We start from the raw sequence: 43,200 nt of genomic DNA, 5'->3' as shown, positions 1-43,200 counted from the left end.
ATTATTACAATATTTATATTACTATAATCATGAAAGACCCCATCAGGGAATTGATGGAAAAAAGCCAATCGAAATGATAAATCCGTTACCGAAATAAATGACTTTTACAGAAATGACAAAAACACTGAGTAATCTGTGAAATTTGAATTAAATACCCACAAAGATTTGCCCTAATTCGTGAATTCGTGGCGAAAAAAACTTAGAATCTTAGGAGCTTAGTATCTTAGAGTCTCAAAAAAAAGCCATTGTATATATCTCATTTTAAGCCGATTTTTTTATATTATCATACAAAACCTGCTAAATTTGTTAAGAAATCCTTTTTTGTTTCATAAAATGCAATCTTTTTTTTGGTGCACTAAAAATAATTTATACATTCGCAGAGAATTTACAAAATAACACAAACAAAATGGCAAGTAACCGTTTTTATTTTAGCAACAATTTTTATTTCTTCTTTAGTAGAAGTCAGGATTGTGCTATGGTTATTTGAGAAAAATTTTTAAGACAAATAAAACTAATATACAATCCTGATGCAAATCAGGATTTTTTTTTGACTATATGACAACGAAAATTGCAATACAAGGTATTAAAGGATCATTTCATCATCAGGTTGTAAAAGAGTATTTCTCTGAAAATGTGGATATTGATGAGTGTTTGTCTTTTGAAGAATTGATCGACAGCCTTATTGCCGGAAAATCTGATCAGGCTGTAATGGCGATCGAAAATTCAATTGCAGGGCCAATTATTCCAAATTATGCATTGATTGATAAGAATAATTTGCACATAATTGGAGAGCATTATTTAAACATTCAGCAGAATTTAATGGCTTTAAAAGGTCAGAAAATTGAAGACATAAAAGAAGTTCATTCGCACCCAATGGCACTTTTGCAGTGTATGGATTTCCTGAAACAATATCCAAATATCAAATTGGTTGAGGATAAAGATACAGCAGAAACGGCAAGAAGAATTCAGGAAAAACAGTTGACAGGGATTGCAGCAATTGCAAGTGTGACGGCTTCTGAAATGTACGATCTTGATATTATTGCACCATCGATTCAAACGATCAAAAATAATATGACTCGTTTCGTAATCATTAAAAAACAAAATTCATTTTTGCCAGAAAGCGAAATCAACAGAGCCTCTGTAAAATTTGAATTAGATCACAAAAGAGGAAGCTTAGCGGCGGTTTTGAATGTAATGAGCGACTGCAAACTGAATTTGACAAAAATCCAGTCGCTTCCAAAAATTGAAACACCTTGGAAGTATTCATTCTTCGTAGATGTAACATTCGAGAAATACGAAGATTTCGCAAAAGCCAAAACGTTATTAAACATCATGGCAGAGTATTTCAAAGTGTTGGGAGAATATAAGAATACAAGGCCTTAAGGAAGTTAAGGGTTAAAGGTTAGAAGTTAAAAGTTTTGTCAGGCTGAGCGAAGTCGAAGCCCACGTTCCAATTGGAAAGCCCTTCGACTTCGCTCAGGGTGACAAGTCAAAAAGAGAAAAAGCATAGAGCGTAAAGCTTAAAGCATATAGCAAAAATTAAAAACAATGATTACAACAGCAAAACGATTAGACACAGTTGAAGAATACTACTTCTCATCAAAACTAAGAGAAGTTCGTCAGTTGATGTCTGAAGGAAAATCGATCATCAACATGGGAATTGGAAGCCCTGATTTGAGTCCGTCAAAAGCAGTAATTGAAGCAGTCGCTGCAGCAATTCAAGACGAAAACGGGCATGGTTATCAAAGCTATCAGGGATTACCAGAAATGAGGCAGGCGATGGCAGATTTTTATCGTGATCAGTTTGGTGTTGAAGTGAATCCGAATAATGAGATTTTACCATTAATGGGTTCAAAAGAAGGAATTATGCACATTTCGTTGGCGTTTTTAAATGAAGGCGATCACGTTTTAATTCCGAATCCAGGTTATCCAACTTATACTTCGGTAACCAATTTGGTTCAGGCAGTTCCGGTTTATTACGATTTAAAAGAAGAAAACGGATGGGAACCAGATTTTGAAGCTCTTGAAAAACTGGATCTTTCGAAAGTAAAAATTATGTGGATGGGTTATCCACACATGCCAACAGGAGCGAGAGGAAGTTTAGCGTTATTTGAAAAATTGGTTGCTTTTGCTAAAAAACACAACATCTTATTGATCAACGACAATCCGTATAGTTTTGTTTTGAATGATAATCCGATGAGTTTATTGCAAGTTGATGGGGCAAAAGATGTGGCTTTAGAGCTGAATTCGCTAAGTAAAACATTCAACATGGCGGGCTGGAGAGTCGGAATGGTTTTAGGAAATCCTGAAATTATTGATGCAGTTCTAAAAGTAAAAAGCAATATGGACAGCGGAATGTATTACGGAATTCAAAAAGGAGCTATCGCAGCTTTAAAATGTGATAAATCTTGGTTCGAAGACCAAAACAAAATTTACAGACGCCGTAGAGAATTAACAGAAAAGTTAGCTGAAAAGCTAAACTGTAAAGTATATAAAGAAGGAGTTGGACTTTTTGTCTGGGCAAAATTGCCAGAAGGAATCGAATCAGCAGAGAAGTTCATTGACGAAATATTATATGAGAAACATATTTTCATTACACCAGGAACCATTTTTGGAAGTAACGGCGAAGGATATATCAGATTCTCATTGTGTGTGAAAGAAGAAAAAGTACAAGAAGCGATAGACCGATTTTAAGTATTAAGATTTTAGAATCAAGAATCAAGATTTTTATCCAGATTGTCAAGCTGAGCGAAGTCGAAGCCTTTTTAATTGGAATTTAAAATTTTGGAATTTAAAAAATTATGAAAGTATACGTAATAGGAATAGGATTAATAGGCGGTTCGATGGTGTTGGACATCAAAGAAAAGCATCCGAATGCGACTATTTTCGGAATCGACAATAATGAAAAACATTTGCAGGAAGCAATTGATCTTGGAGTTATTGACGAAGCGGGAAGCTTCGAAGATTTACAAAAAGCAGATTTTGTAATCGTTTCGGTTCCGGTTGATGTTGCGCTGACAGTGTTGCCTAAAGTTCTGGATGCAGTTGGAGATAAAACGATAGTTTTTGAAGTAGGATCGACAAAAAAGCCAATCTGCGATGTGGTGGCCAATCATCCGAAAAGAAGAAATTTTATTGCCACGCATCCAATTGCCGGAACAGAGTTTTCCGGACCATCAGCAGCAATAAAAGGTTTGTTTAACGGAAAGACAAACATTATTTGTGAAGTAGAAAAAACTGCTTTCAAATTGCAGGAAAAAGCGTTGCAGCTTTTCAGCGAAATAGGAATGAGAATTCGATATATGGATCCAGTTTCGCACGACAAACACATTGCTTACGTTTCGCATCTATCGCACATTAGTTCGTTTATGCTCGGAAAAACAGTAATGATAAAAGAAAAAGACGAACAGGATATTTTTGATATGGCGGGAAGTGGATTTGAAAGTACTGTTCGTTTGGCAAAAAGTTCACCAGCAATGTGGACACCCATTTTTAAACAAAACAAAGAATACGTTCTGGAAACCTTAGAAGGTTATATTGCAAATTTGACTCAGTTTAGAGATTTGTTGGCAGACGACAATTATAACGCCATTTTTGAAGAAATGGAAAGCGTAAATAAAATTAGAGAAATATTAAACGGAATAACTATAAAAAAGTAAACTATAAAAACGATGGAAAATAAGAAAGAAATGAGAAAGTGGTTAGAAGATTTCAATTTAAATCACCCACTTGTGATAGCTGGACCTTGTAGTGCAGAAACTGAAGATCAGGTTTTGAAAATTGCTCACGAATTAAAAGATTCAAAAGTAAGCGTATTCAGAGCTGGAATCTGGAAACCAAGAACTCGTCCAGGAGGATTTGAGGGTGTTGGTGAAATTGGATTAAAATGGTTGCAAAAAGCTAAAGCTGAAACTGGTTTATTAATGGGAACTGAAGTTGCAACTGCAGCTCACTGTAAACTGGCTTTAGAACACGATATCGATGTATTATGGGTTGGTGCACGTACAACGGCAAACCCTTTCGCAGTTCAGGAAATTGCTGATACTTTAAAAGGAACTGACAAAATTGTTTTGGTTAAAAACCCAGTAAACCCAGATTTAGCTTTATGGTTAGGTGGTGTTGAGCGTTTGCACATGGCTGGAATCGAGAAATTGGGAGTTATCCACAGAGGTTTCTCTACTTACGAAAAAACAAAATACAGAAACATTCCAGAATGGCAGATTGCTATCGAATTGCAAAATAAATTCCCTGATTTACCTTTAATCATCGATCCATCTCACATTACTGGAGATCGTAAAATGATTTTCGAAGTAACTCAAGAGGCTTTAGACTTGAACTACGATGGTATGATTATCGAAACGCATATCGATCCAGACAACGCTTGGTCTGATGCAGCTCAGCAAGTAACTCCAGATGCTTTGAAACAAATCATCAAAGATTTGACTATCAGAAAAACAGACGATACTACAGACGAGTACAGCCAAAAAATGAAAAAATTAAGAGCTAATATCGACGTTTTGGATGCTAACTTATTAGAGTTATTAGGGAAACGTATGAAAGTAGCTGACGAAATTGGTCAGGTGAAAAAAGATGCAAACGTTGCGATTCTTCAGAACAACCGTTGGAACGAAATCTTAGGAAAAATGATTCTAGAAGGGGAGAAAAAAGGTCTTACTGAAGAATTCGTTTTAAGAATGTTCAAAGCGATTCACCAAGAAAGTATCGGACACCAAGAGAAAATTTTCAACGCATAATTTTCTTTAAAACATATAAGTGATATAAGATAATTTAAGTTTTGTAAAAGCTTTGTTATTGAGTTTAATTATATCACACATTTAAAATTAGATTGTTTTTTAAAGATCCCTGTTACTTTTGAAAAAAAGTGATGGGGATTTTTTGTTAGAAGGACTTCTATTTATATTCACTTATATAACTTATATGGTTTAAATTATTCATTTATCTTTGCAAAGATTTAGGTTTTTAATTTAAAATCTAAAATCAGCAATTTAAAATTAAAGAATGACAGGAACCGTATACAAATCTACAGGAAGCTGGTACACCGTAAAATCTGAAAAAGGAGATTTTATAGAATGCCGTATGAAAGGGAAATTTAGAATAAAAGGTATCAAAAGTACCAACCCAATTGCTGTAGGCGATATTGTTGATTATGAATTGGAGGAAACGTCAGATGCCGTTACCGGAATGATTCATAATATTCACGAAAGAAAAAACTATATCGTTCGTAAATCGGTTAACTTGTCAAAACAGATTCACATTATTGCTTCCAATATCGATCAGGTTTTTTTATTGGTTACGATTGATAATCCGCCAACAACTACAAGTTTTATTGACCGTTTTTTGGTTACCGCCGAAGCCTATGGAATTGAAGCTGTTTTGATTTTTAATAAAATCGATACTTTAAATGATCAGACTTTAGATGATCAGCTTTATCTGCAGCATATTTATCAGGAAATTGGGTATAAATGTCTTCGAATTTCATCAACAGAAAATAAAGGTGTTGACAAATTGAAAGAAATGATGATCGGGAAAGTAAGTATGTTTTCTGGACATTCGGGAGTTGGAAAATCAACTTTGGTCAATGCAATGGAACCTAGTCTTCATTTGAAAACCTCGGTGATTTCAGAACAAAGCAAGCAAGGACAGCACACTACAACTTTTGCAGAAATGTACGATTTGTCTTTTGATGCCAGAATTATTGATACTCCAGGAATCAAAGGTTTTGGAATCGTTGATATGGAACCAACAGAAATCACCGATTATTTTCCAGAATTCTTCAAATTGAAAGATCAATGTAAGTTTAACAATTGTTTACACAAAGAAGAACCGCATTGCGCCATAAAAGCAGCTTTGGAAAAAGACGAAATCGCTTGGTCAAGATATAATAGTTATCTTAAAATCCTTGAAGGTGATGATGAGCACTATCGTACTGACACGTATGGTGAAGATCGTGCTGCGAGTGATGAAACGAGAAAGTAAAATTAGTCGAAAGTCAAAAGTCGAAAGTCTTAAAGTTTTTTAGAAACGTGCTAGGCTTTTGACTTTTGACTTTTGACTTTCAGACTTAAAAATAAATGAAAGTAGTAATTCAAAGGGTTTCCCAAGCGTCAGTAACAGTCGATTCTAAAATTGTTGCCGATATTCAAAAAGGTTTATTGGTTTTAGTCGGAATAGAAGAGGCCGACACTCAGGAAGATATTGATTGGCTTGCTGGAAAAATCATAAAGATGAGAATTTTTGGAGACGAAAATGATGTTATGAACTGCTCGGTTCAGGATATTGACGGAGATATTATTGTGGTAAGTCAATTTACACTTCACGCTTCTACAAAAAAAGGAAATCGCCCTTCTTATATAAAAGCCGCCAAACCAGATTTTGCAATCCCAATGTATGAAAACTTTGTTCAGGCATTAGAAAAAGAGTTGGGGAAGAAGGTTCAAACTGGAATTTTTGGTGCGGATATGAAAGTCAGCCTTTTAAATGATGGCCCAGTTACAATCGTAATGGATAGCAAAAACAGGGAGTAAAATATTATTAAACATTTGTTAAGGATTTCTGAAAATAATATATATTTGACGAAAATCCCTACTAATGAAAAACCTTTGTTGCGCATTATTTTTTATTTTATTTACCGCAAGTATTACTGCTCAAAAGAGTATTTATCCTATATTTTCTATTCCTGATAGTTTAACGCAAAATGCCAATGCTGTTCTTCGCTTAGACCAAATGGATATAGTCATTGCTTCACAAAGAAGCATGAATATTAAAACTCAAAGAGTCGTTTCTGTTTTAAATGAAAAAGGTTTAAAAGATATTGATGCCTTTAGTCATTATGATAAAACAACTTCAATAAAAAATATTGAAGCTATTGTTTATGATGCTTTAGGAAATGAGATAAAGAAAATAAAAAGAAAAGATTTTAGGGATCAGAGCGCCGTAAGCGGAAGCACTCTTTTCTCAGATAATCGAGTAGTTTTTTTAGATTACACTCCGATTTCATATCCTTTTACAATTGCTTTTACGTGCGAAACTGAAACGTCAAATACAGCATTTATTCCGCAATGGTATTTTATTGGTAATTATTACGTAAGCATAGAAAAATGTATTTTGAATGTTACTTATCCAAAAGGATTGGGCTTTAAGAAGAAAGAGTTCCGATTTGATAATTTCAATATAAAAAAAACAGTCGATACTGACACCAATTTAAGTTATTTAGCAACAAATATACTTGCTCAAAAACAAGAAGATCTTAGTCCTTCTCCTTCAGATCTTTTTCCTAAAGTCATGATGGGGTTAGAAAACTTCCACTTAGAAGGAGTCGACGGAAATGCTACTACTTGGGAAGCATTTGGTAAATGGTATGGAGATAAAATCTTAACTGGCACAACTATTTTGCCTGAAGAAACCAAAACAAAAATCAAAGCTCTTGTTGGAGACGAAAAAGATCCTGTTAAGAAAGCCAAAATCATTTACGATTATGTGCAGAAAAAATCCCGATATGTAAACATCGCAGTTGGTATTGGCGGCTGGAAACCTATGCTGGCCAATGATGTTGATCGGTTAGGATATGGAGATTGCAAAGCATTATCAAATTATACAAAAGCACTTTTGAAGGTTGTAGACGTTCCTTCATATAATACTATTTTATATGGCAATCGCTATAAAGAAGATATTCAGTCTGATTTTGTTTCGATGCAAGGAAATCATATGATTTTGGCAATTCCTAATAAAGATAATTACATCTGGCTAGAATGCACAAGTCAAGATGATCCATTTGGATATCAAGGAACATTTACAGACGATAGGAATGTTTTGGTTGTAAAGCCAGAGGGAGGAGAAATTGTGCGAACTAAAATCTATGATGATAAAGGAAACACTCAAGATGGCAAAGGAGTGTATACAATTGACCAAACAGGAAATTTTTCTGGAGCATTAAAAATAGCGTCTCAAGGAAGTGTATATGCTTCTAAATCTAGAGTAGAAACTATGCAACCAAACGAAAAAGAAGAGCATTACAAAGAATACTGGGATAATATTAATAACCTGAAGTTGGGCAAAATTACTTTTACCAATGATAAAGAAAATGTTCGTTTTACTGAAGATGTTCAAATAAGTGCTGCAAATTACGGAACGCTGACTGGGAATAAAATGATTTTTGTAGTTGATGCTTTCAATCAATATACAGGAAATGTAAAACGAATTAGGAACCGCAAAAATCCATTTCAAATTCAGCGTGGCTATTTAGATACTGATGAAATTGAAATCAATCTTCCCGAAGGTTATCAGATAGAATTCCTGCCCTCAAATTATGAGTTAAAAGGAAAATTTGGCGAGTATAAAACCGAAATCATAAAAAAAGACAATAACAAATTGACTTATAAAAGGTCTATGTTTCTAAACAAAGGAAAATATTCGAGCAAAGAATATGATGAGTATCGTCTGTTTATGGAGCAAGTTTCAAGAAACGATAACGCTAAAATAATATTGACCAAAAACTAACAAGTGTAACCAAAAGCAAACCAAAAATTACCAATGAAAATTATTAAATTGTTTAGCCTTACTGCGATTTTATTAATCGCTTCAAAAGCGATGGCGCAGGAATTTAAATTAGGAAAAGTATCCATAGCAGAATTAGAACAAAAGGCGCACCCGAAAGATTCTGCAGCGGCAGCTGCTATTTTGTATAAAAAAGGGACAGCAAGAATTGAATATGATCCTAATGATGGTTTTGTCACATTAACTGATGTGGAAACTAGAATTAAAATCTATAGAAAAGAAGGATACGATTGGGCCAACCAAGCAGTATGGTATCAAAACAACAGTAACTTAAAAGAAAAAGTTTTTTTTGGTGATGTGGTTACTTATAATTTAGTGAATGGTAAAATTGAGAAAACAAAGCTGAAGAGTGACGGAGTTTTTGATGAAGTCTTAAGTAAATACGTAGCTCAGAAGAAAATGACAATGCCAAATGTAAAAGAAGGGTCTGTAATAGAGTTTCGATATACTATAAAATGTCCGAGTCCTAGAATTATCAGAGAATGGGCTTTTCAATCCAGTATTCCTGTTAATTATTCTGAATTCTCAACTTTTATTCCTGAATATTATGTTTTTAATTCAAGACAAAAAGGATATCTATTTCCCAAAGTTACCACAGCAAGAAATCCAAAATCCGTAACTTTTAATATTAAAGAAAGAAACTTGGGACCTGGTTCTGCGCCTACTACTTTTTCAACAGAGAAACATGATTATATGGAGAATCAAACCACTTTTATTGCTACAGATTTACCTGCAATGAAAGATGAAGCTTATGTAAATAATATAGAAAACTATATGTCGGCGGTTTCTCATGAGTTATCATTGACAAAGTTTCCAAATTCTCCAATGAAAGAATATTCCTCAGATTGGAATTCTGTTGTAAGAACAATTTATGAATATGACGATTTTGGTCCTGAATTAAATAAAACAGGATATTTTGAAGAGGATTTGAAAAAGCTGCTTGCAGAGACTAAAACACCAGAAGAAAAAATCTGGGTTATTTTTAATCATGTAAAAGCAAATATAAAGTGGAACAGTTACACCGGTTATGCCTGTGATAATGGCGTGAAAAAAGCGTATAAAGAAAAAACAGGTAACATTGCCGATATTAATCTAATGCTTACTGCAATGTTGCGTTATTCAGGATTAACAGCAAATCCTGTTTTAGTAAGTACACGTTCAAACGGAATTGCTCTTTTCCCAAACAGAACAGCATTCAATTATGTAATTGCTGCAGTTGAAACGCCAAACGGAAATATTTTGCTAGATGCAACTGACAAATATTCGATTCCAAATGTTTTACCATTGAGAGTTTTAAATTGGTCAGGAAGATTGATCAGAAAAGACGGGTCGTCGGAAGAAATTAATTTAATGCCAGAAAAAACTTCGGCCGATAATGTTTTTATGAATTATAGTATTGATAATACTGGAAAAGTTACAGGTAAGACAAGAAGACAGTGCATGGATTATAATGCAATGATTACACGAAGTAATATTGAAAGCTTAAAAGAAGAAGAATATTTAGAAAAACTAGAAAACCAAAATAATAAAATAGAAATTAGTGAGTACTCAAAAACGAATGAAAAAGATATGCTTCTTCCAATTATAGAAACGTATTCTTTTACAGGAAATAATCTATGCGAGCTAATTGGCGATAAAATATACGTAAGTCCAATGTTGTTTTTTACCAACGATAAAAACCCTTTTAAGCAAGAAGTGCGAGAATATCCAGTTGATTTTAGTTATCCTTTTGCAGATAAGTATAATATCACAATTAAGATTCCAGAAGGTTTTGCAGTTGAAACATTGCCAGCTCCGGCGGCACTAACAATGGAAGATAATCTGGGTGCTTTTAAATTTAATATTGCAGCCAATGGTGATACTTTACAATTATCTATTTTACATCAGATAAATGAAGCGATTGTTTCTACCGAAAAGTATGATATGCTAAAAGAATATTATAAGACGATGATTGCTAAACAAACAGAAAAAATCGTTTTAAAACGTATTTAAATTATGCCAAGGTTTCTCCTAATTTTTATTGCCTTTTTTTGGAGTACAATTACCATTCAAGCTCAGAATTATGACTTGGGTAAAGTAACAATTGCAGAATTAAACGAGAAAGTTCATCCTAAAGATAGCAGCGCCCCCGCTGCTATCTTGTTTAAAAAAGGAAGGACTTATTTTGGCTATAATAAAGATGTTGGATTTTATGCCAATCATGTTTGCGAAGTAAAAATCAAAATTTATAAGAAAGAAGGTCTAAGCTGGGCCGATCAGAAAGTGCGTTTTTATATCGGTTATGAAAAGTTAAATGAGGATCGCTTAGAATTTTCTGAAGCGGTGACGTATAATTTAGAGAACGGAAACATTATAAAAACAAAACTAAATAATCAGGGAGAATTTAAAACTAAGATTAATAAGTATTGGAAAGAAAAAACGATCACTTTACCAAATGTGAAAGTAGGTTCTATCATTGAATACAAATATGTCTTAAGATCTGAAAACCTTATAAAATTTCCAGATTTCGATATTCAGTTTGATATTCCTGTTAACTATTTTTATTATAAAACACAGATTCCAGAGTTTTATATCTATAAACCGCTTTTGATCGGCGGAATTCCGCTCGAAACGGAATCTAAATTTACAAGTGCCAGTCAGAGTTTTGATAATCTTTACAGTCAGACAAGCTCATTTAGCTATAAACAAATTGAAACCTTTTATACAGGAAAAGACGTTCCAGCATTAAAAGAAGAACCTTATATAAATAATCTAGAAAATTATCGAGGAAGCATTCAGCAAGAACTTGAAAGGGTTCGTCTTCCAGATCAGCCGGTTAAAGATTACAGTTTAACTTGGGAAGGTGTTGCCAAAACTATTTTTAAAGACGAAAGTTTTGGTAAGCAGCTTAATGAAACTACATTATTTACAGATGATCTGAATAAATTGTTGTCTAACGTAGAAGATAAAAATGAAAGATTGAATCTGATTTTTACCTATGTTAAAAATCGAATGAACTGGAATGAGATTAATAGCTGTTATACAGAAAAAGGAGTTGAAAAAGCATACAAAGAACAAACAGGAAATGTTGCGGAGATCAATTTTATTTTGATAAATATGCTTCGTGTGGCTGGTATAGAAGCAAATCCGGTTTTAGTAAGTACAATCCAAAATGGACTTCCGGTTTATCCCACAAGAACAGGATTCAATTATGTTATAGCTGCAGCTGAAATTGACGGTAAAAGAATTCTTCTAGATGCAACTCGTAAGCTTACAACTCCTAACATTTTGCCATTAAATGTTCTAAATTGGAAGGGAAGATTAATTATGAAAGATGGAAATTCACAAGAAATTGAATTAGATCCAGCAATACAGTCAAAAGAAATTTACAGCCTTATAGTCAAAATTGATCCTGACGGAAAAATGAATGGTCAAGGTAGAGTACAGCGAACAGAATATGATGCGTATAGTTTCAGAGAAGAAAACAAGGCCAAAACGGAAGACGCTTATCTTGAAAAATTTGAAAATAATTTGGGAGGTTTGAACATCTCCAATTATAAAATAGAGAATCAGAAATCAAATTTAGATCAGTCTGTTATAGAAACTTTCTCTTTTGCTTCTGGAAGCCGCTCAGATATTATTCAGGGTAAGATTTTCGTCAATCCATTATTGTTTTTTACCCGAAGTAAAAACCCGTTTAATCAGGAAAGAAGACAAATGCCTGTTTATTTCGGATATAAAAACATGGAAAAGTACAATTTTAGTATTCAGATTCCAGAAGGATATGCTGTAGAATCTATACCCAAACCGATAAAGATAACTTCAGAAGATAAACAGATGTCGTTTATCTTAAATTTTTCAGTTACAGAAAACAAAATTCAAATTGTAAGCCAAAAAGAAATCAACAATAGTATTTTTGCAGCTGAGGATTACGGAATGATAAAAGAGTTTTTTCAGAAGATGATTGTAAGCCAAAATGAAAAAATAATTCTTAAAAAGATATAGAAGATGGATTTGAAAAATGCACAGTTAGATGTTGATACTTGGATAAAAGAACACGGAGTTCGCTATTTTAACGAATTGACCAATATGGCACAGCTAACAGAAGAAGTTGGCGAGGTTGCTAGAATTATTGCCCGCCGATATGGTGAACAATCTGAAAAAGAAAGCGATAAAAACAAAGATTTAGGCGAAGAATTGGCAGATGTTGTTTTTGTCGTGTTGTGTTTGGCTAATCAAACAGGAATCGATTTACAGGCTGCTTTTGACAAAAAAATGGATCTAAAATCGGTTAGAGATAAAGATCGTCACAAAAACAATGATAAATTGAAATAATTGTGAAATTTCAGCGTGAATTTTGATTTACGGGCGAGGAGTGGTAAATTGCACGCTTGGATTATGTTACTCATAATTCGCAACTCATAACTAATATCATGAATTTAAAATTAACGACGAATTCACCATTCAACATTGATGATTCGCAACTAAATATTACAGGTTCTAAAAGTGAAACGAACCGTTTACTATTATTAAAAGCATTATTCCCAAATATTACTTTAGCCAATACTTCTAATTCTGATGATAGTGAAGTTATGCAAAAAGCTTTAGCAGGGAATGACGAAATTGTAGACATTCACCATGCGGGAACAGCAATGCGTTTCTTGACTGCTTATTTTGCTGTAAACGAAGGAAGAGAAGTAGTAATGACAGGTTCAAGCAGAATGCAGGAACGTCCAATCAAAATTTTGGTTGATACTTTAAGACAATTGGGAGTTGAAATCTCTTATGAAAAAGAAGAAGGATATCCGCCGATTCGAATTAAAGGAAAAAAAGTTACGGCTTCAAAAGTAAACTTGGCAGCAAATGTGAGCAGCCAGTATATTTCTGCGCTTCTATTAGTGGCTTCAAAATTAGACAATGGTTTAGAGTTGACTTTAGAAGGAGAAATTACTTCAATTCCATATATCAAAATGACTTTGGCTTTGCTAGCTGATTTAGATATTAAAACAAGCTTTGAAGGAAACGTCATCAAAGTTTATCCGAAAGAAGCGGTTGAATCAAAAGAAATGGTTGTAGAATCTGACTGGAGTTCGGCTTCTTATTTCTTTAGTTTAGTAGCTTTGTCCGATGCTGCAAAAATCACTTTGAGCAGTTACAAAGAAAACAGCCTTCAAGGAGATTCTGAATTGGTTTCTCTGTATGAGAACATGGGAGTAAAGACAACTTTTCAAAACAATAAAATGACTTTGGAAAAAGTAGCTGGATTCAATTATCAAGATGTAAATTTTGAATTAAATAATACACCAGATATCGCTCAGACAATTGTAGTAACTTGTTTAGGTTTAGGAATTGGATGCCACTTAACAGGACTTCATACTTTAAAAATTAAAGAAACAGACCGACTTGAAGCATTGAGAATCGAGCTTACTAAATTAGGAGCTAATATTTCTGTTACTAATGATAGCTTGACTTTATTGCGTTCTGGCGATATTAATCATGATGTGCATATTGCAACATACAATGATCACCGTATGGCAATGGCATTTGCACCTTTAGCAATAAAAGTTCCAATTGTTATTGATGATGCCGAAGTAGTTTCTAAATCGTATCCAGATTTCTGGAATGATTTAAAAGCCTTGAACTTTCAAATAACAGAATTGTAAATTTTTTGAACCATATAAGTGATATAAGTTCATTTAAATTAAAGCGCAATAAAACATAGCCTCTGGTTTCAACCAGAGGTTTTTTTATATGTATCTAAAAGCAAACCCGACAGGTTTTAAAACCTGTCGGGTTTAAATAGTACATAAAAAATTCTAGTTAATATGAACTTATATCACTTATATGGTTCGAAAAAACGTTTTTAATGGTTCTCGAAACCTCACAAAATCAAGGACTTTTGAAAATAAAAGCCAAAACACTTGACAACGCCTATCTCACAATCGTATATTTGCAACCGATTTAAAATTTTAGATAAACAAATCTAAAAGCTACACTCTAAAATCAACAATTCAAATATGAAATTATCACACTTCAATTTCAATTTACCGAAAGAACTTTTGGCTGAATTTCCAGCAGAAAACAGAGATGAATCTCGTTTAATGGTAATTGACCGTAAAAAAAACACAATCGAACATAAAATGTTTAAAGACGTGATCAACTATTTTGATGACGGAGACGTTTTAATTCTTAATAATACAAAAGTTTTCCCTGCACGTTTGTACGGAAACAAAGAAAAAACTGGAGCTAGAATTGAGGTTTTCTTGTTAAGAGAATTAAATTCAGAGCAACGCCTTTGGGATGTTTTAGTAGATCCTGCTAGAAAAATCCGTATTGGTAACAAACTTTATTTTGGTGATGACGATTCGTTAGTTGCTGAGGTAATTGACAATACAACTTCTCGTGGTAGAACATTACGTTTCTTATACGATGGTTCTTATGAAGAATTCAGAAACAAATTGACAGAACTTGGAGAAACTCCGATTCCTAAATACATCAACAGAGAAGTAACTGCTGAAGATGCTGAAAGATACCAAACAATCTATGCAAAAGAAGAAGGAGCTGTAGCGGCACCAACTGCTGGTTTGCACTTCTCAAAACACCTTTTGAAAAAATTAGAAATCAAAGGAGTAAACTTTGCTGAGGTAACTTTACACGTTGGTTTAGGAACTTTTAACCCAGTTGAGGTTGAAGATTTATCTAAACACAAAATGGATTCTGAGGAATTAATCATTACTCAAGAAGCTTGTGATATTGTTAATGAAGGAAAAGCAAAGAAAAAACGTATCTGTGCTGTAGGAACAACTTCTATGCGTGCAATCGAAAGTTCTGTTTCTTCTGCTAATACTTTAAATCCTTACGAAGGATGGACAAATAAATTTATTTTCCCTCCTCACGATTTCAGTATTGCAAACTGTATGATCACAAACTTCCACACACCAAAATCAACTTTATTAATGATGATTTCTGCTTTCTGTGGTCACGATTTAATGAAAAAAGCATACGACGAAGCAATCAAAGAAGGATACAAATTCTATTCTTACGGAGACGCGATGTTAATTCTTTAATTAGAATTTATCATATAAAAAGACCCGACTAGTTTTTATAACCTGTCGGGTTTTTTATTTGTTTCAAGTTTCAGGCTTCAAGTTTGACATTCGTTGAGAAATTTAAACGCAAAGAACGCAAAGGTTTTTTGCTCAGTATGTGTTTACCAGAAACAAAAAGAACGCAAAGCTTTGCGAACTTAGCGTTTATAAACATTAGCCTTGATAAAAAAGACTTTGCGAACTTTGCGTTAAAAAACACGCAAAGCATATCAACCTGAAACAAAACAAACATTTTTTGTTATTTTAGCAAGCAAAACAAAAACACAATGACTTTTCAAAATACACGCGAATTTGCACGAGAGCTAGATTCGAAAGACGCATTAAACCATTATCAGGATCAATTTATTTTTCCGAAAGTAAATGACAAACGAGTAATCTATTTTACAGGAAACTCATTAGGATTACAGCCAAAACGCACAAAAGCTTATATCGATGAAGTAATGAACGATTGGGCAGAATTGGCAGTTGAAGGTCATTTTTATGCCGAAAAACCTTGGTGGGATTATCAGGAAAGATTTGCAGAACCGTTGAGCAAGATTGTTGGAGCACTACCATCAGAGGTTACAGTGATGAATACTTTAACAGTGAATCTTCATTTATTGATGGTTTCATTTTATCAGCCAAAAGGGAAACGTTATAAAATTATTTGCGAAGAAAAAGCTTTCCCGTCAGATCAATATATGTTTCAGAGCCAAGTGAACTTTCACGGATACAAACCAGAAGATGCGATTGTAGAAATTAAACGCAGAGAAGGAGAACATAATATTCGTCTAGAAGATGTTTTAGCAAAAATTGAAGAAGTTGGTGATGAACTAGCATTAGTTTTAATTGGCGGAGTTAATTATTATACAGGACAAGTTTTTGATATTAAAACGATAACTGCAGCGGGACAAAAAGTTGGAGCAAAAGTGGGTTGGGATTTAGCACATGCTGCTGGAAATATCAAACTAGAACTTCACGATTGGAATGTAGATTTTGCCGCTTGGTGCAGTTATAAATATATGAATTCAGGCCCAGGAAATGCTTCTGGCTGTTTTGTTCACGAAAAACATCATAATTCAGACTTGCCAAGATTTGCGGGTTGGTGGGGACACAACAAAGAGCGCCGTTTTAAAATGGAACCTACCTTTGATCCCGTTCATGGAGCCGATGGATGGCAGATTAGTAATCTTCCAGTTCTATCTTTAGCGCCATATTTGGCATCAGTAGAAATGTTTGCTGAGGTTGGAATGGATGCTTTAATTAAAAAACGTGACCATATTACTTCATATCTGGAATTTATTCTTCACGAAATTGATAAAGAAGTAGAAAGTACTTTCGAAATTATTACACCTTCAAACCCGGAAGAAAGAGCTTCACAATTATCGGTTTTTCTTCATGGAGAAGGAAGAGCATTATTTGATTATTTAATGAAAAACGGTGTTATTACCGATTGGCGTGAACCAAACGTTATTCGTCTAGCGCCAGTTCCTTTGTATTGTTCTTATGAAGATATGTATGACTTTGGACAAATTCTTAAAAAAGGAATTTTAGGGAAGTAGAAGTTAATTTCGCAAAGGCGCGAAGACGCAAAGTTTTTTTAAAGCCACAGATTAAAAGGATTAAAAAAAGATTTTTTTCTCAATAGCCTCCAGCTTTAGCTGGAGGTATTAAAGATGAAGTTAAGAGGGCTTTAGCCAAACTATACTTGTTTGGCTAAAGCCTTTTTCTTTTGATTAATTTTTCATCCAGCTAAAGCTGGACGCAATTGAACTTAAAAGTTTTATTTAAAGCCACAAATTCAAAGGATTAAAAAGATTTTTTTCAATAGCCTCCAGCTTTAGCTGGAGGTGTTAAATATGGAGTTACGAAGGCTTTAGCCAAACTATACTTGTTTGGCTAAAGCCTTTTTCTTTTGATCAATTTTTTATCCAGGTTTTAGCTGAATATTATTGAACTTAAAAAAACAAAACTTTGCGTCTTCGCTCCCGATAGCTATCGGGATTGCGAGATTAAATCATCAGTTTAAAAAATAAAACTCAGCGAGAAATACCGCAGAAATCTTCAAATCTTATAAACTTTCTAAAAAATTCTGTAATAACCAATATAGCAGATATTAAGAACTTTGTGATGTATAATTTTTTAAAACTTATAATCATGAAAGGCTTATATATTTTATTGACCGTGATATTTTTAACTTCTTGTCAACAACAAAACAAAGAAGATATAAATAAAGCCAAACAAGCCAGCATTGATTCAATGAAAGTTGAGATTAACAAACAGCGTGTTATCGATTCGATGAAGACTGAAATGGCGAAATTAAATGAGGAAAAGATCGAAGCTCAAAAAGAGAAAGTTGTTGTAGTGCATCAGCAAGACGCAACAGCTGCTGTACCAGCTAAAAAGAAAGGTTGGAGCGCAACTGCTAAAGGTGCTGTAATTGGTGCTGGAGTAGGAGCGGCAACAGGGGCAATTGTCAGTAAGAAAAAAGGAGAAGGAGCCATTATTGGTGGTTTAGCCGGAGCTGCAGTTGGAACAGGAACAGGGGCTGTTATTGACAGTAAAAACCAAAAGAAAGAATAGTTATTTTATAAATAAAAACAAACCCCAAATTATCATCTAATTTGGGGTTTTCAATTTTAAACCAACTCTGAAACGGGAATTTTTATACCAACTAATTCTGATTTACAAGAATCGAGTTGATTTAAGTCTCCTTTAAAGGCTATAGTCGATTCAAATAAATTTTTATAATACTCAATTCCATCTAACAGATTAGATTTAAAAGTAGTCCATTTTTTAAGCTGAGCTGTTGTAAGTTCTCCAGAAATAGATTGAATCTCATTTCTAAAATACGTAATGTACATTTTAAGCTCTTTTATAAACAAGTTTGGGCGCTCAGTTCTAATAACTGATTTGCCTTGATAAATATGTTGGATCATTTCTTTTAAAGAAACTTCCTGATCAAAATAAGCTAAGTTTGGTCCAGGGCAAATTACTACGCCTTGTGCCTGACCTTTTATTTTAATGTCATTTTCTAGATAAGAAGCATTGGCCAAACCAACACACAGACACGATTTTTCGGTGATTTTGATTTTACTTTTCTCCAACTCATCAATAGATAACGAATCTTTTTTTGCTTCTAATTCTTCCAGTTTAATATCTTGATATTTTTTTGAAGCCGTGCAAATTCCGTGCGGATCGTATTCTTTGCTTAAAGCTAAAAATTTCTTCGGACAAGAACTTCCTGCTTTATTTTCATGAATTCGTTTTTGCTTTAAAAATTCATTGGTAGTGCCTTTCAAAGTATTAAAAGGAACACCCAAAGGGGAAATATTGCTTAAGTAAAAATCATCCTCTTTGGCATTCATCAATAAATTGCGAGTTTCTTTATCAACAGATGTTGCTTCAGGAACCAATAAAAATGGAGAGCCCCAGCCAACAGAATCAACATTATATTCATCTAATAAAAATTCGTGTTCTGCTGCAGTTCCGACACCGCCTTGAACAGTAATTTTTAATTCTAAAGGATTTTTAGGAACAGGCTGATTTTTTGCTTGTAAAGCTTTAATCATTAAATCGTGGGCAGATTGTACCAATTGATCTTTTTTCTGCTTGAATTCCTCTAAAATAGTGCCTAATAAGAGTCCATCGGTAGCAAAAGCGTGTCCGCCACAGTTTAATCCCGATTCAATTCGGTATTCTGAAACCCAAAGACCTTTTTTAGCCAAGAAATTTCCTTGAATCATAGCCGATCTAAAATCACTTACTTTTAAGATGATTTTCTTTTTCAGTTCATTATTTTCATTTGGAAAAAAATCTTTGAAGTTTTCGAAATACCCAAACAATCTCGGATTCATTCCTGCAGAAAGTACCACCGAAGATTCCAGATTACTATTGGCAAAACCTCTTAATGCGGCATGCGCATCATTAAATTCAACTGGAAGCTGTTCGTTTTTGACAAAATTATCTTTGTCTAATTTAGTCATAATGTTAACATCGATTTCACCAGGAAGAAGGTGTGTTTCGATGTAATTTTGAATGTTTTCTTTAAAGGCAATTCCGTCATCCAATAAATTCTGGAAACCTTTTTTGATATCAGAAGTATTTGGTAGCATCGACATGAAATTTTCAAGAGCTGTTTTGCTTTCCGCCAATTCTGTTTTAAAATTTTCGAATTTTTCTTTTACGATTTTATCGACTAAATTCAAATAAGAGGTAATTCTTTCAGCACGGTAGTCGTGAAATTTTTGAGTAATTTCTTCATATGGAATATTGAATTTTGTGCTGTAAAAATTACGCATTTTATCAATCAGATCATCGTCAGCAAGAGCCACAACCGATGAAATTCCATACTGCGCGACTCTAATAGGACTGTCTATAGTATAAGCCAATCCCATTACCGGAATATGAAAAGTATGCAGATTATTTTTTGTCATTTGTATTCGGATTAAAATAGGAACAAATGAAGAAAAATAAATTTTCCTAAAACCTGATAATTGTCAGGTTTGCAGATTGGTTGCCACGAATTACACGAATTTTTACTAATTTTTATTGGCTGATTTAAAAAATCAATTCGTGTTAATTCGTGTAATTCGTGGCTAAAAAAAAACTCCTAAATCAAAATCTTCTTCAAAGATTCGGCTATGCTTCTCCACAAAAGGTTGTAGAACGATCTGTCTTGAAGTCGCTTTACTTCAACTTCGGCAGTTTTGGCTTCGTCTTTCGAATCGTTTTTGACTAGTAAATTGGCAACAGCAGTTTTGAGTTTTGCTTCTTTTTCGGGATTTTTCTTTTTGTATAATTTGACTTTGAGATCATCATAATCGAGAGAAGCGTTTCCTTTTGAGCCATTATCGTTTCCGTAGAAATTAAAACGGTATTTGTTAAACGTTCCAGTAAAAGTTGTATTGATATATGGTTTGGTGAATCTCGTCATTCCTTGAACATTAAAATTCGAAATCACGCCTTGAATATGAAATCCGTCACTTTTATCCAAAACATTAAAACTCCAATCGACATCAAGAGGAGAATTTTTCATAAAAATAGATTTGACTTTGATCTTTACATCATCTGTTTTTTTTAAGCCATAACCGCTTTTTAAATTGGTAGCCTGCAAATTGAACTTGTCGAAAGTTAAAACTCCTGGACCTTTAGCAACATCAAGTTCTTCCTCATAAACCAGTTTAGATTTTAGAACTTGCAAGGTGTCAATTTGAAGCGGAAATTTCAGATTTCGCAGTAAATGATTGTAAAGATATTTTTTGCTTGGATCATCTTTTAGCATTTTACCACGATAAATGTTGGCATCAAAATGATGAATGACAAGCGAATTGGCTTTAAAATAAAACCTGTCATTTTTAAAACCCCAATCCATTTTTTCGACCTGAGCCGAGTCAAATTTTAGATTGTAAATGTCTTTTTCTTTTTCAAGACGCTTTACAAATTCGTATCGTTCAATTTGGGGAAGATTAGAAAAATTATTAATCTTTAAAAAATTCTTTTCGGTGCTTATTTTTCCAATATTGATATAATAGAAACCATTTGGTCTGTAAAATAAACTGTCACAAATGAGGGCGTACTTTTTATATCGAATTGGAATTTTTTCTTTCAAAGTGGCATCAGTAATTAAAATGCCTTCTAGTTTTAAAAGAATTTTTTTTATGCTGAAAATGGGTTTTTCAGTCTCTAAAGAAACGACATCAACAGATCCTTCGTTGAGGTAAATGTTAGAAACCGCAATAATTTTTCGAAACGGATCAATAATTTCTTTTTCGATGCTTTTACTGTTATTGATTAACTTTTCGCCTTTTTTGTATAAAATGATTTTCGGTTTATTGATAATAATACTTTCCGCCTGAATGATATCTCGAAAAGCCAAATCCCAAATGTTAAAATGTTTGATGGTGATAGATTCAATTTTGGAGAAAAGTCCATTTTTGCTGTCTTTCGGCTCGTTTTTCGGACTTACAAGCAAAGTCTGTGCATTGATATTTCTAGAAAAAAGAGAGACTTCAATTTTTTCATAATTGATATTATATGCGGTTTTGTTTTTTTCGTGAATAATGATCGGAAGCTGCTTTTTGATCCAGTAATTCAACCCGACATTGGCAAGAATTACAATGGCAAGCAGAGAAATTACTACAATAGCTATTTTTTTATAGATGGACATTTATAGTATTAATTTTAAATACATAAATTTAGAGTTTTAAAGACAGTTGTCTCTTATATGATTTTTTAGAAAAATTACATTATTACAAATTTCATCCTTTTTCAGAATATGAGAATAATTAAAAAAATCCTGCTGGCCTTATTGGTTCTTATAGTAATTCTTGCGATTGGTTTGTGTGCCTATATTTTTCATTTAAAGCCTAAGTACGAAGGTTCTTTAGATTTAAAAAACCTTGACAAAGAAACCACGGTCTATTTTGATGATTTTGGAGTGCCTCATATTTATGCAGATTCTGAAAAAGATGCTATGACTGCACTTGGCTATGTACATGCGCAGGAAAGATTATGGCAAATGGAATTATTACGCCGAATTGCGCCGGGACATCTTTCTGAGATTTTTGGTGGCGTTGCACTTAAAAATGATAAATTTTTTGCTGGAATCGGAATTGAAGAAGCTTCAGCAAAAGCGATTGCAAAGTTGGATAAAAACAGCGAAAGCTATAAACTCACTCAAGCATATTTAGACGGAATTAATCAGTATTTAGAAGAAGGAGTTACACCAATAGAATTTACTTTGGTTGGCGTAAAAAAGCAAAAGTTTACTATAAAAGACGTTTATAATATTTTTGGCTATATGTCTTTCAGTTTTGCGATGGCTCAGAAAACAGATCCTTTATTGACTGATATTAAAAATAAATACGGCGCTGCTTATTTGAAAGATTTAGGTATTGAAGGAGAATTTAATACTACTAGAATTAAAATCTCAAAAGAGAAAACTGAGGAATACACGGAGATTTCAAAAGCTATAACTGCGATGTTGGATCAGTCTCCGATTCCGCCATTTGTTGGAAGCAATAGTTGGGTTGTCGGGCCTCATAAATCGAAAACGGGTAAAGTTATTTTTGCGAATGATCCTCATATTGGATTCTCTCAGCCTGCAACTTGGTATGAAGCGCATATTGTAACTCCGAAACATGAATTATATGGCTGCTATTTGGCAGGAACTCCATTTCCGCTTTTGGCGCACAACAGAGATTACGCTTACGGCTTAACGATGTTTGAAAATGATGATATTGATTTTTATCAAGAAAAAAATAAAACAGACGATGCTTCTCAATATCAGACGCCAACAGGTTTTAGTGAATACGAGATCAGAAAAAAAACAATTAAAGTAAAAGATTCTTCAGATGTTGTTTTGACAATTAAGACTACGCGCCATGGTCCGATTATGAATGACTTTATGGAGCGTTTAGAAAAGAAAAACCCAATCGCAATGTCATGGACGTATACGAGAGAACCAATCTTGATTCTAGATGCGGCTTATGGACTTTCGCATGCTAGAAATACTACGGATTTTAGAAAGTCAGTGAGTTTAATTGCAGCACCTGGATTAAATGTAATGTATGGCGATGCCAAAGGAAATGTGGCTTGGTGGGCGAGTGGGAAATTGTACCGACATAATGAAGGCATTAATACGCATTTAATTTTAGACGGTTCAAGTGGTAAAGACGATATTACCAAATTTTTAGATTTCGAGCAGAATCCATCGGCTGAAAATCCAGAATGGGGATATGTTTATTCTGCGAATAATCAGCCAGAAGCTATAGACAATGGTTATTTATATCCAGGATATTATTTGCCAGAAGATCGGGCTAAAAGAATTTCGGGAATTCTAGATGCAAAATCTGATTGGGACAAAGAAGCTATCAGTAAAATGATTTATGACAATACTTCGGATGTTGCAGTTGAAACGACTAAAAACTTAATTGCAACTTTAGATAATAAAGCGCTTTCTTATAATGAGAAAGAGATTTTGGGAGTTTTAAAATCTTGGAAAGGAACAACAAATATTGAAGATGTTGCGCCAACAATTTACAACAAATGGATTTATTTGTATTTGAAAAATACATTTGAAGACGAAATGGGCAAAGACAATTTCAATTTATTTTTGGGAATTTCATTAGGAAAACAAGTTATTGCCAACCAGATAAAAAATGAAAATTCGGTTTGGTGGGATAATATTAAAACCAAAAATGTAAAAGAAACTAGAAAAGATGTGGTTTCAAAATCTTTTCATGACGCTGTTATTGCTCTGCAAAATCAGTTAGGAGAAAATGTTGCAGGATGGAATTGGGGAAAAGTACATACGGTAGAACACGAACATCCATTAGGAAAAGTCAAAGCACTTCGCGGATTATTTAATGTTGGACCTTTCAATTCTCCAGGTTCAAATGAAGTAATCAATAATTTATTCTTCGGATTTAATGATGAAGGAAAATATTATACCAAAGGTGGGCCTTCGACCAGAAGAATTGTCGATTTTGCCGATGTAGAAAATAGTTGGAGTATTTTGCCTACTGGGCAATCTGGAAATCCTTTCAGCAAACATTACAGCGATCAAGCCGAAATGTACAACGCAGGTAAGTTCAGAAAAATGAAATTAAATAAAGACGAAATCATAAAGACTTCTACGAAGTTGGTTCTGAAGCCAAAGAACTAAATTTTGTTTCAAGTTTAATATTTCAAGTTACAACCTTTGTCAAAGTTTTAAACTTTGACAAAGGCTAAAAAAACTTAGAACCTTAGTATCTCAGAACCTTAGCATCTTATTTAGAAATATATTTCCCCTTCACAATATCATCAGCAAAAATGTTCAGATTATTAATAAGCACTTTATTATTGGTCATTACATTTTGTGTTTGATATGCTGAGTCTTTTTCATAGGCTTTCAATAAAGTTTCCAGTTCAACTTCATCAAAAACAACAAAACTGTTGTAAATCGCATCTCTGAAATTTTTGTAATTGATGCTCTGGGTAATTTCCATTGCTTTTTGTTCGTTCCAGCCTTCTTTTGCGGAAGCTTCATTTATTTTAGATAAGCAAAAATCAATCACATAGTTTTTATAATGAGCAGCTTCGACAATTTTATCAATTATAATTTTGTTCTGCTGGCTAGGCATTAACGGCTTGTTGTTTTGCGATAAAGATTTAGAAGAAATAAAAAGGCATAATAATACAGCTAAGAAACTGTAGTTTTTTAGATTTTTCATAGGTCATTCAATTATTTTGGGTGGGCTAAAATAGTACTTTAGAAAAATAAATCATCAGGTTTGAATGTCCCAAGTTGTAACAAAAAAAGCTCCGAAAAAATAGATTTTGAATCTGCTTTTTCGGAGCCATTTTTTAAGCATTTAAGCTATAATTATTTGTCTTTATTTTTTAGAAAGCTCTTCCAGAACTTTTTTTCCGCCTTCATTTGTAGGATCCAGTTCAACAGATTTCTTGTAGTTGACCATTGCTAGTTTTTTATCTCCATCAGCCAAATAAGCTTCACCTAAACTATCATAAACATTTCCAGATTTTGGGAAAGCATCAACATTGATTTTGAAAACTTCAATCGCTTCTTTCTTTTTTCCAGTTTGCAATAATTGATATCCAACTCGGTTCATATCGCCTTCTTTAATCGCATAAGTTGGATCGGTTTTTAGCTTTTTGTAGGCTTCTGTTCCAGCTGTTGCACCTTTTTCATTATAAACATCTAATAGATCAAGAGCCAGAGATTTTTTCGGCTGATTAAATGGCTGATTGTATAAAATATTGCGAATTGCAGTATTCATTTCGCCTAAAACAGTTCCGCCAGTATTATTCAATAAAACAACAAGATTTTTATCTTTAGGAATACGCGAAATAATGGTATTAAATCCGTTGATTCCTCCTCCATGCTCAACAACAGTCAATTTATCGTTTCCGTTTGGCACTTCATAAGTAGACCATCCGTATCCGTAAAAACCATTCCATGTTTTAATGTAAGGTTTGAATAAAGATTCCATTGATTTTTCAGAAAGCAATTTATTGGTATAAAGCGCCTGATCCCATAAATACAAATCTTCTACAGTAGAGTATAAAGATCCTGCAGCGTACGGAATACTCATATCAATGTACGAAGCATTGACAATTTTCTTTCCTTCTTTTTCATAACCAGCAGCTCTGTTTTTTAAAATTACTTCACTATGATCGTAACCAGTATTAACCATTTTTAAAGGAGTGAAAATGGTTTCTTGTAAATTCTGCTCGTATGTTTTGCCTGTAATTTTTTCGATAATATAACCCAATAAAAAATAACCCGAATTGCTGTAGTTGAATTTTTCACCTGGAGCGAATTCAAGTGGCAGACTAGAAAAAGTTTTTACAAAAGCTTCTGGAGTATAAGGATTTTTTGCTTTATCTCTAAGGAAATTTGGCGCGTTGGTATAATTTGGAATTCCAGAAGTATGAGTCAATAAATGGTGAATCGTGATTTTATCGCCATTTTCTTTTGGATAATCTGAAAGATAAGTGGTAATTGGAACATCCAGTTTAATTTTTCCTTCTTCTGCCAGTTTTACAATTAAAAGTGCGGTAAATTGTTTACTGATAGAACCCAATCTGAATTTAGTATCCGTCTGGTTTGGAATATTCCATTCCATGTTGGCAGAACCAAAACCTTTTTTGAAAATTACTTTTCCGTTTTCTGCCACCAAAGCTGAGCCGTTAAATTGTCCGTATTCCTTGTATTTGTTTAAAAGCTGCTCAATTTGCTGTGCTTTATCTTGAGCAAAAGTGCTGAATGACGAAAACTGAAAAGCGACAAAAAGCGCAATAAGTTTGATTGATTTTTTCATAATGGATTGATTATGGTTTAAGATTAATGAATGATTCGTTTTTTTGATTGATGATTGAAACTTCATAAATGGAATTATATGATGCTATAAAATCTTAGACGATTGATTTACGATTTGGTTTCACGATTAACCCAATTTTTTTTATTTTTTTTTAGAATATAAAAAAGTAGAGCACAGACCAATTGCTTTAAAAGCCGGCCCATGCTCATAACTAACAAATATTTTTATGCTATTAAGCAGTTAAAATTTTACATATATATAATATTAAAAGGAGAAATAATTTGAGCATAATGATTAAAATGAGGTCTATTTCTTTGAATTTACAGCCGAATGATCATAACTTAAAGCTCGTTTTAGTTTCCAGTCATTATTTTCCAGAACCCATAAATGAGTAAATTTGGCTTTGCCTACTAGTTTTTCGTTTTTCTTTAATAGAGGTTCATCTTTTACGGCAGTAGTTTCATAAAATTGATGAATTCCGGTTTGTATTGCCGCGTACAAAACACCTTTTTTGTATAAAGGATAAATTTCTATGCTTCCTGTAACCAATTCTCTTCTAGCGCGATAAGTTTCTTGAGAACCACATAATCCGTTCTTAAAGCTATTCAAGAAATCTACTTTATTTGAAAACCCGTCTTTATCGTGATAAAATTCAAGTTCGTCACTGAATAAATTTTCAAATTGTTTTGCATCGCAGGTATTAAAGCCAATGTCGAAAAGAAGACTGTCTTTTGACATAATGGTTTTATATAAAGCGGAGCTTTTAGCTTCCTGAGAAAATCCAAATTGAATTTGGATGAATAAAATTCCAATTAAAAGAAATTTTAACTGAAAACAGGATTGATTGATTTTCATTTGTAATTGATTTTGATTGATGATTATGCAAAAGTAAATCAATCAAAACTTACAAAATTGTACAAATGCGAAAACTTATCTTTTATGAGAAAGAAAATAAGAGTCAGGATCGAATGTTTTCGGAGTGGTTTTAGTCACATCTTTAAACTTTTTGATAAAATGCGACTGATCAAAATATTTATTGTAAAGCGCAATATCAGTCAGTTTTAGTTTTTCTAAATCAGAATTCGCCATTTGATCTACCGATTTTCTGAATTTCAAAATCTGAATATATTTTTTAATTGTTAATCCAGTTGCAGTTTTAAATTTAATTTGAAGTGAACGTTGAGAAGATTTTAAAGCTTCACTAATTTCTGAAACAGATACTTCCTCTTTATTTTTAATGATTTCGCAGATTTTTTCAATTGTGTTTTTCTCCGAATTTAAATCAGATAATGCTTCAAAATAAGTGTTGATTGTATTTAAAATAATTTCAATATCAGAATCAATCTGAATTTTAAAAGGCAATTCTTCAAGATTAATTTTGATAATAGAATCTGTAAAATCGCTTAAATCATACTTAGGAAACAAGGAAAGTGTCCAAGTGTGAAGCTGAACAATTGTGACTTTGGTTTTTGGATGAATGTTTACTAAAACTTTATTAGTCATTTGAGAACAAAAGTAAACACCTTCATTCATCTCATATTTAGCTTTACTCGTATGAACTTGAATAGCATTTCCAGTTACAAAAGCGAGATTAAAACAGCCGTTTGGGAGAACCAATTTGTTTTCGATTGAACTTTCGCCGATGCTGTTGTCTAAGCACCAGATTTTGTTGACGAATCGTTCCGTTTTAGGATTTACATAATGTTCTGAGTATACTTCCATTTTAGTCTTCGATTTCATCATTTGAAATCGAAGACTAAAGTACAGTTTTTCGGAGTTATTGTTTAGGCAAACTCCCCAAAATTATCTCGTTTAGTATTCTGCCATTCTTCCAAAATGATACTGAAATAAACATCTTTGCTTTTTCCTTCAGAATCGACATAATTGTTTCTAAAAACGCCTTCTTTTACAGCACCCAGTTTTTCAATAGCTTTCTGAGATCTTAAATTTTCAAGATCTGCACTGAATTGTATTCTTCTAAATTGAATTTGTTCGAAACCAAAATCCAATAGCTCATATTTGCACGCTTTATTTAAACCAGTTCCCTGAAATTCTTTTCCATACCAAGTCCACCCAATTTCACATTTTTGGCTAGCGTGATTTAAATAACCGTAACGAGTGCTTCCTGCAACTTTGTTTGTAGCTTTATCTATAATAAGGAAAGGATAACAAATTCCATTTGCTTTTTGTTGTAATGTATTTTTAATATAGTTTTCAAAATCTTGATCGTTTCGAACATACATTCCCATATACTTCCAGATTTCATCGTCAAAAATAATTTCTTTCAATTCTATATTTCTTTTGCTTTCAAAAGGGATTAAAAGAGCTTTTTCATTTTCTAAAATAATATCTGATTGTAAAATTTCGCTGTTCATGAATTTTGTTTTTATTGAATGAATTAAATCGAAAGCTAAATTAATTGTTTAATTTCTGTAAATAAATTTAATAAAATAACAATTTGTTATATTTTTAAAATGCCAAAAAACAGAATAATCTTTGTGAATCACTATTTGCAAACAATTTGTTCATTTATTTTAAGGCTCATGTACAATTATTAGTTATTTTTACGACCCAATATTAGATTTTCCCTCGATGCAAACATCATTAAAAATTGCTGTAGTTGGTTCTGGACTTGTAGGGTCGCTTCTGGCAATTTATCTTAAAAAAGCTGGTCATACTGTTCATGTTTATGATCGTAGCCCAGATATCCGAAAAATAAATTTTTCTGGACGTTCTATTAATCTAGCAATGTCCAACCGTGGCTGGAAAGCTTTGGATGCAGTTGGTGTTGGAGATTCGGTTCGGGAAATTGCAATTCCGATGGATAAACGCGCCATTCACTTGGTAGACAAATTAAATTTTCAGAATTACGGTCAAGAAGGCGAATCTATATATTCTATTTCAAGAGGAAAACTAAACAGAAAGATGATCGATCTTGCTGAAGAAGCTGGAGCCGAATTTCATTTTGAACAAAAAGTTTGGGATGTTACTTTGAACGATGCGACACTTCATATTGGTGAAAGTGAAAGAGGCGAGTGGGAAGAAAGAAAATTTGATATGGTTTTTGGTGCCGATGGAGCTTTCTCTAGAATCCGCCACAGAATGCAGCGTCAGAGCATGTTCAATTATTCACAGGAATTTTTGAATATGGGATATAAAGAATTGAACATTCCAGCAAATCCAGACGGAACTCATAAATTAGATAAAAACTCATTTCATATTTGGCCAAGAGGAGAATACATGTTAATTGCGCTTCCTAATCTTGACGGAAGTTTTACTTGTACATTATTCATGCCTTTTGAAGGAGAAAATTCTTTTGAATCATTGACAGATCGTAAAATGGTCGAAGATTTCTTCGAGAAAAATTTCCCAGATTCGATTGAAGTTATTCCAGAACTGGCAAATGATTTCTTTAAAAACCCAACGAGTACTTTGGTAACTATGAAATGTTTCCCTTGGACTTATGAAAATAAAATTGCCTTAATTGGAGATGCTTGTCACGCCATAGTTCCATTTTACGGACAAGGAATGAATGCTGGTTTTGAAGATATCACCGTTTTGAGCGAAATGATTGAAAAGTACCAAGACGATTGGAAGAAAATATTTTCAGAATATCAAATCTCTAGAAAACCAAATGCAGATGCAATTGCAGAGCTTTCGTATCGAAATTTCTTAGAAATGAGTACCAAAACAGCAGATGAAAAATTCTTGCTGCAAAAGAAAATAGAAAAAGTCTTTTCAGACAAACATCCAGACAAATGGATTCCACTTTATAGTCGTGTTACTTTCAGTGATCGTCCGTATGCCGAAGCTTTAGCAATTGGAGATTATCAAAACGGAATTATGGAAGAAGTGCTTCGAATGGAAAATATCGAAAACATCTGGGATAGTTCAGAAGTCGAAAACAAAATTTTGACATTATTGGAGCGAGCTTAAGTTATAAACCATATAAGTTATATAAGTAAATATAGACTTTATCATATAGAAAACCCGTCAGATTTTAAAAACTGACGGGTTTATTTATGTAGACAAGGTAAGTTCTAAATGAACTTATATATCTTTTATATGGTTTAATTTTTTTATTTCTTAAAAAATTTAGTTAGAACACCAAAAACACCTCTTATAAAAGTAGCGCTTGTTACGACTTTCAAAACAGATTTTGTAACGACTTCTGTAGTACTCGGTCCTGATTTTGATGACTTTTCTGGAGCTTGTTCCTCTTGCTGAGCTGCGGCTTCTGCGGCTTCTGTCAGTTTTTTGCTTAAAATTTCAAAAGCACTTTCGCGGTCAATTTCTTCAGCGTATTTCTTAACAAGTTTCGATTTGCCATTTATTTCATCAATTTCAGATGGAGATAAAACATCCATTCGGCTCATTGGTGCACGCATCATAGTCGCCACAAGCGGAGTCGGAATACCTTTTTCGTTAAGCGCAGTAAACAAAGCCTCTCCAATTCCTAAACTTGTCAGCAATTCATCAGTCTTATAATAAGGAGAAGTAGGGTAGTTGTCGGCTGTTTTCTTAATCGCTTGGCGGTCATTTGCTGTAAAAGCTCTTAGCGCATGCTGAATTTTTAATCCTAACTGAGCTAAAACACCACTCGGAACATCCATTGGATTTTGAGTAACGAAATAAACTCCAACACCTTTAGAACGAATTAATTTTACAATCGTTTCAATCTGCTCTAATAATGCTTTGCTTGCCTCATTAAAAATTAAATGCGCCTCGTCAATAAAGATGACCAATTCAGGCTGATCTGCATCTCCTTTTTCCGGCATCTTCTGGTAAATTTCAGCCAAAAGACTTAGCATGAAAGTCGAAAACAATTTAGGTTTATCCTGAATATCCGTCAAGCGGATGATATTAACGTAACCCTTTCCGTTTTCATCAATTCGCATTAAATCATCAGTTTCAAAAGACAGTTCGCCAAAGAACAAATCACCGCCTTGCTGTTCTAGTTCAATGATCTTTCTAAGAATTGTTCCCGTTGTGGCAGTCGAAATTTTTCCATAGCTAGCAGCAATTTCATCTTTGCCTTCTTCAGTAATATAATTGATTACTTTTTTTATGTCTTTTAAATCCAATATGGGCATTTTATTATCATCGCAATATTTGAAGATAACTGCGACAACCCCAGCTTGAGTATCATTCAAGTCTAAAATTCGAGAAAATAAAACAGGTCCAAACTCAGAAACTGTAGCGCGCAGTCGTACGCCATCCTGTTTAGATAAAGACATCAATTCAACAGGAAATGCTGTTATATTATAAGGTATATTTATTTTGGCATGACGTTCTGTAATAAAACCCTCTTCTTTACCCTCTTTGGCTATACCGCTAAAATCCCCTTTAATGTCCATCATTAATACAGGAATACCGGCATTAGAAAGTTGCTCCGAAAAAACCTGAATTGTTTTGGTTTTTCCTGTTCCGGTTGCACCGGCAATTAATCCGTGGCGATTTAAAGTTTTTAGTGGAATTTTGACATGCGCTTCTGCAATAGGCTCACCGTCAAGCATTGCGCCTCCAAGTATAATGCTATCTCCCTTCGAAGAATACCCTGTAGTTATATCTGCAATAAAATTCTCTTTTTTATTCATGTTTTTATTTGTAATTTAGATTGTTATATGAGTATTGCTTTGTTTTTGGGCACTTTTTATGTGGTTTTTTTTAGTAAGAAAAAGCTTTTTTTGATTGAAAATTTAATAAAAAAAAAATTCGCAGCTTTTTAAGAAGATATCAAAGGAATCTTTGAATATTTACTAAAACGTTGTAATTTTTCTAATTATCGTCCTTTTTTTTGTTTTATTTAAAAAATGATGTCAACAAATTAATGAGATATTTTTTAATTTCAAGTTAAATTTCGGTCAATTAAATTAAAAAAAGTTTTTTTATTTAAACTAAACGTATAAATTTGCTCCTCTACAAGTTAAATATAACTAAAAAATAAAAATTATTTAAAACTATTAAAATTAAAAAAAATGGCAAACGTTAAAGTTAAAAAAGAAAGCACTTCAAATGGCGGAGGAATGATCACTGGAATCATTATTGTAGCGTGTATCTTAGTAGGGGTGTTTATTTGGAAAGTAATCATGGGGGATTCTGCGAACTTCGAAGGAGGTAATCCAGAAACAGGACATCCAATCAATACATTAGGACAAGTATATAAAGGAGGTTTCATCGTACCAGTATTATTAGGTATGTTTTTAATGGTTGTTGTTTTTTCTATTGAAAGATTTATTGTTATCGGTAAAGCTGCAGGAAAAACTAACCTTGACAAATTCATGAAAAGTGTTCAAGGTAGTATTAAAGAAGGAAACATCGAAGCTGCTATCGCTTCATGTGACAAACAACAAGGTTCAGTTGCAAATGCAATTAAATCTGCTTTGGTAAAATACCAAGATGTTAAAAAAGAAGGATTCAACAGCGAAGAAGCTTCAGAAGTAATCCACAAAGAAATTGAAGAGGCAACTTCATTAGAAATGCCAATGTTAGAGAAAAACATGACTATTATTTCTACTTTAGTATCTTTAGGTACATTAGGAGGATTATTAGGAACTGTATCTGGTATGATTAAAGCGTTTGGTGCGTTAGCTTCTGCTGGTACTCCTGACCAAGCTGCTCTTGCAACAGGTATCTCTGAGGCACTTATCAACACTGCTACAGGTATCTCTACTTCTATCTTAGCAATTGTTTCTTACAACTTCTTTACTGCTAAAATTGACGATTTAACTTACTCTATCGATGAGGCTGGTACTACTATCGTTAATACTTACAGAAAATTCAGAGGAAGTTTAAGACAATAATTAATTTTTGATTTTATAATCAAAAAAATAAAATAAAAGATAATGGCTAAAATAAAAATGAAAAAAAAGTCTACATCGACAGATATGACTGCGATGTGTGATGTAGCGTTCCTTTTGCTAACGTTCTTTATTTTGACCGCTACTGCTAAAGTGCCTGAGGCATTGCCTGTAGATATGCCTGCTTCTGTTGCGATAAGTAAACTGCCAGATACTGATTTGGCTATTATTACAGTAGGAAAAGGGAAAGTATTTTTTGACATCAAAGGAAGAGAAGTTCGTAAAAGAACTCTTGAAGGAATGGGTGCAAAATATGGTATTGAATTTTCAGAAGAAGATAAAACCAAATTTGCTCTTATGGATGACTTTGGTGTGCCAATTACAGGTTTGAAGCAAATCATTGATATGAAAGCGGCGGACAGAACCAAAGCAAACCAACCTGGAATTCCTTTGGATTCATTAGATAATCAATTAAAAGAATGGCTTCTTATTTCTAGAAGAGCTACAATTGATTTAGATGACAAAGAATTGCAGATTGCGATTAAAGGAGATGCTAAAGAAGAATATCCAAAAATTAGAAAAATTATGGATATTTTGCAAGATCAGAAAATCAATTCCTTTAACTTAGTTACTGGTAAGAGAGGAAGAGACTTTTAATTAAAAAATATACACTAAGATGGCTGAATTAAATACCGGCGACGGCGGTGGTGGTAAAGGTGGTAAAGTAAGAAGTAAAAAGCAGAATTCGAAAGTCGATTTAACAGCGATGGTGGATTTGGCATTCTTATTGATTACATTCTTTATGTTAACTACTTCGTTGTCAAAACCTCAATCGATGGATTTGTCATTGCCAAATAAAGATGATGATCCAAATAAAAAAACTGAGGATACCAAAGTAGACGAGAATCGTACTATGACAGTAATGTTAGGTGGCGATAATAAAATGGTTTACTATATGGGGTTATTGGCAACACCAAAAGTGGGACCAAAAGATATTGCATATGGTAAAGATGGTATCCGTAGAGAATTGTTAAAACAAAAGAAAAATGTTTTAGCGTATTCTGCTGCTTTAGGGAAACCTAAAAACGGAATCATTGTGATCATTAAACCAACAAAAAAATCAAATTACCGTAATTTGGTTGATATCTTGGACGAAATGGCTATCACTGGAGTTGAGACGTATGCAATTGTTCCTGAGTTTACACCAGAAGAAGCAAAAGTGATAGATAAAAAATAAGAGCAATCTTAGTTTTATCGACTTAAAAATCAAGAAGTATGAAATTAGATATTATAAAAAATCAGTGGCTTGATATCGTATTCGAAGGACGTAATAAGATATATGGAGCATACGAGCTGAGAAAATCAAACGGAAAAACAACTGTGAAAGCACTTGTTATTGGTTCTCTTATCTTTAGTGCTGCTATTGCTGCTCCTCTTATTGCGAGTTTGTTGCCAGACTCATCAGAAGAAGAAGAGGTTAAAGAGGTTAAGATGGCTGCGGTAAAATTACCTCCGAAAAAAGAGGAAGTTAAGCCTAATATGCCACCGCCACCACCACCACCACCAAAAGTGGATCAGGTTAAATTCGTTAAACCTGTGGTAGCAAAAGCGGAAGAAGTAACTGAAGACCCACCAAAAATTGTTGAGTTAAAAGACAAAAAAGTTGGTGCTGAGACTATCAAAGGAGATCCAGATGCAGTTTTAACTGTTGATGAGCCAGTTGGAAAAGGACCAGTAGCAGAGGTGGTACAAGAAGATAACACTGTTTACAACACAGCTGGTATCGAAGTAAAACCAGACTTCCCAGGAGGTATAGATAAATTCTACAAATTCGTAGGAAACAACTACAAAACTCCAGAAGAAGAAGGTTTAAAAGGTAAAGTTTACGTTACGTTTGTAGTTGAAAAAGACGGGTCATTAACAGATATTAAAGTTTTAAGAGATATCGGTTATGGTACAGGAGCAGAAGCAATTCGTGTTCTTAAAAAATGTCCAAAATGGACTCCCGGCGAGCAAAATGGTAAAAAAGTTAGGGTATTATACTCTCTTCCTATTACTATTCAATCTGCAGAATAATGTTAAAAGATATGCTTAATAATATTCAGAAGAAATCGCTCAAAGAGCGATTTCTTCTTGTTTTAGGAATACTGTTTTTTTTAATATATCTTGTGCTCGGTTTAATGATTATGTTTTGGGAGAAACTCCCGCTAAACATGGAATGGAAATACAGATATGCTTTTGGAGGATTGCTAATTGTATATTCGGGAATAAGATTTTTAAGATTAATTAATTCAAAAGATGAATAATTATGTTGAAATATAGTAAGGCTTTAGGTTTGGTTGTTTTTGTCTTTTTGTTTGCCATGTGCAACCAAAAAAGCAAGAGTGAAACTGAAAAAGAAACCATTTTGAAAGGATCACTTGATATTGCGGTTGACGAAACAGTAAAGCAAATTGTAGACGATCAGGTTGCTGTTTTTGAAGGTACTTACTATAACGCAAAAATAACAGTAAAGCCAAATTCAGAAGCTGAAGTAATTAATGATCTATTAAATCAAAAAACTAAAGTTGCAATTACAACTCGAGATTTAACTGTAGAAGAAAAAGCTCGTTTTGATAAAAGTAAAATTAATCCAAGGGTAACTCCTTTTGCACATGATGCTATCGCTTTTATTTCGAACAAAAGCAATAATGATACGTTAATTGCGTTGAAAAGTGTGATTGATTTCATGCAGGGTAAAACAGATGGTAAAATTAAGGGTCTAGTTTTCGATAATCCTAATTCAAGTACTGTTCGTTACATGAAGGAATTAGCTAAAGTGAATGAAATACCTAAATCTGGAGTTTTCTCATTTAAAACAAATAATGAAGTAATCAAATTTGTTTCAGAAAACGATGGAATGATTGGTGTTATCGGTATTAATTGGTTTTATCAGCCAACGCCTGATATGACTGAGACTATTAATAAGGTTAATGTTCTTTATGTTAAAGGTTTGAATAGTAATGAATATTATAGCCCTACTCAAAATGACTTAGAAATTGGAAAATATCCTTTGGCACGTGATTTGTTTATTATCAATTGTCAAGGTTATTCAGGGCTTGGAATGGGGTTTGCTTCATTTATAGCAGGCGATATTGGACAGCGAATAGTTTTAAAATCTGGATTGCTGCCATATAAAACTCCAGGACGAAAACTAAAGATTAGAAGTGAAATTATAAAAGATAAAGAATAAATTAATTACAATAAAGATGAATAAATTTAAAATTTTAAGTCTTGCATTAGTTGCTTCGGCTACCGCAGCAAATGCGCAAGATATCAACCAAGCAAAGAAGGCAATTGATGCTGAACAATTTGATAAAGCAAAAACAATCCTTAAATCAATCATCAAAAGCAAACCTTCAGATGGGGAAGCTAATTTTGTTTTAGGAAATGTTTATTTAAATCAATCTGTTGTCGATTCTGCAAAAATCTATTACAATAATGGATTACAGGCTTCGGATAAGAAAAATTTAAGCTATATTGGTTTAGGGCAATTAGATCTTGATGCTAAGAATAGTGCTGCTGCTCAAGCTAATTTTGCTTTAGCAACTAAAGACATGAAGAAAAAAGATGTAAATGAATTTATTTACATCGCTAGAGCTTACATGAATTCTGAGAATCCGGATTATAAAAATGCTACTGAAGTTTTAAAAAGAGCTTTATTAGTTGATCCTCAAAATGCACAAGCATTATTGGCAATTGGTGATGCTTACTACGGAGCAAACAATCAAAATGATGCTTACAAAGCTTACCGTGATGCTTTTACTGCTGACAACACTTTGTTGAGAGCAAAAATGCAATTAGGGGTTTTGTTAAAAGGGGCTAAATCTTATGATGAAGCAATTAAATCATTCAATGAAGTTATCGCATTAGACGCTAACTACGGACCAGTTTACAGAGAGCTTGCTGAAACTTATTACAAATGGGCAAGAAACAAACCTTCTACTGCTAAAGTTAACTTGCAAAATGCAATTACAAACTATGAGAAGTACTTAAGTTTGACAGATTACTCTCTAGATTCTAAAATGCGTCATGCAGATTTCTTGATCTTGGTTAAAGATTATAAGCAGTTAGAAACTGTTGCAAACAAAATGATTGCTCAAGATAAAGTAAATCCTAGAATCTACAGATATTTAGGATATGCTGCTTACGAAAATGGGAATGTTGATGTAGCTATTAAATCTATTGAAGATTTTATCAAAGCTCCAGGAAACAAAGTTATTGGTAGAGATTACTACTATTTAGGTTTAGCTAAAATTAAAAAAGGAACTGCAGCTGATGGTACTGTAGATCAAGCGGCTTTTGATGCTGGTTTGGCAGATATTAAAAAAGCAGTTGAATTAGAGCCTCTTGTAGTTGAAGAATTTGCTGACTTTGGAAAAGAGTTATTCGGTAAAAAACAATATGGACAAGCAGCTTCTATTTTTGAACTTGGAGCAAGCAATTCTGAGTCTAAAAATTACTTAGATGATAGTGTTTATTATGGAATCTCATTATACTACGGTAATGCTACTAAACCAAAAGAAAGCCGTGACGCTGTTGCTTTAGGGAAAGCAGATGCCGCTTTTGATAAAATTTTAACTACTGCTCCTAACTACGATGAAGCATATTTGTATAAAGCAAGAATTAATTCTTTATTAGACAAAGATGATTTGATCATTAAAAACTACGAAGAGTATGTTACTAAAATTTCAGCTAAAGGTGCAGAAGAAGTGGCTAAGCCAGCTGTAACTAAGAAATTTATTGAAGCTTACAACGGTATTGGTGCAGCTTATGCTAATACAGATAAAGCTAAAGCTATTGAATATTTCAATAAAACTTTGGTGTTAGATCCTGCAAATTCATATGCTACACAATCTATAAAAGCTTTAAAATAATTAGAAGATTTTAAAGAGAATATAAAACCGATAGTTCAAAAAACTATCGGTTTTTTTTGTTCCGTATATTATTGATTATCTTTGCACTCTTAAAATACTAAAATGTTACCAAAAGAAATACAATTAGAAGTAAATAAAGGAGCAATGCTTCCTTTGATGGAAGAATTTTATACCATTCAAGGAGAAGGTTCGCATACAGGAAGGGCAGCTTACTTTATTAGAATTGGTGGATGTGATGTGGGATGCCATTGGTGTGATGTGAAAGAAAGCTGGAATGCCGAGCTTCATCCGCCAACAAGCGTGGATTTAATTGTTGAAAATGCGGCAAAGTACGCTGATACAGTTGTTGTAACTGGTGGTGAACCGTTGTCTTGGGATATGACACTTTTGACAGAGCGTTTAAAAGAGAAAAATTTAAAAGTGCATATTGAAACTTCGGGTGCTTTTCCGTTATCAGGAACTTGGGACTGGATTTGCCTTTCGCCAAAAAAGAATAAATTGCCTACACAGACAGTTTATGATAATGCTCATGAGTTAAAAGTGATTATTTACAATAAACACGATTTTATTTTTGCCGAAGAACAGGCTGAATTAGTAAATGATAATGCGATTTTATTTCTTCAGCCAGAATGGAGCAAAAAAGAAGAAATGACTCCATTGATTGTCGATTATGTTATGAATAATCCGAAGTGGAGAGTTTCATTGCAAACACATAAATATCTTAATATTCCATAAAACAAAAAATCTCTTCACATGAAGAGATTTTTTGTTTTGAACACAAATTGTATAAAAATAAGCAGTAGGTTATTTCCAGTTTTTATAATTTTTCAAAGAGGTGATATGTGCCAAATGGTGATTTCCATGCCAAGCATACATTCCAATCATTCTTTTGAGTTTAATTTCTGAATTATCAGAAGGATGTATAAAAGTTTTTTCTAAATCAGATGTTGATAAACTTCGCATGATATAGCCCAATCTGAAATGAAGTCCTTTCAGTAAATCTAGAGTTGGTTGGATTGGCATTGTCAGATTGTCGCTTAATTCAGACCAAAGAACTTCGTCATAAGGCTTAATTACGGGATTGTTTTCTGTCAAAGCCCATTTTAGACGAACGTAGCAATTCATGTGGCTTTCGGCACAATGATGAATGACTTGTCTCACGGTCCAACCGCCAGGACGATATGGTGTGTCTAATTGTTCGTCAGTTAAGTGAATGGTTTCTTTTGCTAATCTTTCTGGAAGGGTTTCAATTTCTTTAATTTTTTCAAAAAGATATTCGTTTGTATAATCTTGAGGTGCAATAAATTTCCCTATAGGATATTTTAACTTTTCTAAATCTAATTCTGTCATGGTTTTTATGGTCTGTTTTTAAATTGAAAGTTTAGCTAAGTAATCATAATGTTCGCCTTCAAGGACTAGTTCGCAATTTAAACCATTAGCAATTGCTGCATTTTGAAGCGTGTTATAATCCAAATACAACCAGTCAAAAGGTTCTTCCTTCTCTCCTTTGTAGCTAATATTAAAAACAAGTTCTCCATAATAATCATTTTCAGACGGAATCCATTTGCCGCCATCTTCATCTTCATCAAACATATAAATGATGTCGGAGCTGTCAATTAAAATTTGTCCGCCAGGATTTAGAAGAGATTTTAATTTAGATAAATATTTATTGCAGTTTTTTAATTGGCCAAAAATACCTGTACCATTCATTAAGAGTAGGATCGTGTCAAATTTTCCTCCTTCAAAATCTAAAATATTTTCAACTTTAGCATTTTTAATTCCTCTAAGATGGCAAGTTTCAATTGCTTTTTCTGAAATATCTATAGCGGTTACATCTAGACTACGTTCATTTTGCAATGATAAAGAATGACTTCCAGCGCCACATCCTACATCTAATGTTTTTCCTTTAGCCAATTGTAAAGCTTTTTGCTCAATTTTTGGCATTTCATTGTAAGTACGGAAAAGATATTCAACACTCATTTCATCTTCTTCAGAAATAGAAGTTTCGGTGATAATATCTTCAGGCGAATTTTTGGTGTAAAAATCAAATATTGCTTTCCCAAAAAGATCTTTCATGTTTTAGTTCAAAGTTTAAGGTTTCAAGTTCAAAGTTGTTTAATTTTGCAAATCAACTTTAAATTTTAAACTTGAAACAGATTTTAAATAACTTAAGTAAGTTAGCCAAAGATAAGCATAACGAGAATAAAAAGTATTTCGATAAGCTTAAAAAGAAACCGCCAAAAAATTTAGATTACATTATGCAGGATTTGCACGATGCTGAATTTAAGAAAACGGATTGCTTAAAATGTGCTAATTGCTGTAAAACAACTGGGCCGCTATTTACTTTAGCAGATATCGAACGAATTTCAAAACATTTTAGGCAAAAGCCGCAGCAATTCATAGATCAGTATTTGCGAATTGATGAAGACAAAGATTATGTTTTGAAAAGTGTTCCCTGTACTTTTTTGGATAATGAAAACTATTGTATGATTTATGATGTTCGGCCAAAAGCCTGCCGAGAGTTTCCTCATACAGATCGAAACAAATTTTATCAGATTTCAAACTTAACTTTGAAAAACGTCGAAATTTGTCCAGCGGCATATAATATAGTAGAAGAAATGAAAAAGAAATTGCCATTATAAATCAAAACGGGCAATTGTTTACAACAAAATCTCAATTTTCCTTTTTAAGACGTACTTTTGGAAAAGGAATAATTTAAACAACTATAACTTGAATTTAGAATATTTTATAGCCAAAAGACTTATTACGGCAAAAGATTATAAAAGCAGTATTTCGGCGCCTATTATAAAAATTGCTATTTCTGCAATCGCAATCGGAATTATTATGATGATAGTTTCTGTGGCGACAGGAATTGGTTTGCAGAAAAAAATTCGTGACAAAGTCTCGGCATTCAATGGTCAGATTATAATTTCTAATTATGATAATAATAATTCGGAAGTTACAACAGTTCCAATTTCGAAGAAACAAGATTTCTACCCCAATTTTAAATCAGTTCCAGAAATAAGCCATATTCAGGCAGTAGCAAGTAAAGCTGGAATTATAAGGACAGAAAATGCATTTGAAGGGATTATTTTTAAAGGAGTAGGAGCAGATTATGATTGGAGCAATATTAAAGAATATATTGTAGAAGGGAAACTGCCAGATTTTACAAAGCAATTGAACGAAGATGTTATTATCTCAAGATTTTTGGCAGATCGTTTAAATTTGAAAATTGGAGACCAATTCAATACCTTTTTTATAAAAGAAGAGCAAGGCAAGCTTCCGAACAGCCGACGATTTAAAATTGCCGCTATATTTAGCTCAGGATTTCAAGATTTTGATGCAACATACATTATAGGTGATATTCGACACATTCAAAGAATTAATAAATGGAATGAAGATCAAATTGGGGCATTTGAGATTTTTGTCAAAGATTTTAATGAAATAAAAGCTGTAGGAAATAAAGTTTATGAATCGACTTCGTCTAATCTCGATACAAAAACCATCGTAGAAAAATACAGTTATATTTTTGACTGGCTTCAATTATTTGATTTTAATATCGTAATCATTTTAGGAGTTATGATTTTGGTGGCAACAATTAATATGGTAGTAGCACTCTTGGTGCTTATTTTAGAAAGAACGCAGATGATAGGGATTATGAAGTCTATGGGAGCTAACAACTGGTCAGTTCGTAAAATATTCTTGTATAATGCCTTTTACTTAATTCTACGCGGATTGTTTTGGGGGAATCTAATAGGGATTTCAATTCTTTTAATCCAACAGCAATTTGGAGTAATTCAGCTAAACCCTGAGAATTATTATGTCAATCAGGCGCCGGTTTATCTAAATTGGATTTATATACTCCTATTGAATTTGCTTACTGTTACTGTTTGTTTCTTGGTTTTATTGATTCCATCTTATATAATAACAAAAATATCACCAGTTAAAGCAATTCGTTTCGATTAGATAAAGAGATCTAGCATAAATACAACCCGACAGGTTTTGAAAACCTGTCGGGTTTGTTATTATGTATAATGTATAGAGTCAGTCTGTCGGTCTGAGCGGAGCGAAGCGCACCCAGTTTTGGAATTTGGAATTTGAAAGATTGGAATTTTGCGTTTAATTAGGAGCTATTCCCGCTATGCGCTTCAATCTTTTTGGGCCGAACCCCGGCCCAAAAAGGATTTCCGCTCCTATCGGGGCTATGGGATGCGGTTTCCAGAAGAAAGAGAAGGGCAGGCTTGGCGCCTTTGCGAGATTAGAAATGGCGGAAAAGAAGTTTTGAGGCTTGAAATCTTTTCAGGAAAGAGATGGAAAAGCTGAAAATTCTGCAGAATGGGGAAGCGGGAAGCGCCAAAAAATATCAGAAACGCAGACATAATAAGAAAAATCTTTCATGAAACGAAAAAATCCTGAAATGTAAACCTGCCGTTATCAGTGCGTTAAGAAATAACTTGAAAAAAGATTTAAAAAAGAGCGGCAAAAGTGTTGTAAAAGCGGAAAAAGGTTCTACTTTTGCACCCGCAACAGCGAAAAACGCTCTTAGACATTCCGCAGCATACGAATTGGAAACGGGAAGAAATTTCCAAAAAAAAAGATTCGAAAAAGCTTGCGGGAGAAGAAAAAGCTTTTTACATTTGCACCCCGCAAAACACGGAAAGTTCCTTGATAGACTGGCAGAAAAAATTGGGGAGATGAGGCGAAAATAAAGCTTCGAAAATTTTTCAACTTTTTCTTGCGAGAAACAAAAAGAAGTTTTAGTTTTGCACCCGCTTTGAAACACAAGCGAAGACAGAAAAAGACACGTTCGTAGACATATTGAATTGACAGCCGCTTTAGCAGAGATGCTAGAGCAAAATAGAATAAGAGTAATGGAATCGAGAGATTCGAAAAGAAACCGATAGATAGGCATCGACTATATAATATTAAAATATACGATGAAGAGTTTGATCCTGGCTCAGGATGAACGCTAGCGGCAGGCTTAACACATGCAAGTCGAGGGGTAGAAGTCTTC

The 43,200-nt window shown here is 33.4% G+C and carries 37 protein-coding genes and 1 rRNA gene; 28 read left to right on the top strand and 10 right to left on the bottom strand.

Features of this window, described 5'->3' with window-relative positions:
• The first annotated feature begins 555 nt into the window (after positions 1-555).
• From RB618_RS22650 to RB618_RS22585, 14 genes are all read left to right on the top strand, one after another.
• A complete protein-coding gene (locus tag RB618_RS22650) occupies positions 556-1,383 on the top strand; it encodes a prephenate dehydratase (protein ID WP_308070901.1) in 828 nt (275 codons plus the stop codon).
• Positions 1,384-1,548: 165 nt separating this feature from the next.
• A complete protein-coding gene (locus RB618_RS22645; protein ID WP_308070899.1) occupies positions 1,549-2,694 on the top strand; it encodes an aminotransferase class I/II-fold pyridoxal phosphate-dependent enzyme in 1,146 nt (381 codons plus the stop codon).
• Positions 2,695-2,801: 107 nt separating this feature from the next.
• Entirely contained in the window at positions 2,802-3,659 is an 858-nt protein-coding gene (locus tag RB618_RS22640) for a prephenate dehydrogenase (RefSeq protein ID WP_308070898.1), read from the top strand.
• 12 nt (positions 3,660-3,671) lie between these two features.
• Positions 3,672-4,754, top strand: coding sequence for a bifunctional 3-deoxy-7-phosphoheptulonate synthase/chorismate mutase type II (locus RB618_RS22635; protein WP_026728420.1), 1,083 nt, complete (start codon positions 3,672-3,674; stop codon positions 4,752-4,754).
• Positions 4,755-5,019: 265 nt separating this feature from the next.
• Positions 5,020-5,997: a ribosome small subunit-dependent GTPase A gene (gene rsgA, locus RB618_RS22630; RefSeq protein WP_308070897.1), complete on the top strand. Its 978-nt coding sequence runs from the start codon at positions 5,020-5,022 to the stop codon at positions 5,995-5,997.
• 95 nt (positions 5,998-6,092) lie between these two features.
• A complete protein-coding gene (dtd, locus tag RB618_RS22625) occupies positions 6,093-6,545 on the top strand; it encodes a D-aminoacyl-tRNA deacylase (protein ID WP_308070896.1) in 453 nt (150 codons plus the stop codon).
• 64 nt (positions 6,546-6,609) lie between these two features.
• Positions 6,610-8,517: a DUF3857 domain-containing protein gene (locus RB618_RS22620; protein WP_308070895.1), complete on the top strand. Its 1,908-nt coding sequence runs from the start codon at positions 6,610-6,612 to the stop codon at positions 8,515-8,517.
• A gap of 33 nt (positions 8,518-8,550) precedes the next feature.
• Positions 8,551-10,566 carry a transglutaminase domain-containing protein gene (locus RB618_RS22615; RefSeq protein WP_308070894.1) on the top strand — a complete coding sequence of 672 codons (2,016 nt, stop codon included), beginning with the start codon at positions 8,551-8,553 and terminating at the stop codon, positions 10,564-10,566.
• Between the two features lie 3 nt (positions 10,567-10,569).
• The gene (locus RB618_RS22610; protein WP_308070893.1) at positions 10,570-12,558 is read left to right on the top strand and encodes a DUF3857 domain-containing protein; all 1,989 of its coding nucleotides are present in this window, start codon (positions 10,570-10,572) and stop codon (positions 12,556-12,558) included.
• A 3-nt stretch (positions 12,559-12,561) separates the two neighbouring features.
• Complete coding sequence (locus RB618_RS22605; RefSeq protein WP_012022600.1) at positions 12,562-12,888, top strand: nucleotide pyrophosphohydrolase; 327 nt, start codon at positions 12,562-12,564, stop codon at positions 12,886-12,888.
• A gap of 98 nt (positions 12,889-12,986) precedes the next feature.
• On the top strand, positions 12,987-14,216 hold the full coding sequence (locus RB618_RS22600) for a 3-phosphoshikimate 1-carboxyvinyltransferase (RefSeq protein WP_308070891.1): 1,230 nt from the start codon (positions 12,987-12,989) through the stop codon (positions 14,214-14,216).
• 354 nt (positions 14,217-14,570) lie between these two features.
• Positions 14,571-15,620, top strand: a complete 1,050-nt coding sequence (gene queA / locus RB618_RS22595) for a tRNA preQ1(34) S-adenosylmethionine ribosyltransferase-isomerase QueA (protein ID WP_177211934.1) — start codon at positions 14,571-14,573, stop codon at positions 15,618-15,620.
• Between the two features lie 308 nt (positions 15,621-15,928).
• Positions 15,929-17,203 (top strand): kynureninase, encoded by a 1,275-nt coding sequence (gene kynU, locus RB618_RS22590; RefSeq protein WP_308070890.1) that lies wholly within the window; start codon positions 15,929-15,931, stop codon positions 17,201-17,203.
• 595 nt (positions 17,204-17,798) lie between these two features.
• Entirely contained in the window at positions 17,799-18,224 is a 426-nt protein-coding gene (locus tag RB618_RS22585) for a YMGG-like glycine zipper-containing protein (RefSeq protein ID WP_308070889.1), read from the top strand.
• A gap of 56 nt (positions 18,225-18,280) precedes the next feature.
• On the opposite strand, the gene RB618_RS22580 is transcribed toward RB618_RS22585, so the two are convergent.
• Together RB618_RS22580 and RB618_RS22575 are read right to left on the bottom strand one after the other, a co-directional pair.
• The gene (locus tag RB618_RS22580; protein WP_308070888.1) at positions 18,281-20,077 is read right to left on the bottom strand and encodes a hypothetical protein; all 1,797 of its coding nucleotides are present in this window, start codon (positions 20,075-20,077) and stop codon (positions 18,281-18,283) included.
• A gap of 176 nt (positions 20,078-20,253) precedes the next feature.
• Positions 20,254-21,810, bottom strand: coding sequence for a hypothetical protein (locus RB618_RS22575; RefSeq protein WP_308070885.1), 1,557 nt, complete (start codon positions 21,808-21,810; stop codon positions 20,254-20,256).
• Positions 21,811-21,918: 108 nt separating this feature from the next.
• Here RB618_RS22575 and RB618_RS22570 point away from each other — a divergent pair, with 108 nt between their 5' ends.
• Entirely contained in the window at positions 21,919-24,309 is a 2,391-nt protein-coding gene (locus RB618_RS22570; protein WP_308070884.1) for a penicillin acylase family protein, read from the top strand.
• Between the two features lie 106 nt (positions 24,310-24,415).
• On the opposite strand, the gene RB618_RS22565 is transcribed toward RB618_RS22570, so the two are convergent.
• The 5 genes from RB618_RS22565 to RB618_RS22545 form a co-directional block, all read right to left on the bottom strand.
• Entirely contained in the window at positions 24,416-24,859 is a 444-nt protein-coding gene (locus RB618_RS22565; RefSeq protein ID WP_308070883.1) for a hypothetical protein, read from the bottom strand.
• A 162-nt stretch (positions 24,860-25,021) separates the two neighbouring features.
• A complete protein-coding gene (locus RB618_RS22560; protein WP_308070882.1) occupies positions 25,022-26,470 on the bottom strand; it encodes a serine hydrolase in 1,449 nt (482 codons plus the stop codon).
• Between the two features lie 306 nt (positions 26,471-26,776).
• On the bottom strand, positions 26,777-27,325 hold the full coding sequence (locus tag RB618_RS22555) for a nuclear transport factor 2 family protein (RefSeq protein WP_308070881.1): 549 nt from the start codon (positions 27,323-27,325) through the stop codon (positions 26,777-26,779).
• A gap of 75 nt (positions 27,326-27,400) precedes the next feature.
• A complete protein-coding gene (locus RB618_RS22550; RefSeq protein WP_308070880.1) occupies positions 27,401-28,192 on the bottom strand; it encodes an AraC family transcriptional regulator in 792 nt (263 codons plus the stop codon).
• 62 nt (positions 28,193-28,254) lie between these two features.
• Complete coding sequence (locus tag RB618_RS22545) at positions 28,255-28,845, bottom strand: GNAT family protein (protein ID WP_308070879.1); 591 nt, start codon at positions 28,843-28,845, stop codon at positions 28,255-28,257.
• A 217-nt stretch (positions 28,846-29,062) separates the two neighbouring features.
• Here RB618_RS22545 and RB618_RS22540 point away from each other — a divergent pair, with 217 nt between their 5' ends.
• Positions 29,063-30,406 (top strand): NAD(P)/FAD-dependent oxidoreductase, encoded by a 1,344-nt coding sequence (locus RB618_RS22540; protein ID WP_308070878.1) that lies wholly within the window; start codon positions 29,063-29,065, stop codon positions 30,404-30,406.
• A 143-nt stretch (positions 30,407-30,549) separates the two neighbouring features.
• On the opposite strand, the gene RB618_RS22535 is transcribed toward RB618_RS22540, so the two are convergent.
• Positions 30,550-32,067 (bottom strand): helicase HerA-like domain-containing protein, encoded by a 1,518-nt coding sequence (locus RB618_RS22535; protein WP_308070877.1) that lies wholly within the window; start codon positions 32,065-32,067, stop codon positions 30,550-30,552.
• A 381-nt stretch (positions 32,068-32,448) separates the two neighbouring features.
• Between RB618_RS22535 and RB618_RS22530 the strand changes: the two genes are divergently transcribed.
• From RB618_RS22530 to RB618_RS22495, 8 genes are all read left to right on the top strand, one after another.
• Complete coding sequence (locus RB618_RS22530; RefSeq protein ID WP_008464979.1) at positions 32,449-33,273, top strand: MotA/TolQ/ExbB proton channel family protein; 825 nt, start codon at positions 32,449-32,451, stop codon at positions 33,271-33,273.
• A gap of 42 nt (positions 33,274-33,315) precedes the next feature.
• Positions 33,316-33,927 (top strand): biopolymer transporter ExbD, encoded by a 612-nt coding sequence (locus tag RB618_RS22525; protein WP_201999704.1) that lies wholly within the window; start codon positions 33,316-33,318, stop codon positions 33,925-33,927.
• 19 nt (positions 33,928-33,946) lie between these two features.
• Positions 33,947-34,507: a biopolymer transporter ExbD gene (locus RB618_RS22520; RefSeq protein ID WP_198855497.1), complete on the top strand. Its 561-nt coding sequence runs from the start codon at positions 33,947-33,949 to the stop codon at positions 34,505-34,507.
• 38 nt (positions 34,508-34,545) lie between these two features.
• Complete coding sequence (locus tag RB618_RS22515; RefSeq protein WP_308070876.1) at positions 34,546-35,346, top strand: energy transducer TonB; 801 nt, start codon at positions 34,546-34,548, stop codon at positions 35,344-35,346.
• Positions 35,346-35,576 (top strand): hypothetical protein, encoded by a 231-nt coding sequence (locus tag RB618_RS22510; protein WP_308070875.1) that lies wholly within the window; start codon positions 35,346-35,348, stop codon positions 35,574-35,576. Before RB618_RS22515 ends, RB618_RS22510 begins: the two co-directional genes overlap by 1 nt.
• Before the next feature lie 2 nt (positions 35,577-35,578).
• Entirely contained in the window at positions 35,579-36,502 is a 924-nt protein-coding gene (locus RB618_RS22505; RefSeq protein ID WP_308070874.1) for a substrate-binding domain-containing protein, read from the top strand.
• A 16-nt stretch (positions 36,503-36,518) separates the two neighbouring features.
• Complete coding sequence (locus tag RB618_RS22500; RefSeq protein ID WP_308070873.1) at positions 36,519-38,186, top strand: tetratricopeptide repeat protein; 1,668 nt, start codon at positions 36,519-36,521, stop codon at positions 38,184-38,186.
• 102 nt (positions 38,187-38,288) lie between these two features.
• Positions 38,289-38,921, top strand: coding sequence for a 7-carboxy-7-deazaguanine synthase QueE (locus tag RB618_RS22495; RefSeq protein ID WP_308070872.1), 633 nt, complete (start codon positions 38,289-38,291; stop codon positions 38,919-38,921).
• 69 nt (positions 38,922-38,990) lie between these two features.
• Here RB618_RS22495 and RB618_RS22490 read toward each other — a convergent pair whose 3' ends face one another.
• Together RB618_RS22490 and RB618_RS22485 are read right to left on the bottom strand one after the other, a co-directional pair.
• Positions 38,991-39,536: a YfiT family bacillithiol transferase gene (locus RB618_RS22490; protein ID WP_308070871.1), complete on the bottom strand. Its 546-nt coding sequence runs from the start codon at positions 39,534-39,536 to the stop codon at positions 38,991-38,993.
• A gap of 18 nt (positions 39,537-39,554) precedes the next feature.
• Positions 39,555-40,262: a class I SAM-dependent methyltransferase gene (locus tag RB618_RS22485; protein ID WP_308070870.1), complete on the bottom strand. Its 708-nt coding sequence runs from the start codon at positions 40,260-40,262 to the stop codon at positions 39,555-39,557.
• Positions 40,263-40,333: 71 nt separating this feature from the next.
• Between RB618_RS22485 and RB618_RS22480 the strand changes: the two genes are divergently transcribed.
• From RB618_RS22480 to RB618_RS22465, 4 genes are all read left to right on the top strand, one after another.
• Positions 40,334-40,828: a YkgJ family cysteine cluster protein gene (locus RB618_RS22480; protein WP_066033485.1), complete on the top strand. Its 495-nt coding sequence runs from the start codon at positions 40,334-40,336 to the stop codon at positions 40,826-40,828.
• 88 nt (positions 40,829-40,916) lie between these two features.
• Positions 40,917-42,152, top strand: a complete 1,236-nt coding sequence (locus tag RB618_RS22475) for an FtsX-like permease family protein (RefSeq protein ID WP_308070869.1) — start codon at positions 40,917-40,919, stop codon at positions 42,150-42,152.
• A gap of 488 nt (positions 42,153-42,640) precedes the next feature.
• Positions 42,641-42,895, top strand: a complete 255-nt coding sequence (locus tag RB618_RS22470) for a hypothetical protein (protein WP_308070868.1) — start codon at positions 42,641-42,643, stop codon at positions 42,893-42,895.
• 225 nt (positions 42,896-43,120) lie between these two features.
• Positions 43,121-43,200: ribosomal RNA gene (locus RB618_RS22465) — 16S ribosomal RNA — on the top strand; the annotation flags it as partial.

Source organism: Flavobacterium sp. LHD-85 (assembly GCF_030929595.1).
GTDB lineage: Bacteria > Bacteroidota > Bacteroidia > Flavobacteriales > Flavobacteriaceae > Flavobacterium.
This window is presented reverse-complemented; position numbering and strand designations above follow the sequence as displayed.

Excerpts from the sequence above, each read along its gene's own strand:
- RB618_RS22650 (WP_308070901.1), top strand. The coding sequence starts at position 556 with ATGACAACGAAAATTGCAATACAAGGTATTAAAGGATCATTTCATCAT.
- RB618_RS22645 (WP_308070899.1), top strand. The coding sequence starts at position 1,549 with ATGATTACAACAGCAAAACGATTAGACACAGTTGAAGAATACTACTTC.
- RB618_RS22640 (WP_308070898.1), top strand. The coding sequence starts at position 2,802 with ATGAAAGTATACGTAATAGGAATAGGATTAATAGGCGGTTCGATGGTG.
- RB618_RS22635 (WP_026728420.1), top strand. The coding sequence starts at position 3,672 with ATGGAAAATAAGAAAGAAATGAGAAAGTGGTTAGAAGATTTCAATTTA.
- rsgA (WP_308070897.1), top strand. The coding sequence starts at position 5,020 with ATGACAGGAACCGTATACAAATCTACAGGAAGCTGGTACACCGTAAAA.
- dtd (WP_308070896.1), top strand. The coding sequence starts at position 6,093 with ATGAAAGTAGTAATTCAAAGGGTTTCCCAAGCGTCAGTAACAGTCGAT.
- RB618_RS22620 (WP_308070895.1), top strand. The coding sequence starts at position 6,610 with ATGAAAAACCTTTGTTGCGCATTATTTTTTATTTTATTTACCGCAAGT.
- RB618_RS22615 (WP_308070894.1), top strand. The coding sequence starts at position 8,551 with ATGAAAATTATTAAATTGTTTAGCCTTACTGCGATTTTATTAATCGCT.
- RB618_RS22610 (WP_308070893.1), top strand. The coding sequence starts at position 10,570 with ATGCCAAGGTTTCTCCTAATTTTTATTGCCTTTTTTTGGAGTACAATT.
- RB618_RS22605 (WP_012022600.1), top strand. The coding sequence starts at position 12,562 with ATGGATTTGAAAAATGCACAGTTAGATGTTGATACTTGGATAAAAGAA.
- RB618_RS22600 (WP_308070891.1), top strand. The coding sequence starts at position 12,987 with ATGAATTTAAAATTAACGACGAATTCACCATTCAACATTGATGATTCG.
- queA (WP_177211934.1), top strand. The coding sequence starts at position 14,571 with ATGAAATTATCACACTTCAATTTCAATTTACCGAAAGAACTTTTGGCT.
- kynU (WP_308070890.1), top strand. The coding sequence starts at position 15,929 with ATGACTTTTCAAAATACACGCGAATTTGCACGAGAGCTAGATTCGAAA.
- RB618_RS22585 (WP_308070889.1), top strand. The coding sequence starts at position 17,799 with ATGAAAGGCTTATATATTTTATTGACCGTGATATTTTTAACTTCTTGT.
- RB618_RS22580 (WP_308070888.1), bottom strand. The coding sequence starts at position 20,077 with ATGACAAAAAATAATCTGCATACTTTTCATATTCCGGTAATGGGATTG.
- RB618_RS22575 (WP_308070885.1), bottom strand. The coding sequence starts at position 21,810 with ATGTCCATCTATAAAAAAATAGCTATTGTAGTAATTTCTCTGCTTGCC.
- RB618_RS22570 (WP_308070884.1), top strand. The coding sequence starts at position 21,919 with ATGAGAATAATTAAAAAAATCCTGCTGGCCTTATTGGTTCTTATAGTA.
- RB618_RS22565 (WP_308070883.1), bottom strand. The coding sequence starts at position 24,859 with ATGAAAAATCTAAAAAACTACAGTTTCTTAGCTGTATTATTATGCCTT.
- RB618_RS22560 (WP_308070882.1), bottom strand. The coding sequence starts at position 26,470 with ATGAAAAAATCAATCAAACTTATTGCGCTTTTTGTCGCTTTTCAGTTT.
- RB618_RS22555 (WP_308070881.1), bottom strand. The coding sequence starts at position 27,325 with ATGAAAATCAATCAATCCTGTTTTCAGTTAAAATTTCTTTTAATTGGA.
- RB618_RS22550 (WP_308070880.1), bottom strand. The coding sequence starts at position 28,192 with ATGGAAGTATACTCAGAACATTATGTAAATCCTAAAACGGAACGATTC.
- RB618_RS22545 (WP_308070879.1), bottom strand. The coding sequence starts at position 28,845 with ATGAACAGCGAAATTTTACAATCAGATATTATTTTAGAAAATGAAAAA.
- RB618_RS22540 (WP_308070878.1), top strand. The coding sequence starts at position 29,063 with ATGCAAACATCATTAAAAATTGCTGTAGTTGGTTCTGGACTTGTAGGG.
- RB618_RS22535 (WP_308070877.1), bottom strand. The coding sequence starts at position 32,067 with ATGAATAAAAAAGAGAATTTTATTGCAGATATAACTACAGGGTATTCT.
- RB618_RS22530 (WP_008464979.1), top strand. The coding sequence starts at position 32,449 with ATGGCAAACGTTAAAGTTAAAAAAGAAAGCACTTCAAATGGCGGAGGA.
- RB618_RS22525 (WP_201999704.1), top strand. The coding sequence starts at position 33,316 with ATGGCTAAAATAAAAATGAAAAAAAAGTCTACATCGACAGATATGACT.
- RB618_RS22520 (WP_198855497.1), top strand. The coding sequence starts at position 33,947 with ATGGCTGAATTAAATACCGGCGACGGCGGTGGTGGTAAAGGTGGTAAA.
- RB618_RS22515 (WP_308070876.1), top strand. The coding sequence starts at position 34,546 with ATGAAATTAGATATTATAAAAAATCAGTGGCTTGATATCGTATTCGAA.
- RB618_RS22510 (WP_308070875.1), top strand. The coding sequence starts at position 35,346 with ATGTTAAAAGATATGCTTAATAATATTCAGAAGAAATCGCTCAAAGAG.
- RB618_RS22505 (WP_308070874.1), top strand. The coding sequence starts at position 35,579 with ATGTTGAAATATAGTAAGGCTTTAGGTTTGGTTGTTTTTGTCTTTTTG.
- RB618_RS22500 (WP_308070873.1), top strand. The coding sequence starts at position 36,519 with ATGAATAAATTTAAAATTTTAAGTCTTGCATTAGTTGCTTCGGCTACC.
- RB618_RS22495 (WP_308070872.1), top strand. The coding sequence starts at position 38,289 with ATGTTACCAAAAGAAATACAATTAGAAGTAAATAAAGGAGCAATGCTT.
- RB618_RS22490 (WP_308070871.1), bottom strand. The coding sequence starts at position 39,536 with ATGACAGAATTAGATTTAGAAAAGTTAAAATATCCTATAGGGAAATTT.
- RB618_RS22485 (WP_308070870.1), bottom strand. The coding sequence starts at position 40,262 with ATGAAAGATCTTTTTGGGAAAGCAATATTTGATTTTTACACCAAAAAT.